Source organism: Kitasatospora sp. NPDC040550 (genome assembly GCF_055594965.1).
On sequence record NZ_JBVIWC010000026.1, the window covers coordinates 63,537 to 119,974 of the forward strand.

Consider the following 56,438-nt stretch of genomic DNA (forward strand, 5'->3'; position numbering starts at 1 on the left):
TTCGGTGGGGGGTGGGGGCAGAAACAGTGCCATTCTCCCCTCCCCCCCCCCCCCCCCCCCCCCCCCCCCCCCCCCCCCCCCCCCCCCCCCCCCCCCCCCCCCCCCCCCGCCGGGTGGTGGGGCGGGTGGGTCAGCGGGCCTCGGTCGTCGCACCGGCCGCGAAGGACAGGGTGCGGAGGCTGTTGCCGCCGAGGGCCTTCCGCAGGTGGGCCCGGGCGTCCGCGAGCGTGCTGCCCGGGCCGAGCACCGCCGGGACGGCCGCGGGGTCGATCGCGACGGTGTGCCGGGCCGTGGCGACCGGGCGGCCCTGGGCGTCGGTGCCGAAGGTCCACAGCCCGCTGTGGCCGAGCAGCAGGGCGGGCGGGGTGGACTGCTTGTAGGCGATCCACTCCGGCTCCTGGCAGACCCGCCAGGACGCGGTGCGGTGGGTGGCGCCGTCGGCGGTGCGGGTGAGCATCTCCAGCCGCTGGACGCCGGGTTCGGGCTCCTCCAGGGTCACCTCGTCGACGTGCGGGAGGAGGTCGGCCCAGCGGTCGGCCCGGTCGACGAACGCGAAGGCCTCGGCCGCCCCGACGGTCAGCTCCACCTCGTCGGTGAAGCTGAACACCACCTCGTCCACCGGGTGCCCGAGTTCGGCGACCCGGGCCAGCGCGCCGAGTTCGGACGGGCTGTTGCGGTCCACGGCCCGGGTGATCCACTCGGCCTGCTCCGGGTCGTCGTCCACCGCGGTGAACGCGTGCCGGAGCACCACCTCGGTGTGCCCGCCGGGGAGTTCCAGGAACTCCCAGCTGCCGCCCATCGAGGCCACCGGCGCCCGGCTGACCTCCTGGCGGAAGTCGATCCGGCGGGTGACCGGGTCCAGCACGCGCCGGGAGGTCCAGTTGCTCACCGCGCCGTTGAGCACGGCCCAGATCCGGAACCGCTCCCGGTCGCCGCTGTGCTCCAGGTGCTGGACGTGCACGGTCGGGCCGAACACGGCCGGCCACCGGGTGACGTCCGCGACCAGCTCGTACAGGGCGGCCGGCGGCGCGGCGACGGTGCGCCGGTGCTCGGTGGTGTGGATCCGGTGGTTCGCTGCGGGTCCGTTCCCGGACGGGACTTCCTGCACGGTGCTCTCCTCGACTCGCCGGGCGGTGGTCAGCGGACGGCCGGGCGGGCGCCGTTGACCACGGCGAGCAGCGCGGCCGGGGTGTCGGCCTCGGCGAACGCGTCGCCCGGGAACTTGACGCCGAGCTCCTGCTCGATCCGGGAGGCGGTCTCCATCAGGGCCAGCGAGTCGTAGCCGAGGTCCTCGAACGGGGTGTCCAGGGTGTTGTCGTCGAGGACCGGGCCGTCGCCCTCGCCCGCGCAGGCCACCAGGATGCGGCGCAGGTCGGTGACGGTCATGGGAGTGGTCATGGTCTCTCCTCGGAGGTGTGGTCGGGGGTGGTCCGGGCGCCGGTCAGCGGCCGGGGGCGGTGACGACCAGGGCCGCGTTGAAGCCGCGGTGGCCCCGGGCCAGCACCAGGGCGGCGCGCACCCGCAGCGGGCGGGCCTCGCCGCGCACCAGGTCCAGGCCGTACTCCTGGGGCACGTGGGTGGTGTGGGCGGTCGCCGGGACGACGCCGTCGCGGATCGACAGCAGGGCGAGGGCGGTGTCCACCGGGCCGCCGCCCGCGGCGAGCCGCCCGAACAGCGACTTGGGGGCGGTGACGGGCACGCCGTGCGGGCCGAAGACCGCGGTGATCGCCTCCGCCTCGGCCCGGTCGGCCTCCGGGCTCCCGGCCGCGTCGGCGAACACGACGTCGATGTCGGAGGGGAGCAACCCGGCGTCGGCGATGGCCAGTTCGGCCGCGCGCCGGAGCCCGGGCGGTCGGCCGGAGCCGGGCCGGGGGTCGAAGGTCGCCGCGTACCCGGCGAGTTCGCCGAGGACCCGCGGCGCCCCGCGCCGGGCGGCCGACCCGGCGTCCTCGATGACGAGCATCGCGCCGCCCTCGCCGGGCAGGTGCCCGGAGGCGTCCCGGTCGAAGGGCAGGAAGGCGCGGGTCGGGTCCGACACGGCGCTGGTCCGGCCGCCCGACAGCTGGGCGGCCCAGCCCCACGGGTCGAACGCGGAGTCCACGCCGCCGCTGAGCATCAGCGCGGTGCCCTGGCGGATGCCGCGCCGGGCGTGGCCGAGGGCGTCCAGCCCGCCCGCCTGCTCGCCGACCAGCGCCGCCGAGGGGCCGCGCATCTTGTGGCGGATGGAGATCTGGCCGGTGTTCACGGCGTAGAACCAGGCGAAGGACTCGTAGACGCTGACGAACTCCGGGCCCTGCTTCCACAGCTTCTGGAACTCGCGGTGGGTGAACTCGAAGCCGCCCTGGGCAGTCGAGGTGCAGACGCCCTGCGCGTAGTCGGGCAGGCTCTCCGGATCCAACTCCGCGTCCGCCAGGGCCTGTTCGGCGGCCACCAGGGCGTAGCGGGAGGACACGTCGGTCTGCGGGAGCAGTCGGCCCGGCAGCAGGGCCGTCGCGTCGAAGTCGCGGATCTCGCCGGCCAGCCGGGTCCGCAGGCCGGTGGTGTCCAGCCGGGTGAGTTCGCCGATGCCGTGCCGGCCGGCCAGCGTGGCGGCCCAGAAGGCCTCGGTGCCGAAGCCGTTGGGGGCCAGCACGGCGAGGCCGGTGACGACGGGGGCGGCGGTGGCGGGGGCGGCGGTGGCGGGGGTGCCGGCCGCCGGAGCGGCTGCGGTGGAGACGGTGGCGGGGGTGGAGACGGTGGCGGGGGTGCTCACGCGGCGGACTCCAGACGTCGCAGGACCATCGCGCTCTGGAAGCCGCCGAAGCCGCTGCCCACGGTGAGGACGTTGTCCACCCGCAGCTCGCGTGCCGTCAGCGGGACGTAGTCCAGGTCGCACTCCGGGTCCGGGGTGTGCAGGTTCGCGGTCGGCGGGACGACGTTGTGCTCGATCGCCAGGACGGAGGCGGCGATCTCGATCGCGCCGATCGCCCCGAGCGAGTGCCCGATCATGGACTTGATCGAGCTCACCGGCACCTCGTAGGCGTGCGCTCCGAGGCTGCGCTTGAAGGCCGCGGTCTCGTGCCGGTCGTTCTGCTTGGTGCCCGAGCCGTGCGCGTTGACGTAGTGCACGCCGGTCGGGTCGAGCCGGGCCTCGTCGAGGGCGAGCCGGATGGCCTCGGCCATCTCCCGGCCGTCCTTCTTCAAGCCCGTCATGTGGTACGCGTTGCAGCGGGTCGCGTAGCCGCTGACCTCGGCGTGGATGTGCGCGCCGCGGGCCAGGGCCGACTCCAGCGACTCCAGCACGAACATCGCGGAGCCCTCGGCCAGCACGAAGCCGTTGCGCGAGTCGTCGAACGGGCGGGAGGCGTGCTCGGGGTCGTCGTTGCGCGGCGTGGTGGCCTTGATCGCGTCGAAGCAGGCCACCACGATCGGCGACACCGGGGTGTCGGCGGCGCCCGCGAGCACCACGTCGGCGGAGCCCTCGCGGATCAGCTGGACGCCGTAGCCGACCGAGTCCAGACCGGAGGTGCAGCCGTCCGAGACCAGGGTGACCGGCCCCTCGGCGCCGACCTCCCAGGCGATCTCGGCCGGCATCGCGCCGGGGCTGAAATAGTCGAACATGTGCGGGGACAGGTAGTCGTGGTCCACCTGCCAGTCCCGGCCGGCACCGGACAGCACCAGGTACTCGCGCTCCAGGCTGGTCGCGGCGGCCACCGCGCTGCCGAGGCTCACCCCGATCCGGTGCGGGTCGAGCGAGGCGAAGTCCAGGCCGCTGTCGGCGACGGCCTCGCGGGTGCAGGCGACGGCGAACTGGGTCGCCCGGTCCATCCGGCGCAGCTCGCGCGCCCCCAGGCCCTCCAGCTGCGGGTCGAAGTCGACCTCGCCGGCGATCCGCGAGCGGAACGGAGCCGGGTCGAAGAAGGAGATGCGGCGGGTCGCGGTGCGGCCCTCGGACAGCAGGCTCCAGAACTCCTTCGTCCCGGTGCCGCCCGGTGCCCGCACCCCCATGCCGGTGATCACCACCCTTCGGGTCATCGTCCTGCTCCTTCGCGGCCTCGATTGCTGCGGACCATGGACGGTCCTCCTTCCGAATGGGAACGGGCGTGCGGGTGCGTGCGGCGGCTCCCCGAGCGGTGCCCGGCCCGCGGGTCCCGGGTGGTCGTCGACCCGCCGCCGGACCGTCCCGCCGGCTGTGGGGCCCTGGAACGCCAACAGCGTGCGATCGGTGCCTCAAGCGGCACTCGAAGTGGCCTTGACGCCTGGTCAGGCCGGACGTCGCCCTCCGGCCGCTGTGGCGGTTGTCGAGCCCGGCTCTAGCGGGGGCTGGGAGCCTGGCCGGGCCTGCACCCGTCGCACACCCCGACGCCGGCGTCGCCCGGCGACGCCTCTGTCACCCGTCCGACCACCCGTCCGACCACCCCGGGAGCCCGTCATGCCCGCCCAGGACCCCACGCTGGAGGAAGTCGCCGCGGGCGTCTTCGCGTACGTGCAGCCCGACGGCGGCTGGTGCCTGAACAACGCCGGGCTGGTCGCGACCGGGGACGGCGCGGTCCTGATCGACACCGCGGCCACCGAGGCCCGCGCCCGGGCCCTGCGGGAGGCCGTGCTGGAGGTCTCCGGCACGGCGCCGCGACTGCTGGTCAACACCCACTCGCACGGCGACCACAGCTTCGGCAACGCGCTGTTCCCGGAGGCCGCGATCGTCTCGCACGAGAACGCCCGTCGGGAGGCGCTCGCCGCCGGACTGCACCTGACCACGCTGTGGCCCGGCGTCTCCTGGGGCGAGCTCACCGTGCGGGCCGCCGACCTCACCTTCGCCGGCCGGACCTCGCTGCACCGCGGCGACGTACGGATCGAGCTGCTGCACTTCGGGACGGCCCACACCACCGGGGACACCGCCGTCTGGCTGCCCGACCACGGGGTGCTGTACACCGGGGACCTGGTGATGGCGGGCGTCACCCCGTTCTTCCCGATGGGCTCGCTGGCCGGCTCGCTGCGGGCCGTCGAGGAGATGCGGGCGCTCGGCGCGACGGCCGTGGTGCCCGGGCACGGGCCGGTCGGCGGCCCCGGACTCCTGGACGCCACCGAGGACTACCTGCACTACGTGCGGGACCTCGCGGCCGAGGGCCGACGCGCCGGCCGCTCGCCGCGCGAGACGGCCGCCGCGCACGGCCCCGGGCCGTTCGCGGCGCTGCTCGACGCGGAACGCCTGCTGCCGAACCTGCACCGCGCCTACCTGGAGGACGCCGACCCCGGCTCGGAGGCCGCCGTGGACATGGGCGCGCTCTTCGCCGAGATGGTCGAGTACTGCGGCGGGCTGCCCGCCTGCCACGCCTGACCGGCCGCCGGCCGGCGGGGCCCACACGAACGATCCGGTCGGACCAAGGGCGCCCACCCCGTCGGGGAGGGCGCCCCTCGTCGTTCCCAGGGGCGGCGTAGCTGAGTGACATGGGCTCAACTATTCTGCTGCCATGGGACCTTTGAAGCCTGATATCGCACAGCTGGTCATCGGACTCGTCTGCTTCTTCCTGATATTCGGGATCCTCGGGGCTGTGGTGCTGCCGCGGATCGAGAAGGTGCTGGGGGAGCGTCGGGACGCCACCGAGGGGGGTGTGGAGCGGGCCGAGGAAGCGCGGGCGGAGGCCCAGCGGGTGTACGAGGAGTTCCAGGCGGAGCTCACGGCGGCGCGGCACGAGGCGGCGGTGATCCGCCAGACCGCGACCGAGGAGGGGGCGGCGCTGATCGCGCGGCTGCGGGCCGAGGGGCAGGCGCTGCGGGACGGAATGCTGGCCGAGGCGCAGGTGCAGCTGGCGGCCGACCGGGTGCTGGCCGAGGCCGAGCTGCGGGAGGACGTGATCCGGCTGGCCGGGGAGCTGGCCGGGCGCGTGGTCGGGGAGCCGGTGGCGGACCTGCCGCGCACCCGCGAGATCGCGGACGAGTTCTTCGCCGCGCAGGACGCCGGGGCCGGTGCCCGGGCCTGACGTCCGTCAGGTCGAGGCGGTGCCTGCGGGCACCGACGGGGGCCGGGGGGCCGGCCGTGGGTTTCGCGGCATGGAGATCACGGAGAACACCGGCACCCCGGCCCGCCGCACCGAGTGGAGCCTGGCCCTGCTGGGCGGGTTGACGCACCGGGGGCGGGTTCTCGCTGCTCGGTGGCCGCAGCAGGGGCGTGGCCGGTGCGCCGGGCGGTCCGGTGGTCGAGGTCCGCTCGTGCGCACCGGCGGGTGGCGTGGAGGTGCGGCAGGCCGGCTGATCCGAGGAGGTCAGCGGCGGGCCGTGGTCGGCGCTGCCGAAGGGGCGGGGGCCGGGGCCGGGACCGGGGCCGCGGTGGCGCGGGCGAGGCGGGCGGTGAGGCCGATCATGGCGAGGACGGCGGCCAGCGCCAGCCAGCTCGCGGCCGCCGCGGCGACGGCCGGGCCGTGGTGGTCGAGCACGGCGAAGTAGCCGCCGCCGATGAGCGCGACGCCGGTGACGGCGGCGAACTGCTGGGTGGTGGAGAGGGTGCCGGAGGCGGTGCCGGCCCGTTCGGGGGCGATGCCGGCCATCGGGGCGCCGATCAGGGAGGGCAGCACCAGTCCGTTGCCGATGCCCATCAGGCCCATGGTGGCCAGCAGGACGGGCAGGGCGTGGTGGGCGCCGCCGGTCTGGAGGGCGAGGGCGGTGAGCAGCAGGCTCAGCGCGGTGATCGCCCCGCCGGCGACGGGCACGCGCAGCTTGTACCGGGGGAGCAGGCGCTTGCCGGTGAGCGAACCGGCCATGGCGAGGACGGCCATGGGGGTGAAGACCAGGCCGGAGCGCAGCGGGCTGTAGCCGAAGCCGGTCTGCACGGTCAGGCTGATCACGAACACGAAGCCGGCGAAGAAGGCCATGAAGGCGGCGTTGACGGCGAGGCCGAGGCGGAAGACCCGGCCGCGGAGCAGTTCGAGGTCGAGCAGGGGCTGTCCGCCGCGGGCGGCGAGCCGGCGTTCCCAGCGCAGGGCGGCGAGGGCGGCGGGGACGGCTGCGGCGAGCAGCGCCCAGGCCCAGAGCGGCCAGCCGGCCTCCCGGCCGAGGACGAGCGGGACGAGGGCGAGGGCCAGCGAGCCGGAGACCGCGAGCGCGCCGATGCCGTCCAGGGCGGGGCGGCGGCCGGTGGTGGTGCGGGGCAGGACGGCGGCGGCGACGGCGAGGAGGACCAGGCCGACCGGCAGGTTGACCAGGAAGACGGCGCGCCAGCCGAGGCCGAAGAGGTCGCCGTCGAGCAGGACGCCGCCGAGCAGTTGGCCGCAGACGCCGCTGAGCCCGCCGGTGACGCCGAACCAGGCGAGGGCGCGCGGCCGGCCCTCGGCGGGGACGGCGGTGGTGATCAGGGCGAGCACCTGGGGGACCATGGCGGCGGCGGTGAGGCCCTGGAGCATCCGGGCGAGCACCAGCTGCGCGGGGGACTGGGCGAGTCCGCAGAGCACGGAGGCGACGGTGAAGGCGGCCGTGCCGGCGAGGAACATCCGCCGGTGGCCGAGGACGTCGCCGAGCCGGCCGCCGAGGACGAGTCCGGTGGCGTAGCTGAACACGTAGCCGGCGACGACCAGTTCGAGGGCGGCCTGGCCGGCGCCGAGGTCGGCGCGGACGGCGGGCAGGGCGACGTTCACGACGTTGCCGTCGAAGCCGTACATGAAGAAGGCCGCCAGGATGACGGGCAGGAGGGGTGGGCGGAACGCGGGGCGGGGCATGGTGGGTCTCCACTCGGATTATTGGTGGAAGTGCCAAAAACTTGGGTGCGAGGAAGCCCGGGCGGTCCCGAGCGGGCCCGGGGCGCCGGGCTCAGGCGCGCAGGTCAGGGGCTCGGGTCGGGCGGGCAGGTCAGGCGCGCAGGTCCTCGACGATCGCCTCGACGGTCGCGTGCAGCGACTCGGGCTCGAAGCCCGCCTTGGCCTGGAGCAGCAGGCCGTGGAAGCCGGCCATCACCTGGCGGGCGAGCACCTGCGGGGTGCGGTCGGCGCGGATCTCGCCGCGCAGCCGGCCGGCCTCGATCGCGCCGGTCAGCGAGGACTCCAGCGGAATGAAGGCCTGCCGGGCCAGCTGGGCCAACTCGGGCTCGCGGAGGGCGAGTTCGGTGACGGTGTTGACGGCGAGGCAGCCGCGGTGGTCCGCCGCAGCCTGGTCCACCCCGGTCAGCAGCAGCCGCCGGACGCGCTCCAGCGGCGGTTCGTCCTCGGGCGGCGGGTTGGCCCCGGCGGCGCCGCCCTCGCGGTAGCGGCGCAGGGCCAGTTCGAACAACTGCCGCTTGCCGCCGAAGGCGTTGTACAGGCTGCCGCGCAGCATGCCGGTGCTCTCGGCCAGGTCGTCGGTCGAGGTCGCGGTGTAGCCCTTGGTCCAGAAGGTGTTCATGGCCGCGTCGATCGCGGCCTCGGTGTCGAACTTCCTCGGTCGTGCCATGGGAGGAGCATGGCAGTTCTTGGCTGAGCTGTCAAAAACATCGTCGGATCCGCCCCGGGAGTCGTCCGGCGGCCCGCCGCGCCCCCCGCTGCGCATGCGTACGCCCCGGCCCGGGACCGTGCGTAAACGGGGATTTCAGTATGTACCGGCCCTCCGCACGCGTGGTCGAATGACCGGGTAGTCGCTGGTGCCGGGGGCAGGCGGCCGGCCCGGGCGGGGTACCGGATATCCCGGGACATCCCTTCGCGCACGGGCCGGAAATACCTCGTCCTGACAGAACCTGGCAGACCGAGGAAAAAGAGGTAACCGTGGCCGAGCATTTCCTTTCCGCCTATCTCACGCCGCCGGGGCCGGGTGCGGTCTTCTCGGTCCGGCACGACCAGAACGTCGCGCTGTGGCGCCGGGACGGGGCGGACGTCGAACTCGTCCGGGTCTGGGAGCTGGAGCGGGTCAGCGGGCAGAAGCACCATTTCTGGCCGCTGTACACCGAGGGCCGCTCGGCGGCCTTCCTGTCGGCGCTGCTCGCCGAGGAGGGGCTGACCCTCGACGACGTCACCGCCACCTGGGGCACCCCCGGCCTGCCGAAGGCGCAGCCGGTGCCCAAGCCGGCCGGGGCCGAGGACTTCCCGCTGCACAGCCTGGCGCACCTGTTCAGCGGCGTGCTGCGGGACGTCCCGCTGTTCCGCGAGGGCCAGATCGTCGGCCTGGCGATCGACGCGCTGCCCGACTACGCCCAGGAGAGCCGCCCCAACCCGTACTGGTACGCGGGCTGCGTGGTGAAGCAGGGCCGGATCACCTTCGAGCCGGTGGAGTCCCCCGGGCCGCTGTACACCGCGGCCGAGACGGTGTTCGGGCTGGAGCCGGGCTCGCTGATGGCGCTCGCCTCCGCCTCGACGGCCGCGATCGAGTTCGACGCCGAGGCCGCGATCGCCGGTGTCACCTTCTTCGGCGGTTCGGCGACCCAGCCCTGGAAGGCCGCCCACGACCTGGTGCGCTCGGTGGTGGACGCCGCCGAGGAGCAGCTCGCCGACGCGGAGCTGGACGACTCGCTCAGCCGCGAGGACCACCTGCGCAGCGCCGTGATGAAGGTGATCCAGCGCTGCTGCGAGGGCGTCGCGATCCGCAACGTGGAGCGGCTGCTGGAGGTCGGCGGCATCCGCGCCGAGGACACCCACCTGGCCACCACCGGCGGCTACGCGCTCAACTGCCCCACCAACACCCTGCTGATGGACCGCTTCGGCTTCCGCGGCCTGGTCACCCCGCCGTGCGCCAACGACTCCGGGCAGGGCATCGGCCTGGGCCTGCTCGGCCTGTACGGGGCGGGCGCGCTCGACGGCGCCGGGCTGCGGATCACCTCCCCGTACTACGGCCGGGACGTCCTGGACACCGAGGAGGCGCTGGCCGAGTTCGCGCCGTGGATCGTCTCGGTGACGGACTTCGAGGACGAGCGCTTCGTCGCCGACGTCTCGGACGGTGTGGTCGCCTGGGTGGACGGCCGGGCCGAGCTCGGGCCGCGCGCGCTGGGCCACCGCAGCCTGCTCGGCGACCCGCGCTCGCCGAAGGTCAAGGACCTGCTGAACGCGTACAAGCGGCGCCAGTGGTGGCGGCCGGTCGCGCCGATGGTGATGGCCGAGCACGCGGGCGACTGGTTCGCCTCCGACCGCGAGTCGCCGTACATGCTGGAGGCCGTGCAGGTCCGGCCGCAGGTGCGGGAGCTGGTGCCCGCGATCGTCCACCTGGACGGCTCGGCCCGGCACCAGACGGTCACCGCGGCGTCCAACCCGCGGCTGCACCGGGCGCTGGACGCCTTCCGGGCCGCGACCGGGGTGCCGATCCTGTGCAACACCTCGCTCAACGACAAGGCCGAGGCGGTCGTCGACCAGGCCGGGCAGGCGCTCAACTTCTGTGTCCGCAAGGGTGTTTCGGTGCTCTACCTGAGCGGGCGGCGGGTCGAGCTGCGGGCCGAGCCGGTGCCGGCCGCCGGGGTGCCGGCGCCCGTGGCCCCGAGCGAGCCGCGGCCGCGCGCGCTGGAGCACTTCGCCGGGCAGGAGGCGGACCGCGACGCGCTGTGGCAGGGCTGGCTGGACGCCGGCTACACCGTCGAGGGCATGTACCACCTCTCGCGCAGCCACCAGCTGCGGGCCGAGCAGGAGCTGTCCACGCCGGAGCGGGTGAACCTGCTGGCGGCGTACCGGGCGACGGTGGACCCGTCGTTCTCCGGGCTGGTGAACAACTTCGTCCGCACCCACGGGCCGGGCGGCTCCTTCGTCGACCCGTCCACGCTGACCGGGGCGTTCGGGGTGATCAACCCGCTGCGCAAGGGTCGCTGAGCAGGGGCCGCTGAGCAGGGGCCGCTGAGCCACGGGTCGCCGGACGGCGACCGAACGGGTCGGGGGGGGGGGGGGGTTTTTCCCCCCCCCCCCCCCCCCGACCCGTTCCCGCTGCTAAGCCACCGGGCGCCATCGTCAGTAGCGCGGCTTCCGGGTCAGCGCCAGGCCGCCCAGCAGGAAGGCCACCCCGAGCACGCCGGCGACCACCGCGGAGGTGGTGTCGGCGGGCTTGTGGCTGGCGTCCATCACGGCGGTGACCAGGCCGGCGACGGCGCTGATGTAGCAGAAGATGGTGATGAAGATCTTCACCTTGGGGTGCATGGAGGTGTTCCTTTCCGGTTTCCGGGAGGGGTGTGGTGCGGTCAGGCGGTTTCCTGCGGTCCGCGGCCCGCGGGTGCGGTCGCGGCGGCGGTGAGGCCGAGCAGCATCACCCAGGCGTCGGGGTCCGACCGGAAGCGGTTCCAGCGGTCCGCCGCGAGGGCGAGTTCGGCCAGCGAGAGGACGCCCCGGGCGACCAGCGGCTCCAGGCGCCGCGGGCCGAGCTGCGGGGCGAAGGCCTCGGTCGGGTGGTCGTCGTTGGTGGTGGCGAACGGGCGCAGTACCGGCTGTTCGAAGCCGGCCGCGCGCAGCAGCCGGGGGAGCCGGCGCCCGATCGAGCGGTCGCCGCCGTCGGCCCGCTGGGCGGCGGCCATCTTGGCGTGCACGCCAGCGAGTTCGGGGTACGAGGGCTCGGCGGCGCCCCACAGCGCGGAGTCGACCTCGGTGACGGCGACGGTGCCGCCGGGGCGCAGCACACGGCGGACCTCGGCGAGCACCGCGACCGGGTCGGGCACGTGCTGGAGGACGTAGCGCAGCAGGACGAAGTCCACGCTCGCGTCCGGCAGCGGCAGTTCGGCGCCGTCGGCGACCAGCAGGGTCACCCCGGGGGCGGCCGCGTGGGCGAGCAGTTCGCCGTCGATGTCGGCGGCGACCAGTTCGGTGCCGGCGGGCAGCGCGGCGCGCAGCCGGCGGGTCACCGCGCCCGGCCCGGCGCCGAGTTCGAGCACCGTGCGGGCCGAGGACAGCCCCAGTTCGCGCAGGATGCGCAGCTCCTCGGGGAAGGAGAGCGCGGCCTGCGCCTCCAGCCGGTCGAGTTCGGCGGCGAGGCCGCCGCCGGTGGTGCGGGCGGGGTCGTAGGAACCGCCGACCGGTCGTACGGAGGTGGAGGTGCTCATCGGGGCCTCGCGATCATCGTCATGCCGTGCTTGGGGCGGAGGGTGACCAGGGCCTCGGGTTCGACCGGGAAGCCCTCGACCAGCTCCAGCCGGACGGACTGGAGCAGGGAGGCGAGCACCAGGACGGCCTCCAGCATCGCGAAGTGCTGGCCGACGCAGATCCGGTCGCCGCCGCCGAACGGCAGGTAGAGGTGGCTGGGCAGGTCGGCGCCGTCGAAGCGGTCCGGGAGGTACGCGTCCGGCCGGTCCCAGTAGTCGGGGTGGCGGTGCAGCACCCACTGGCTGACGCAGACCAGGGTGCCGGGCTCGACGTGGTAGCCGCCGATGACGTCGGGCCCGGCGGCCCGGCGGGAGATCAGCCAGACCGGCGGGTAGAGCCGCATGGCCTCCTGGATCGCCCGCCGGCAGGCCGGGAGCGCGGCCAGGTCGGCGGCGGTCGGCGGGCGGCCGCCGAGGACGCGGTCGACCTCCTCGCGGACCTTGGCGAGCTCCTCGGGGTGGCGGTCGAGCAGGTAGAGGGTCCAGGTCAGGGACTTGGCGGTGGTCTCGTGGCCGGCCATCACGATGGTCAGCACCTGGTCGCGGAGGTCCTCGTCGGAGACCAGGTGGTGGCTGGACATCAGGGTGTCCAGCAGGTCGCCGCCCGCTCCGGCGGCGCCCCCGCCCGTGCTGCCGCCGCCCGCGCGGCGGGCGGCGATCAGGGTGCGGGTGACGGTGTTGAGGAACACCCGGGCGCGGCCGAAGTCGGCGTACCGGCGGGCGGTGTCGGCCGGGTCCGGGTCCGGGGTCGGTACGTAGTGGCCGATGCAGCGGTTGACGGCGTCCACCGCGCGGGCGAAGCCCTCGCCGATGCCGTCGATGTCGGCGCCCAGGATGGCGTGGGTGAGGATGCCGAGGGTGAGCGCGGTGAGGTGCTGGTCCACCTCCAGCGGGGTGCCGGCCTCGATGGAGGGCCGCCAGCGCTCCAGCATCCCGGCGGTGGCGTCGGTGACGATGCCGTCGAAGGTGCGGACGGCGCTGGGGCGGAAGGCGGGCGCGGTGAGGTGCCGCTGGCGGGCCCAGTCGGCGCCGTTGCTGGTCAGCAGCCCGTTGCCGAGCAGCGGGCGCAGCATGGCGTCGTCCGGGGTGCCCTCCTTGGTGTAGTTGGCGCCGTTGTCCTTGAGGACGTGCCGGGCGTGCTCGGGCCGGTTGAGCAGGTAGACGGTGTCGCCGTCGGCGCGGTGCCGGGTGACGTCGCCGTAGGTGCGGGCCAGGCCGGTGATGAAGTCGAGCGGCGACTCCCTCATCAGCGCCATGTCGATGTCGTCGGCAGGGCCTGGCGGGACGGTGTGCGTAGGCACGGTGCGGACCACCCCCGTGTTTCCTCTCGGTGCTCACCCGGGACTTCCGGAATGCGTACGCGCCCGGCGAACACGTACGTACGCATTTCCCGTCGATTTCCCGGTACGCATTCGGATGCGTATGTCGATACGTATTCTGATGCGTATTCAAGGGCGCGGGACGCCTGAAATCTACCGCACCCGCCGCACGTGCTCAATACTTAGCCCGGGCACCGGAAGTGAGGTCTTGGCGGCCAATTGCGGCCGTGTCATTCTTCATTCGTCGGCAGCGCCGGGAAGCACGAAAGTGCCGAGGCCTGCCGACGACCAACCGGAATCCAGAGAAAAGGAAAATTCTCATGGCTTTGGACCAGAGGAAGCGGGCCGAGTTCGTCAACGGCTACACCCGCGCCCTGATCAGCGCCTGGTCGAGCGAGGAGTACGCGGCCCGCCTGCGTACCGACGCCCGCGCCGCCCTCGCCGAGGCCGGCCTGGAGCTCCCGGCCGACGCCGAGATCGTCATCGTCCAGACTGCCGCCGAGGGCGAGCAGGAGGGCAACCTCGAGGTGCAGGTGGAGCTGTACGAGATCGGTCTGGCGACCGGCCGTTACGAGTTCCACATCCCGGAGACCCCGCAGATCGACACCGCCGAGCTCAGCGAGGGCGACCTGTCGGACATCGCGGCCGGCGGCAACTCCTGCTGCTGCCCGTGCTGCTGCTGCACCTGATCCAGCCGGGAAACCCGCAAGCCGGGCAAGGCGCCCGGCCGGTCGACCTGATGACCAGGCCGACCTGATCACCCCACCAAGGAGCGATCCACAGTGGCGACTGCCGTCGGGGAACACCCCGTCTCAGTCCGCGGCCTTCGCAAGAGCTACGGCGACTGGCACGCGGTCCAGGGTCTGGATCTGGACATCCACCAGGGTGAGGTCTTCGCCCTGCTCGGGCCGAACGGCGCGGGCAAGACGACGACCGTCGAAATCCTGGAAGGCGTCCGCCAGCGAACCGGCGGTGACGTGCGGGTCCTCGGCTGCGACCCAGCCGAGGACCGGCGCGACTGGCGCGCCAGGATCGGGGTGGTACCGCAGACCACCGGCGCCTACTCGGACCTGACGGTCCGTGAGGTGGTCGAGCACTTCGCGGCGTTCTACCCGAACCCGCTCCCGGTCGGCCAGGTCATCGACATGGTCGGACTGGGCAAGCACGAGAAGAAGCAGAGCACCGACCTCTCCGGGGGACAGGCCCGTCGGCTCGACGTCGCGGTGGGCATCGTCGGCGACCCGGACCTGATCTTCCTCGACGAACCCACCACCGGGTTGGACCCGGTGGCCCGCCGGGAGGCCTGGGACCTGGTCCGCTACTTCTCCGAGCGCGGTCGTACCACCGTGCTCACCACGCACTACCTCGACGAGGCCGAGGCGCTGTGCGAGCGCGCCGCGGTGATCGTCGCCGGCCGGGTGGTCCAGTGCGGGCCGCTGGCCGAGTTCGGCGGCCGAACGCAGACTCCGACCACGGTCTCCTTCCGGATTCCGCCGGAGCTGGCCGGCCGCACGCTGCCGTCGTTGCCACCCGGGGCCGACCCGGCCCCGGTGGGCGCGGACGGCGTGCTCAGGATCGGCACCCACGCCCCGACCGCGCTGCTCGCGGCGCTGGTCCCGTGGGCGCACCAGGCGGGGGTGGGCGAGCTGCCCGAACTGCGGGTGCACCGGCCGACCCTGGAGGACGTGTACCTGGACCTGATCAGGGAGCACGCCGACGGCACCGACCGAGGCGCCGACACCACCCAGCTCATCTCCGAGGCGGGCACGCGATGACCCTCACCCAGCCCGGCACGACCGCCCCGGTCGCCGACACCCCCCGGGCGGCCCGGCACACCGGCCGGCTGCCCGGTATCTGGCGGGCCGGCGCGGCCCGCTCCAAGGTCGAACTGCGCGCGTTCTTCCGGAACAAGCAGTCGCTGGTCTTCACCCTGATGTTCCCGGTGATCCTGCTGGTCGTCTTCGGCTCGATCTTCTCCGGGAAGGTGGCCGGCACCGACACCGACCTCAAGCAGGTGTTCATGGCCGGCATCATCGCCGCCGGCGTGATGAGCACCTCCTTCTCCGGCCTCGCGATCAACATCGCGATCGAGCGCGACACCGGCACCGTCCGGCGGCTCGCGATGACCCCGATGCCCAAGTCGGCGTACTTCGTCGGCAAGCTGGTGCGGGTCATCGTCACCACCGCGCTGGAGGCCGTGCTGCTGATCGGCATCGCGCTGGCCCTGTTCGGGCTGCCGCTGCCCAGCACCCCGGAACGCTGGTTCACCCTCGGCTGGGACCTCGCGCTCGGCACCGTCGCCTGCGCGATGGCCGGCGCCGCCTACTCGGCGCTGATCCCCAACAGCCGGTCCGCGGCGGCGATCGTCACCCCGGTCTTCATGGTGCTGCAGTTCATCTCCGGCGTGTTCTTCCCGTTCGGCCAACTCCCCGCCTGGATGCAGACGGTGGCGGCGTTCTTCCCGGTCAAGTGGATGGCCCAGGGCTTCCGCTCGGTCTTCCTGCCGGACTCCTTCACCGCCGTGGAGCCCGCCGGGAACTGGGAACTGGGCCACATCGCGCTGGTCCTGGTCGCCTGGTCGCTGGCCGGCCTGGTGCTGACCGCCTTCTCCTTCCGCTGGCGCGGACCCAAGGTCCGCTGAGACCTCCTCGGAGCTGGAACATGACGACGGCACCGGTGCGCCTGCCGGAACACCTGATCCACCCGTTCGCCCCCGCCGGGCGGGCGAACCCGCACCCGGCGTACCGGTGGCTCCGGGCCAACGACCCGGTCCACCACGACCCCGCGTCCCGGCTCTGGCTGGTCACCGGGCACGCCGACTGCGCGACGGTGCTGCGCGACCCGCGCTTCTCCGCCGCCCAGGGCCAGCGGGAGCGCGCCCGCGAGGACGCCCTGCCGCCGTCCATGCTCACCACCGACCCGCCGGACCACCAGCGGCTCCGGGCCCCGGGGGCGCTGCTCCTGGGGCCGGCGGCCGTCCGCTCCCTCGCCGACGGGCTCGCCGAGGACGTGGACGCGCTGCTCGACCGGCTGCCGGAAGGCGGGCGGGTGGACGCCGTCGCCGACCTCGGCCGGCCGCTCGCCACCGCCGTGTACGCCCGGCTGTTCGGCCTGCCCGCGACCGAACTGCGGCGCTTCGAGGCACTCGCCCGGGCCGCCTCCGTCAACCTCGACCCGATGGTGCCCCCGGCCCGCGCCGCCCTCGGCCGCAGCGCCGCCACCGCGCTCACCCACTACCTGGACGGGCACACCGGCCGGGTCGAGGGCCGGGACGTCCCGCTGGCCGCCCTGGCCGCCGACGACCGGCTCAGCCGCGCCGAGATGCTCGGCGTCCTCAACCTCGCCGTGATCGGCGGCTGGCAGCCGCTCGCCGAGTTCATCGGCAACGCGCTGCACCTGCTGCTGCCCGACCGCCCGGCCGTCGCCCGGCTCGCCGCCGCCGACGAGGAGCTCGCCCGCCTCGCGGTGGACGAACTGCTCCGGCTGGAGGCCCCGATCCCGTTCACCGCCCGGGTCACCACCGACCGGGTCGAACTGGCCGGCGGCGTGCTGCCGGCCGGCGCCCGGGTCCTCGCGGTGCTCACCGCCGCCAACCGCGACCCGGAGGTCTTCGCCGACCCGGACGGGCTCCACCTCGACCGCAGCCCCAACCCCCACCTCGGCTTCGGCGGCGGCCCGCACTTCTGCCTGGCCGCCCCGCTGGTCCGGCAGACCGCGGCCCTGCTGCTGCCCCGGCTGGTGCGCCGCTTCCCGGCCCTGCGCGGCCCGGCCGGCGCCCCCGACTGGGACCAGTGCCTCGTGCCCCGCCGACTGCGGGCCCTGCCGATCTCGCTCGGGGGTGAACTGTGACCACCTACGACGTCATCGTGGTCGGCGCCGGAGCGTCCGGGCTCAACTGCGCCCGACTGCTGTCCCGGGAGGGCCTGCGGGTCGTGGTGCACGAGGCCCGGGAACGGCTCGGCGGGCGGATCCGCACCTTCCGGCCCGCTGACGGCGGCCCGCCGCTGGAACTCGGCGCCCAGGTCGTGCACGGCGAGCACAACCCGGTCCACGCACTGCTCGGCCCCGTCCGTACCGCGGCCGTCCCGCGCCGGGTCACCGCCCGGATCGTCGAAGGCGGCGCGGACCGGCCGATGGGTGAACTCGGCCGCGGTCGGCGCGCCCCGTGGCAGCTGGAAGCCATGCTGCGGCGCACACCCGGCGTCACCGGACTGTCCGTCGGCACCTGGTTGCGCGCGAGCGGCAGCACGGGCCCGGAGGCGGTGGCCGCCGGTGAGTGGTTCCGGCAGAACTGGGCCACCGCGCTGGAGGAGCTCAGCGCCGCCGGAGTCGCCGCCGCGCACCGCGGGGACACCGTCGGCGAGGGCGAGTTCGCCGTCGACGGCGGCTTCGCCCGGCTGCCCGAGCGGCTCGCCGACGGGCTGGACGTCCGACTCGGCTCAGTGGTCCGGGAGTTGTCGTACGAGCCGGGTCAGGCCACGGTACGGACGGACGCCGGGAGCGCGGTCGCCCGCGCTGTCGTCGTCACGGTCCCCCCGGCCGCCCTCGGCGGCATCGCCGGGCTGCCCGGGGCGAAGGTCCGGGCCGCCGCCGCCCTGCCCGCCGGGGACGGCTGTTGCGCCGTGGTCACCCTGGACCGGCCCGCGCCCGACACCGTGATCGTCTTCGACGTGGACGGCCGCACCGGCTTCACCCGCTGCGCCGCCGGGCGCCCCGAGGTGCTGGTGGTCGCCAAGGCGGGGGCCGCCGCCTCGCTGCGCGCGGCCGTCGCCGACCGCACGGCGCTGGCCGACCAGCTGGCCACCGCCCTGCCCTGGACCTCCGGCGCCGCCGTCCTGGACACCGTGGTCGCCGACTGGGGCCGGGACCCTTACGCGGGAGGGGCGTTCACCGCCCCCCGGGCCGGGTCGGAGGACGCCGCCAGGCGGTGGGCCGAGCCGGTCGACGACACCCTCTTCTTCGCCGGGGAGGCGACCGTCACGGGCGAGCGACTGCCCTGGGTGCAGGGCGCCCTGGCGAGCGGCGAGCGGGCCGCCGAACAAGTCCTCAAGGCCCTCCGATGAACGCCCTCCGATGAACGTGAGCCCGATGACCGTGCACCACGGCTGGTACCTGCTGGCCTTCCGAACCGAACTGGCCGACGACATCACCCCGTTGGCGATCGGAACGCGCCGCCTGATCGCCGTCCGGGACGGCGGGCGGGTCCGCGTCCTGGACGCCAACTGCCCGCACCGCGGCGCCCACCTGGGCTACGGTGGGCGGCGCGAGGGCGACTGCGTGGTCTGCCCCTTCCACGGCAAGCGGATCGGCCTCGGCGACCCGTCCAAGCACTGGTCCGTCGCCGAGCACCGGGTGCTGGAGTGGGGCGACGCCGTGTTCGTCCGGCTCTCCGACCACCCGGACGGCGACCGCGGTTTCGAGCGGGCGGTCCAGGGCTGGCAGGACGAGTACCCGCTGGTCGCGGCCGTCGCCCTGCCGGTCGCGGTGCCGTCCGAGTACGTCGTCGAGAACGCCTTCGACCCGGACCACTTCAAGGCCGTCCACGGCGTCCCCGGCAACCGGGGAATGGCCACCCGGGCGGGCGAGCACGGCGAGCTCGTCATCGAGGGCGAGTTCCTGATGCAGACCTCGCCCTGGCAGGACGCCCGCACGCTGGAGGAGATCCGCTGGGAGGCGGTGCGCACCGGCCGGGTCCGCTGGGACTTCAAGCCGCGCTTCCACGCCCAGGCGTTCAGCCCCAACGTGGTGGTCACCGAGTTCGGCCCGCCCGAGACCCGGCAGGTCATCGTCACCGGCTCCGTCCCGACCGGGGACGGCGGCTGCGTCGCCCGGGTCGCCATCGGCGTCCGCGAGGACCAGCGGGCGGCCCTGCCGGCCCTGCTCGGCGGCAGCGAGAAGGCGCTCGCCGAGGACAAGGTGGTCTGGGAGCACCTGGACCACACCATGACCCCGCGCTACGACGCCCGTGACGAGCCGGTGCTCGCCTTCCGCCGGTTCTGCGCCGACTTCGGAGCCCGACTTGACGACTGACCTGCACCTCCACCGCCAGGGCGAGGGCCCGGCCGTGCTCTGGATCCACGGCTACACCATGGACTCCACCACCTGGCAGCCGCTGTGGGACCGCCTCCCCGGCTACACCCACATCGGCGTCGACCTGCCCGGCCACGGCGGCTCCGCCCCGCTCCCCCCGGGGCTGACGCTCCCCGCCCTGGCCGGGCAGCTGGCCGAGGTGGCGGCGGACACCGGGGCCCGCCGACTGGTCGGCCTCTCCTTCGGCTCCGTCTCGGCCCTCCAGCTCGCGCTCCAGGAGCCCGCGGCGCTCGACCGCCTGGTCCTGGCCGCCCCCACCCTGGCCGGCACCCCCAACGAGGACTCCGCCCGCGTCCGCTACCAGCAGCTGACCGTGCTCCACCGGATGGTCGGCCCCGGCGAACAGCTCGCCGACCTCTGGATGCAGTCCCCGCCGGACATCTTCACCGGCACCCGGCGCCACCCCGAACTCCGGGCCGCCCTGCGGGACGTGGTCGCCCGGCACAGCTGGGCCGAACTCGGCAACCGCGCCATGGACGCGCTCACCGCCCACCGGCACACCGTGGACGACCTGCGCCGGATCACCGCCCGCACCCTGGTCGTCCTCGGCGAGGAGGACATGCCCGCCTTCACCCGCAACGCCGAGCTGCTCCGCGACACCGTCCCGGACTGCCGGCTGGCGACCCTGCCCGAGACCGGCCACCTCCCGCTGCTCGAACGCCCCGACGCCTGCGCCGAGTTGCTCGCCGCCCACCTCGCCTGAGCCCCCCGGCCGTCCAGGTCGCATTCACGCCGGTGCCGGGCCGCTGCTGCACCGGACGGGTGTCCACCACCCTCCGCCCCACCTCGTCCGCCGCCGCCCGTACGCCCGGCCTGGGTCGGCGTTTGTGTCGCTTTTTTTGCCGGGGGGGTGGCGCGGTTTGTCTCGCGCTCCCCCCCGCCCCCCCGGAAACCCGGGGGGGGGGGAGCCCCCCCCCCCCCCCTCCCCCCCCCGGAACCGGGGGCGCTACTCCTGGAGGAACGTTTCGCTGAAGCTGGTGCCGTTGGAGCCGAGGCCGCTGGTGGTGGCCTCGTAGGCGCCGTTGGAGCTGGGGTCGAGGGCGACCGGGCCGGCCGAGCCGAGGGACTTGCCGTTGACGGTGGCCGAGGTGAAGTTCAACGTCCCGAAGTCGGGGTAGGCGCCGGTCGGCGACTCGATGATGACCTCGGCGCTGGTCCGCTGGGCGCTGGTGGACTTGGTGGTGGTGTAGGTCCAGCCCTTGGAGGAGTCGGTCAGCTTGAGGGTGTACCGGTTGCTGCCGGCGTAGGTCACCGAGGCGCTGATGTGGTCGCCGGCCGACACCGGGTACGAACTGAGGCTGAGGTAGACCGGGTTGGCCGGGTACATCTCGTACCAGGCCTGGTTGACCGGGCTGCCGCTGGAGCAGTCGGTGGCCACGCCGGTCTGCTCCACGCTGGAGGAGCCGTACCCGTCGATGCCGACCCACGGGGCGTAGAGGTCGTTGGTGGAGTTGCAGGTCGCGGCGGGCTCCGTCCAGGAGGCCGCGACCGAGCTGAAACCGCTGCCCTGGGCGGCGTAGCCGCCCCAGTTGTAGCCGTTGGTGTTGTACGAGAGGGGGCGGAAGGCGAGCCCCTGGACGGCTGCCGCGGTGCTGGGGGCGGCGGGGGCGGCCAGGGAGGTGGCGGCGGCCGCGAGGGTGACGACGCGGACCAGGAATCTGCGCATGGTGGCTCCTTCGTGAGGGGACGAACAGGAGCGCACGCGCCAACGATGGCCGTGGGGGCGGCCGTTGGCGGGTGGCAGTACAGCTTGAGCCGACTGTCATGACCGGGGCAAGAGGATCAGGGGGAAGGTTGGCCAAGCCATTGCACTGTCGGGTGCACTTCTTGACGATCCGCCCGAGCCGCCAACGGGCCGCGCCCCGGCGGCAGTTGCTCGACGGGGCGCGGTACGAACCGGGGCGGAAGGGGATCAGGTCACCCGGACCGGGCGGACCTCGACCAGGTCGCCCGGGGCGGCCGGCATCCAGCGGGCCCAGGCGACCGCCTCGGCCTCGTCGGCCACGTCGATCACCCAGAGACCGCCGAGGTGTTCGTGGCCCTCGCGGTAGGGGCCGTCCGAGACCGGGGTCTGCGGGCCGCCGGGGACGCCGCCGGGCACCACCAGGCGGGCGCTGCAACTGCGGCGCAGGCCGCCGCCGTAGCGGACGGTGACGCCGGCCTCGTGCAGTGCCCGCCCGAACCGCGCGTGGGCGGAGTCGAGTTCGGCCTGCTCGGCCTCGCTCAGTCCGTTCCAGACCCGCTCGTCGCCGTGAATGAGCAGGGTGTATTCCATCGTTCTCTCTTCTCCGTCCAGCTGCTACATCTGTCGGCTCGCCAGCCGGGCGAAGAGCCCGTCCCGGTCGGCCAACAGCTCCTCGTACCGGCCCTGCTGCACCACCCGGCCCTGGTCCATCACGATGATCCGGTCGGCCTCGGCGACGGTGGACAGTCGGTGGGCGATCACCACCCGGGTGGCGTTGAGTCTTCGGGTGGATTCGGTGACGAGCCGCTGGGTGGGGTTGTCCAGGGCGCTGGTGGCCTCGTCGAAGAAGACGATGCGGGGCCGGGAGACGAGGGCCCGGGCGATCATCAGGCGCTGGCGCTGGCCGCCGCTGAGGGTGCTGGTGCCCTCGGACAGGACGGTGTTCATGCCCATCGGCATGGCCGCGATGTCCTTGTCGATGCCGGCCATCTCGGCGGCGGCCCAGGCGTCGTCCAGGGTGTGGTTGGTGGAGCCGACGATGTTGGCCTTGATGTCCCCGGCGAGCAGGGCGCCGTTCTGCAGGACCACCCCGCACTGGCGCCGGACGGCGGAGACCTCCAGCTCGCCGAGGTCCTGGCCGTCGTAGAGCACGGTGCCGCTCTCGGGGCGCTCGAAGCCGAGCAGCAGCCGCAGCACGGTGGACTTGCCGCTGCCGGACGGGCCGACCACGGCGACGAACTCGCCGGGCTCGATGCCGAGGGTGACGTCCTGGAGGGCGGCCGGGCCGTCCTCGCCGTAGCGGAAGGTCACGTGGCTGAGGCCGAGGCGGCCGGAGAGGTCGCCCGGGTCGGCCTTGCTGTCGTCGACCTCGGGCTTCTCCTCCAGGATCGGCCGCAGCCGCTCCAGCATCGGCACCACGCCCATGGCGGTGACGGCCGCCGAGGTGAACTGGAGGCTGGAGGCGATCAGCAGGTTGAAGGCGGTGAAGAAGGAGAGGAAGACCGGCACCGGGACGTCGCCGTCCAGCGGCCCGGCGATCACGCCGAAGACGACCACCGAACAGACCAGCGGGAAGCCCGCGTTGAAGGTGGTGACGGCGTTCTGCACCCGGCGGGAGGAGGCGGCCAGGCCGCGGCCCTTGCCGAGTTCGGCGGCCCACACCCCGAACACCCGGTCCTCGGCCGCGGTGACCCGCAACTTGGGCACGGCGGTGAGGAGTTGGAAGACCCGGGCGGACATGGACTGCTCGTGGGAGTACAGCCGGCGCTGCCAGCGGACCTCCAGCCGGCCGGCGGCCAGGCCGACGCCCACGCCGACCAGCACCAGCAGGGTGGCCAGGCCGGCCAGCCGCAGGTCGTAGAAGTAGACCAGGACGAGGTTGGCGAGGCCGGTCAGCAGCCCCAGGGTCGCCGTGGTCATCATCCCGGAGAGGGTCTCCTGGGCGGCGCTGACGCCGAGCACGGTGGTGCCGAGCTCACCCGTGGAGTAGTTGGCGAAGAACGGCGCGGGCAGCGAGAGCAGCCTGGTCCAGACGCCGACCTGCATCGCGGCGGTGGAGCGGCTCTCGATCCGCAGTACGGCGATGTTCTGCACGATGGAGAGGGCGGCGACGGCCATCGCGGAGCCGATGACGACCAGGGCGCCCTCGGTGATCAGGTTGCGCTGGGCGTGGGCGACGAAGGTGCCCAGCACCTCGCCGGTCATGATCGGGACGAGCAGCCCGATCAGCGCGACCAGGGCGGCCATCCCGGTGAACATCCACAGGTCCTGCCGGTTGTTGCGCAGGCCGAAGCGGAGCAGGGCGGAGACGGACCGGACGGCGGAGGGCAGCGGCCGGTAGAGGACGGTGGCCTTGTTCTGCAGTTCGGCGGCGAGCTTCGGGGTCAGCGGGGTGACGGCGCCGCCCTCGGCGAGCACGTAGCCGGTGCCGAGCGGCAGCAGGGCGACGGGGGCGCCGGCCTTGCGGTAGCCGACCATCGCGCCGAGGTCGTCCCGCCACCAGGTGCCGTCCAGCCGGACGGAGCGGGTGCGCACGTGCGAGGCCAGGGCGATCGCCTGCAGCCGGTCCAGCCGGTGCTGGTGGCCGGTCCCGGCCACCGGGGCGGTGACCGCGAAGCCCTCGTGGGCGGCGACCAGCCGGGCGGCGGCCAGGGTGGGCTCGTCGCCGGTGGCGTCGCCGATCCGCAGCCGGGAGGAGGTGTCGCGCAGGATGGTCTCGAAGCCGCGCGCGGAGTCGGCCAGGGTGCCGGCGTCGCGCTCCTGGCGGGTGGCGATCTGCTCGGTCTCGGTGCCGCGGCGGCCCTCGATCCGGCGGTCGACGGTGTCCAGCAGCCGCCCGCAGTGGGCGGCCAGGCGCTCCCAGAGACCGCCCTGGTCGAGCAGTTCGCGGGGGGAGCGGGCCCGGACGGTGGCCGGGCCGGCGGCGACCAGCCAGTCCCGTTCGGTCAGCAGGACCTCGGCGCCCTCGGTGAGTTCGCCCGTCGCGCCCTCGGGCGCCTCGACGCCGCCCTGCTCGACCCGCACCCACTGGAGGCCGTCCACCGAGCGCAGGGCCTGGCCCTTCTTGAGGGCGGTCGGCCCGGCCGGGTCGAGCGGGGTGAACTCGCGCGGCGGCAGGGTGTCGCGCAGCGCGCCGGCCAGCGCGGTGAGGCCGCGGGCCAGGCCGGCCAGGAACTGGTCGGCGGCGAGCCGCGGTCCGTCCTGCTCCCGGCTCCGGTCGGCGGACAGCGCCTCGACCCGGGAGGCGGGGAGGAAGGCCGCGTCGGCGCCGAGCACCGGGCGGGCGACGATGCCCCGGCGGGCCCCGTCGGCGGCCGCGCCGGGCACCAGGGTGCCCGCCTCGATCCGGCAGAGGAAGTGCCAACGCCCTTGGGGCACACCGGAGTCGAGGTGGACGGCGAACAGGTCGACGGCCCCGGAGCGGACCAGCAGCAGCTGCCCGGGGTCGTCCAGCACGAGGTAGCGTTCGGACCGCGACTCGGCCGCCTCGGTGAGGGCGGGCGAGAACGCCTCGGTGGACAGACTCACAGTTCGTCCTCCTCCTCGCGGCGCGCGGACTCGATCAGCGCCGTGTAGTGCCCGCCGAGCGCCAACAGCTCGTCGTGGGTGCCGCGTTCGACGATGGAGCCCTCGTGCAGCACGATGATCTCGTCGGCGTCGCGGACGGTGGAGAGCCGGTGGGCGATGATCAGACAGGCGCAGCCGCGGCGGCGCAGGTTGTCCATGATCACCCGCTCGGTCTCCGGGTCGAGCGCGCTGGTCGCCTCGTCGAGCACCAGCAGGGTGGGCTCGCCGGCCAGCGCCCGGGCCAGCTCCAGTCGTTGGCGCTGGCCGCCGCTGAAGTTGCGGCCGCCCTCCAGGACCGGGCTGTGGATGCCGCCGGGGCGGGTCATCACGGTGTCGAAGACGGCGGCGTCGCGCAGCGCGGCGGTGACCGCCTCGTCGGGGACGTCGTCGTTCCAGAGCGTCAGGTTGTCCCGGACGGTGCCCTCGAACAGCGAGATGTCCTGGTCGACGTAGGCCAGTGAGGAGGCCAGCACGGTGCGGGAGATCTCCTCGCGCGGCCGCCCGTCGAGCAGGATCCGGCCGGACCACGGGGCGTACAGGCCGGTGAGCAGCCGGCCCAGGGTGGACTTGCCGCTGCCGGAGCCGCCGACCACGGCGACCCGGCGGCCGGGCACGACGGTCAGGCTGAGGTCCTTGATGATCGGCTCGGAGAGCGGGCTGTAGCCGAAGCGGACGTCCTCGAACTCCAGGGTGCCGTCGAGCTTGGGCCCGGCGGGCGGTTCCGGCCGGGCGAAGGCCGCGGCCACGGGGTAGCGCTCGACGTCGTACAGCCGCTTGATGTCGGCGGTGACGTCCTGGAGCCGGCCGCCCAGGTTGGTGAGCTGGGTGACGGGGCGGCTGAGCGCGGCCAGCAGGGTCTGGAAGGAGACCAGGATGCCGACGCTCATCGCGCCGTCCACCACCCGCTGGCCGCCGACCAGGAGGATCAGCCCGCTGTTGAGCGCGGCGAGCATCGGCGGCACGACGGTGAGCACGGCGCTGGGGATGCCGAGCTTCTGCTTGGCGGTGACGACCTTGGCGAGGAAGCCGGCCCAGCGGCCGAAGGCGTCCTGCTCGGCGCCGGTGGCCTTGACGGTCTCGATCAGCGAGAGGGTGGTGAAGGTGGTCGCGGTGAGGTTGCCGCGGTCGGTGCGCAGCGCGGCCACGGCGTCGGTGCGGGCCCGGGCGACGGCCTGCAGCACGACCACGTTGAGCAGCGCCATGCCGACGCCGACGACGCCGAGCAGGACGTCGTAGCGGATCAGCACGGCCGCGTAGAACAGCACCAGGCCGAGGTTGATCACGGTGAGCGCGAGGTCCCGGGAGAGGATCTCGGCGACCACGTCGTTGCCGGACACCCGCTTGGCGACCTCGGCCGGTCGGCGCTGGAGGAAGAAGTCGACCGGCAGCCGCAGCAGGTGGCGGAAGAACCGGGCCGAGCTGACCAGCCCCATCCGGATCTCGATCCGCAGCAGGTAGTGCCGCTGGACGGAGGTCAGCACGAAGACGACGACGGCGGTGCCGGTCATGGCGGCCAGCAGCGGGAGGAGGTAGCCGCTCCCGCTGCCGGCCAGGACCCGGTCGATGAACACCCGGGTGTAGGCGGGGATCGCGATGCCGGGCAGCACCAGCAGCAGGCTGGCGAGCAGCACCAGCGGCATGGCGCGCCCGGTCGGGAGCCGGCGTTCGAGCAGGGCGGGGCCGATGCCGCCCTTGTCGCCGCCGGGCTCGAAGCCGGGGCCCTTCTCGAAGGAGAGCACGATGCCGGTGAAGCCGGAGTCGAACTCGTCCCACTCCATCAGCCGGGGGCCGCTGGCCGGGTCGTTGACGGCGACGACGGTGCGGCCGTACCGGGTGCGGATGCCCTCGACGACCATGAAGTGCTGGAAGGCCCAGAAGATGATGACCGGGCCGTCGAGGTCGCGGAGCTTCTCGGCCTCGGTCTGGTAGCCGCGGGCGGTGAGCCCGTACGTGCGGGCGGCGTTCAGCAGGGTGGAGGCGCGGGCGCCGTCGCGGGAGACCCCGCAGACGCCGCGCAGGTCCTCCAGCGGGACCCAGCGGCCGTGGTAGCCGAGGATCATGGCGAGGCTGGCGGCCCCGCACTCCACCGACTCCATCTGCAGGACGGTGGGGACGGCGTGCCGCCAGCGCCGCGGCGCGGCCGCCCGGGTGGGGCGGCCGCGGCGGCGCTGCGGCTTCTTCGGGTCCGGCTCCGGCACGGGGGCGGAGGCCCGGGTGCTCTCCGGGACGGTCGCGGTCATCGGTGCCTCCTCTCAGCGGCCGAGGATCAGGTTGAACGGGGTCTGCCGGCCGACGTTGATGGTGGCGGTGACGGCGACCTGGGTGCCCAGCGGGTCGGGCGGTCCGCTCTGGGAGGTCCAGGCGAAGCCGCTCGGGGTGTTCGGGTCGGGCGTGAGGTCGACGACGACCAGCCGGGGCGCGTCCTTGCCGAGGTAGCGCTGGGCGGCGAGGTCGCCGCCGACCAGGCCGGAGACGGCCTCCCGGGTGAGCGCGTACGGGCTGACCGAGCTGACGGTGCCGCGCAGCAGGCCGAAGGCGCCGGCCGGGGTGGTGGACACGTTGAGGTCGACCTGGTCGCCGGGCTCCAGTCCGACGGTGCGGGTGGCCGGCACGAAGACCATCGCGACCATCCGCTCCTGCGGGTCGTCGACCCGCTCGACCGAGGCGACCGGCGAGCCGGGGGCGACGACCTGGCCGTCGGTGACCGACAGCCCGACCACCCGCCCGCCGAACGGGCTGGTGATCTCCCGGCTGTGGCCCTCGGTGTCCTCGACCCGGACCACGGACTGGCCCTGCCGGACCTGGTCGGAGGGCTTGGCGAGGACGGTGCGGACCATCCCGCCGTACGGGCTCTGGATCATCGCGGTGCCGTGCGGGTGGGTGAGCAGGCCGGGGGCGTCGACGGTGATCGGGATCGTCCCGGCGAAGGTCCACAGCAGCGCGGCGGCCATGGTGATCATCACGACGAACAGGGCGATCCAGCCCCGCGGCGCGGCGAGCAGCGTCGGCGAGTCGAGCTCGTCCGGCTCGCGCATCCGCTGCAGCGCCTTGAAACGGAACTTCATCGTCTGGCTTCTCTCCGTGGGACGCCGACGTCCTGGCGCAGCGTCGGCGGTCGGCTGCCGATCACCAGCTCACCGACGGTGCCCTCGGTGAAGTAGTCGAGGCCGCTGGCCGCGGCGAAGTCGGCCGCGTCGCCGCCGCCGAGGCCGCAGACCGCGAGGTCCATCGCGGTGCCGACCAGGTAGAGGGTCTGGTAGAGCGCGCCGACGTGCTTGAGGATCAGCGGGTAGGCGACCGTCTCGTACTTCCACATCACCCGGCCGAACCGCGCGGTGACCAGCAGCACCACCTGCGGGTCGGTCTGCATCAGGCAGGACTCGCGGGCGCTCTTGACCAGTTGGGCGGTGGCCGGGCTCGGCGCGCTGACCAGTTCCAGCTCGTGCCGGTCCGTCGCGTAGTGCCACAGCCCGGGCTCCAGGCCCGCGCAGGAGGTCACCAGCGGGTACAGCTCCAGCTCGTGCACCGCGCCGCCGCTCGGGTACGGCCGGTCGGCCAGCTCCTGGCCGTCCCCGCCGGTGAAGGTCTGCCGCCGGCGGGCGCTGCGGTAGAGCAGCCCGCCGAGCTGCTCCAGGGTGATCGGCGCCTGCTCGTCGTGGTCGCGCACCGAGCGGCGCTGCTCCAGCACCTCGGTGAACGGCCGGTCGGTGCGGGCGAGTTCGTCCAGGTCGGGGACGGGCAGGGCGACCTTCTCGCCCGCGAACGGCGCGGGCGAGGCGGGCTCGGGGGCGAAGCGGTCGCCGAACCTGTAGGTGCCGCCGTAGCCGGCCACGCTGGTGGGCCGCCGGGTGCGGGAGTGGAAGGCCAGGTCGGCGGCGGTCCACTGGGCGAACCGCTGCTCCTCGGCCTCGGGCTCGGCGCCGGGGGCACCGTAGGCCAGCAGCCCGGCGGCGGCGAACAGCCGCAGGGTCTGCCGGACGGCGTCCAGCGGCAGGGCGCCGGGGAGTTGGGCGAGTGCGGCGGGGCTGGTCCAGCCGGCCAGGGCGGCCAGCAGGCCGGCCGCCCGGGTGGTCAGCTGGACGGCCAGCGGGCTGCCCGGGGAGCGCACCAGCAGGGCGCCGTCCTCGACCGCGGCGGTGGCGAAGCGGGACAGCTTCACCTGCCCGGTCGGGTCCGGGGTGGGCCCGGGCTCGGCGGCGCCCCGGCCGACCGGGCGCAGCCGGGCCAGCGGCTCGTCGGTGCCGGCGGCGCCGTCCGGGCCGTCGACGGCCAGGTGGACGGAGTGCTCCAGCATCCCGGCCGTGCCGAGCCGGCGGCGGGTCAACTGCCAGCGCAGCAGCCCGGCGTCGCCGTCCCGGGCCGCGACCAGGGCGGCCAGCTCCTCCTCGGTGTGCTCCCCGGCGGCCAGCGCGGCCACCGCCTCCCGGGCGCCGGGCGCCAGGTCGGGCAGGTTGAGTGCGCCGACCGGCGCGGTCAGCCGGACGGCCTTCGGGCCTAGCGGGGCGAACGCCGCGTCGGGGCGCAGCCGCAGCCGGCGCACCGTACGGGCGGCGGCGGGCAGGTGGATCCGGTCAAGGGCGGTGGTCATCGCGTCGGTACCCGGCCGTTCCTAGAAGAAGACGTTCTTCGGGTTGAGCTGCTCCTCGGTCTGCGGAGCGGCCAGTCGGCCCTGCCGGACCGGCACGTCGTAGAGCCGGCCGGGGGCGAGGCGGCGCCAGAAGTGGCGCATGCCGGGGGCGATCACCTTGACCACGGCGAGGTCGAGGTCGGGGCGGCTCTGGTCGAGCACGATCACCTCGACGCCGGCGGCGCGGGCGCGTTCGACGCAGTCCCGGACGTGTCCGGCGAGGTCGTCACCGTCGAGCGGGGCGAAGTCGGTGAGGGTGGTGGCGGCGAGCTCGCGGCCCGGCAGCAGCCAGGGCTCGTCCGCGACGGTCGCGGTCCGGCACCACTCCAGGGTCTCCAGGTCGTCGGTGCGGTAGAGGGTGTTGCCGTCCTCGTCCCGCCGGTCGATGAACGGGAGGAACTGGTTGACCTCGGTGAGCGCGCGGATCGCGGCGATCCGCGGGTCCGGGTGGGCGCCGAAGCCGACCATGATGTCCTCGACCTCGTGGAGGCGCCGGGAGATCGCGGCGAACACCGGCACGCCGAGGTCGGAGGTGAGGTCGAGCACCCACAGCTCGCGGTCCACCGAGGCGTAGAAGGCGCGCATGGTGTCCACGTACGGGTCGTTCAGCGAGTCGAGGTCGAACTCGGGCTGGGCGGTGCGGTTGTACCACCACAGGGCGACCGCGTCGCGCTCGACGACCTCGCAGAAGCCCTGGAGGATCGCCTCCTCCAGGGTGTTGCCGCTGGCGCAGCCGTTGGAGTCGCCGACGCAGTAGAAGTGCTGCTGGAGGTCGGGGTGGCCGTACCAGGCGTAGCCGGAGGGGACGAGCCGCTCCTCGTCGTGGGTGAGCGACCAGGCGCGGGTCCAGTCCAGTTCGGCGTCGACCGGGAACGGGTCGGGCACCAGGTGCAGCCGGTGCTTGGGGTCGGCGTTCCACTCGGCGCGGTTCGCGAACTGGGCGTCGGAGAACTGGAGCAGGGCGTCCATGTGGACGGCGACGGCCGGGTCGAGGTCGCGGTAGGCGGCGCGCACCACCGGCTCCTCGCCGCGCCAGACCGCCGAGTAGCGCTCGATCGCCTCGCAGATCGCGCTGACCTTGGCCTGGATCTCGGAGCGGCCCTTGCCGCCGCTCTGGCCGCGCATGTTGCGGCGCAGCAGGTCCATGTTGTCGTTCACCATGGCGAAGTTGTGGCCGGCGGTGAAGCTGTAGGTGATGCCGTTGCCGGTGTCGTCGTGCGCGCCGAGCCGGGTGATCGCGCCCAGGTGCGGGCTGATGTGGTGCTTGAGCCGGTCGTAGGTGAACTGCGGGGCCTGGACGCGGTAGCCGCCGTCGGTGGTGTGCCGGGCCGGGCTGGGCTGGAGGACGACCTTGGGGCTGCGCTCGGTGAGCAGCGCCGGGTCGCCGCAGCTGGGGCACTGGGGCTGGCGGACCAGGGTGTGCTCGGTGGTCTGCAGGGTGTTGAGGTCGAGGCTGACCATGGTGCCGGAGAGGGCGGAGCAGCACTCGTCGGCGAGGATGCGCGCGGCCTCGGTGGCGAGCAGCTGGGCGGTCATCGCCGGGCCGGCCGGGATGGCGGCGCGGGTGGGGTGCAGCGGCACGGTCTCGCCGCGCTTGCCGGCCAGGTAGCGCTCGACCTGGCGGTTGCCGCTGATCCGCTGGGCGAGGCAGCTCCAGCAGCCGGTCTCGTCGGGGCGCAGCAGCGGGCCGAGCCAGGGGGAGGTGCCGGTGGGCTTGGCGAGCAGCCAGGGGCGCCGGTCGGCCAGCCGGGCGGTGTTCAGCCGCTCCAGGGCGGGGGCGAGGTAGTCGTCGGTGAGGGCGACGACCATGGTGTCCGGGCCGCCCTCGACGGCCTGGTCCTCGGTGACGGCGCGGGCGCGCAGGCCGGTGGCGGTGAGCGCCTCGACCAGCGGGGCGGCCTCGGCGGCGCCGAGGGCGAGCACCAGCAGCTCGGTGGTCCGGGCGGCCTCCAGGGCGACGGCCGGGTCGACGCCCTGGGCGTCCCAGTAGGCGAGCACGTGGTCCGGCAGTTCGGGCCGGCCCTCGGCGAGGTGCCCGGCGGCCTCGTAGCGGCGCAGTGCGGTCAGCGCCTGGCCGAGCGGGACCTCGGCGCCCAGTTCCTGGAGGATCTCGGCGACGGTGCGCCGTCCGTCCAGGTAGGGCAGGAGGCGCACCGCGGCGGCCCCCGGCACGAGGTAGTCCTGACCCTCTCCGAGCAGGAAGACCTTTTCTCCCACCGTCTCGGTGAGGAAATGGGCCTTGAGCCGCGGTCGCTCCATAAGTCATCCCCCTGTGTTCACAAGTTCGTTGCGAGTATTCGAGCACGGCGCCAATTGGGCTGTACATACTGCATATCCGTCGGCGCCGTCGAGTTACGCATCGCGTGGAATTGCGTATTCCGTTCGGCCGGTACGTATCCCCGTACGTATTCGCCCGGAACGTTGACAGGGGGGTGCGGCAGGCGATACTGGTGTGTCCGCACGCGGGTACGACGGGGGGTTGCGGTGCCGACTGGAGTTTTGCTGCACCGGGAAACGGAGCTGGCGGAGCTGGCGCGCGCGGTGGCCGGGGCGGCTGCCGGCCGTTCCGCTGTCGTGCTGGTCAGGGGCGCGCGGGGGACCGGGAAGAGTGCGCTGCTGCGAGCCGCGCTGGCCCGGCTGCCGGAGGGCGCGGTGGTGCTGCGGGCCCGATGTCACGACAACGAGCGGGACTTTCCGTACGGCGTGGTGCGCCAGCTCTTCGATCCCTTCATGCGCATGACAACAGGTTCGGCGTCAGCTCCGCAATTCCCGGGCGAATCACCCGGGGAATTCCCCGTCGCGGCCCTCGGCGGAGATCTGCCGGACGCCCTCGGAAGAGCCCTCCCGGCCGGTTCCGAAAACGCCGGGAACGGGCGCGAAAGGGTGCTGAACGACCTTTTCCGCGCGGCCCGTTCGCTCACCGCCCGGACCCCCGTCGTGATGGCCGTGGACGACCTCCACCTGGCCGACGAGGAGTCCCGGCAGTGGTTCTCCTACCTCGCCCGCCGGCTCGACGGCCTGCCCGTCGCCCTGCTCGCCAGCACCGCCGACGAGGCCGCCGACCCGCTCGCCGCCGAACTCGCCGCCCTGCGTCACGCCCGCACCCTCACCCCCGGCCCGCTCTGCGACAGCTGCGTGGCCGAGCGGGTCGCCGAGGAGTTCGACGCCCCGGTCGACCCGGAGCTCGCCGCCGTCTGCCACGACCTCTCCCGCGGCAACCCGCTGGTGGTCGAGGAGCTCACCGCCCGGCTGGCCGCCGCCCGGATCAACCCCGGCTCGCCCGACCTCGACAAGGTCCTCCGGATCGGCGCCGGCACCCTCGCCGACACCACCCTCAGCTGGCTGCGGCAGAGCCACCCCCGGGCCGCCGAACTGCTCACCGGCCTCGCCGTCCTGGGCACCGGCGCCGACCTCGCCACCGCCGCCCTGCTGACCGGCCAGGGCGAACTCCTCGCCGACGAGGCCCGGGAGGCGCTGCACCGCACCGACCTGATCGAACCCGGCCCGCCGGAGACCTTCCGGCACGAGCTGGTCCGCACCGCCGTGCTGGCCCGCACCGACCCGCGCGTCCTGGTCGCCCTGCACGAGCGGGCCGCCGCCCTGCTCGCCCGGCTCGGCGCCCCCGCCGCCCGCACCGCCGAACACCTGATGTCCTCCGGCACCACCGGACTGGACTGGGCCGTCCCCGTCCTGCGCACCGCCGCCCGGGACGCCGCCGCCGACGGCCACTGGGACGACGCCGCCCGCTACCTCCAGCGCGCTCTCGCCGACGCCGCCGACCCGGAGCTGGTCCGCTCGCTCACCGGGCAGCTCGGCGCCGTCGAACTCCACCGCGACGTGGCCGCCGCCGCCCGCTGCGCCGCCGGCCTCGCCGCCACCCCCGACCCGGCCGAACGGGCCCGGCTGCTGCGGCCGTTCGCCGGCCCGGTGCTCGCCCTCAGCGCGGCCGGCGCCGCCGCCGTCCCGTTCGCCGAGGCCGCCGCGGCGCTCGCCGCAACCCCCGGCCCCCCGGCCGAACTGCTGCTGCCGCTCGCCGCCCAGGCCGCCCTCACCGGCCGGCGCACCGCTCTGCGGCCCGCCCTGGCCGCCCTGCGCGCCGAGCCGGCCGAGCCCGCCGGCACCGCCCTGCTCGGGGCGCTGGCCGCGCTCGCCGCCGCCGGGGGCCAGCCCCGTACGGCGGTGCGGTTGGCCGGGCGCTGCGTGCGCCGGGTCTCGCCCGCCGAGGCCGGTACGGAGGTGCTGGGCGCGGCGATGGCCTACGCCTGGACCGGGCGACTGGACGAGGCCGCCGCCTGGGCCGGCCGGGCGGTCCGCTCCGCCCAGCGCTGGAACCACCGCGGTGAACTCGCCCTCGCCCTGCTGGCCCGCGCCGACATCGCCCACCGGCAGGGCCGGCCGGACGCCGCGCTCGCCGACGCCGAGCAGGCCGCCGACCTGGCCCGGCGGATCCGGGCCGAGGACCTCGCGGGCGCCGCGAAGGCGCTGGCCGTACGGGCCCGGCTCCGGCGCGGACTGCCGGTGGACGCCGCCGCACTGGCCGGGGTCGAACTGCCCGCCGAGGCGCACCCGCTGCTGCGCGCGGTGCTGCTGGAGGCCCGCGGCCTGGTCGCCGCGCACCGCGGCGACCACCAGCAGGCGCTGCGGCTCTTCCTGGAGTGCGGGCACCAGTCGGCCGCCCGCGGTGTGGCCGATCCGGCCTGCGTGCCGTGGCGCGCCCACGCGGCCCAGGCCTACCAGGCGCTCGGCGAGCACGCCGCCGCCCGGACCATCGCGGCCGACCCGCTGCCCGGCGGTGAGACCCGGCCGCGCCCGGCCGAGGAGCGCGGCGGCCCGGCGATCGGCACCCGGGACGCCGGTCCGGTCCGGCTGACCCCGAGCGAGCGCAGGGTCACCGAGCTGGTGCTGCAGGGCCTGAGCAACCTGGAGGTCGCCGAGCGGCTCTGCCTCAGCAAGCGCACGGTGGACACCCACCTGGGCCGGATCTACCGCAAGCTGGCGATCAAGGGCCGGCCCGAACTGGGGGCCGCGGTCAAGGCGTTGTGACCGGGCCGCGGGTCGGACGGGCGGTCCGGCGCGCGCGTCCGACTCAGACCGCCGCGACGAGCCCGAACTCCGCGCCCCACGGGTCGCGCAGCACCGGCGGCTCGTCCGTGCCCGGCCTGGTCAACCGGGCGCCCAGCCGGACCGCCCGGTGGACGGCGTCGGCCGGGTCGACCGCGCCGAAGTGCGGCAGCCAGCACGGCCGGCCCTGGTCGCTCTCCACCACGCGGGCGTGGACGAAGCCGTCCAGCGCGAACTCCCCCTCCGCGCCGAGCCGGTAGCCGAACAGCGGCCCGTAGAAGGCCTCGGCCTGGACGGCGGACGGCACCCGCAGCTCGTGGCCGCAGATCGCGCCCGGTTCGTCGGCGAGCACCACGCCCTCGGCCCGGGCCCCCTCCCAGAAGCCGACCGTGACCCCGGAGGAGTCGACGGCGAGCAGCAGCCGGCCGTTCTCCCCGGCGGGCACCGGCGGCATCACCACGCGTCCGCCCAGCCGGCCGACCTGCACGCAGCAGTGCTCCGCGTCCTTGGTCGCCAGGTAGACGTTCCACGCGGCCTGCGGCGGCAGCCCGACCGGTGCGGCGCCGAAGCCGCCGATGACCTCCCCGCCCAGCACGGCCAGCTGGTAGTCCGGCGACTCGGTGACGAACTCCCAGCCCAGCAGCGCCGAGTAGAACTCCCGGCTGCCGCTCAGATCGGGAGTGATGCAGTCAGCCCAGCACGGTGCGCCGATGGCATAGCTGGTACGTCGAGGCACGAGTCGTCCTTCTCCTTGGTCATGGCGTGATCGATCAGTCCGGCGGCCTCCTCCGCCCCGCTCACGCCGGGCAGGTGCAGGCAGTGGGTCGGTGCGTCGGCGAGCAGTCCCGAGGACCCGGCCGGCCAGGTCCTGGTGGTGAACTCCCATGGTGCCAGCCGTACTTCCTCGTCGACGCTGCGGCACAGCCGGACCAGCGCCGGCGGGGCCAGTCGGGCCCGGACCGGGACGACCGGGCCGAGGCTCTCCGGCCGCACCAGCAGCACCTCGCCGCCGACCGGCGAGGTGACGGTGCGCCAGGTGCCGTCCGGCAGTCCGGCGCCGCGCAGCCAGGCCACGGCCGGACCGCGCGCCTCCAGCGGCGCGAGGTAGGGCAGCACGTGCCCGGTGCGGCGGTCCAGCACCAGCAGTCGTCCGGAGACGAACTCCCAGGAGCGCTGCGCCAGCGCGGCGCCCACGTTGGCCTGCTCCGAGTACGGCCCGCCGAGCAGCGCCACGGTGGCGCCGCCCTTGGCCAGCACCACGGCGGGGGCCAGGCAGAACCGGTCCTGGAGGGCCGCGAACGGCGGCACCGCGCCCGGGACGTTCCCCCAGCCCCGGAAGGTGCGGCGCAGCAATGGCGTTCCGTCACTGCGGCGCACCAGGAAATCGCCGGGCGCGTCCTTCCCCGGGGTGCGGGAGAATTCCACCCGCAGTTGGTCGGGGTCCCGGGAAATCCCGGTGAGGTGCGGCCCGAAATGGAACGAGATCTCGTCGCGGTCGGCCTGGACGAGGGCGATCTCCGAGCCGAAGAAGTCCAGCACGATCGGTTCGATAACCGGCACTGTCGCTCCTGGCGGATTGTTGCACATTCAATTTATGCGGCGGTCCGGAGTTCCGCCGACGGGCCTTCCCCGCCGCCCGGCCGGACTGCTCGTCGGCCGGGCGGGGCGGGGGCGGCGTCAGGTGCCGTGGCCTGCGGAAGCGGCCGTCAGTTCCAGTGCCAGTCGGCCGGGGTCGCGGCACCCTGCAGCATCTCCAGCTGGGACGCGCGGAGGTGGCTGGTGAGGCCGTTCGTGAACTGCTGCACCGACGCAGTGGCCGGGCCGACGGCCGGCGCGGTGCCCGGCGTGGCGTACGCGGAGCCGGCCAGGACGCCACTCGCGAAGGCGGCGGCGACGGCGGCGACGGCGGCGGTACAGGCGAGCTTGCGGTAGGAAAGCAGCATGAGGGTCCCCCAGGACGAAGCGCGATTCGGAAGCGGGTGCCGGCCAATTCACCGACCTGATCGGTCGGCCGTCGGTGATGACGGTCCGTAATCATCGGCGGGCCCGGCCGGGGAGCTCGCTGCTCCCCGACAACCGAAAGTCTGGAGGATGTCGAGGGCCGCCGGAAGGTGTTCGGGGCGGCAGGAAGATCGCGGTGGCACCTTGGTGCCATGACCTTCTCATGACCTTTATCCCGGCCGGTCGATCCGGAGCCCCGAAAGAAACGCTTCCGCAGTTGTCCTGACCTGCCCGTCCTGGCATGATCGGGCAGCGGACTTGTCCGGCCAAGTGCCGGAAATCGGTACGGCTGCGGGGGAGTGGTGCGCCGATGACGCGGGGGATCGACGATGCCGCGCAGGCGGTCTATCGACTGATGCTGACGGATCCTCAGCTGGATGTCGAGGGGTTGGCCGACAAGCTCGGCCTCGGCGGGGCGCAGGTCCGCGCCGCCCTCGACCAGCTCGCCGACCTGCGCCTGCTCCGCCCCTCCGAGGTCGAGGCCCCGGGCACGCCGTCCGGCGGCCTGCGGCCGGTCGACCCCCGGGTCGGGCTGCCGGCCCTGCTGCGGTACTACGAATCCGTCCAGCAGCGCGCCCAGCTGGAGTTCGAGCGGCGCCAGGCCGAGATCTCCGGCATGCTCGCCCAGTTCCGCGACGAGTCGGCCGAGGACAGCCGGCTGGAGCGGCTGATCGGCATGGTCACCGTGCAGGCCCGGATGGAGGAGCTGGTCAGCTCCGTCCGCGACGAACTGCTCACCTTCGCCCCCGGCCGGGCCCGGCCCGCCGCCTCCCTCCAGGCCAGCCGCCCCGACAACGAGGAACTGCTCGCCCGCGGGGTGTCGATGCGCACCGTCTACCTGGACGCGGTGCGCAAGGACCGGGCCACCGTCCAGCACGCCGAGTGGCTCACCGGCCTCGGCTGCGAGGTGCGCACCGTGCCCGCGCTCCCGCTGCGGATGCTGGTCATCGACCGGCGGGTCGCCCTCGTCCCGATCGACCCCGCCAACACCCTCAAGGGCGCCGTCCAGATCTCGTCACCCGGCGTGCTCGCCGCCCTGGTCTCGCTCTTCGACCAGACCTGGTCCGACGCCACCCCCTTCGGGGCCCCGCGTGAGCGCGACGAGGAGGGCCTCACCCGCCAGGAGCAGGAGCTGCTGCGCCTGCTCGGCCAGGGCTACACCGACGAGGCGGCCGGCAAGCACCTCGGCATCTCGCTGCGCACCACCCGCCGGATGATGGCCGACCTGATGGACCGCCTCGGCGCCCGCAGCCGCTTCGAGGCCGGCCTGCTCGCCGGCCGGCGCGGCTGGCTCTGAGCCCTTCGCCGCCCCTGCACCGGCCCCGCCCGGGCCGGCGCCGAAGTCCGCCCGAATCAGCCCTTTTCAGCTGTTCTGTGACGGGATCGTCCCGTGACCGCCGGGGTGGTTGGTGCACCGGGGGTCGGTGATCACCTTCGGTCTCCATATGATCGGAAGCCACGATGGTCGGACTGTACTGACCTTCGTACGTACAACCAGGGAGCGGTTCGGGTCGTCTCCCTGAGTGCGGTGCGCCAGATCGTCCGGGGCGTCGCTTCCGTCGGTGAAAGGTACGCGCATGGCAGGTCGCAGGGGCGAGAGCCCGGCTCGGGGCGAGGACGCGCCCGGGGCACTCCCGGCGGACGGTGCGGCGGGCGGCGTGCCCGGACCGCGCTCCGGCGGCCGGGCCGAGGCCCGCCGCGCCGCCCAGGGCAAGGGCGGCGGCCGGTCGGACGGCGGCTCCGGCGGTGCCAGCGGGTCCGGCACCCCCGGCGGCGCGGGCGGACGGGCGGCGGCGCGGCGCGGCGCCAAGCCCAAGAAGAACGTGAAGAAGATCGTCGCCTGGTCCGCGGCCGGCGTACTGGTGCTGATCGCGGGCGCCGGCGGCGCGATCTACTACAAGCTGAACGCCAACATCAAGTCCTTCGACGCCGACGCGATAGCCACCGACCGCCCGCCCGAGGCCAAGGCCGACGCGGACGGCAACAAGCCGGTGAACGTGCTGCTGATCGGCTCCGACAGCCGCGGCGGCAACAACTCCGACCTCGGCGGCGGCGAGGACGGCGGCGCCCGCTCGGACACCACGATCCTGCTGCACGTCTACGCCGACCACAAGCACGCCGTGGGCATCTCGATCCCGCGCAACGCGATCGTGCCGATCCCGTCCTGCAAGCTCCCCAACGGCAAGTGGACCAAGGGCGGCAACGACCTGTTCAACGCCGCCTTCTCGGTCGGCGGCAGCGACGGCGGCAACCCGGCCTGCACCCAGAACACGGTGGAGAAGGTCACCGGCATCCGGGTCGACCACACCATGGTGGTCGACTTCAACGGCTTCTCCGCGATGACCAAGGCCGTCAACGGCGTGGACATCTGCCTGCCGAAGCCGATCTACGAGGGCGACATCAACCCCAACCTGCACAAGAAGGGCAACCTCGTCCTCCCGCAGGGCAAGCAGACCGTCCAGGGGCAGCAGGCACTCGACTACGTCCGGCTGCGGCACGGCATCGGCGACGGCTCCGACATCGGCCGGATGAAGCGCCAGCAGGCCTTCATGAGCTCGCTCGCCACCAAGATGAAGAAGGACGGGCTCAGCCCCACCAACCTGCTGCCGCTGGCCGACGCGGCCACCAAGTCGCTGACCGTCGACCCGGGGCTGGACTCCGCGGACAAGCTGCTCTCCTTCGGCCTGTCCTTGAAGAACATCGACATGCACGACCTCAAGTTCGTGACCGCGCCCTGGCGCTACCGCACCCAGGACGCCAACATCGACCTGGTCCAGCCGGACGCCAACAAGCTCTGGGAGACCCTCAAGGCCGACCAGACCATCGACGGCCAGAACGCCACCGGCCAGCAGCCGGACGCCGCCGCCAGCCCGAGCGCCGCCGCCCAGCAGACCACGCCCGGCACGCCCACCGCGGCGGGCGGGGACGCCTCCAACGCCTCGGTCAAGGTCGCGGTCTACAACGGCACGCTGGTCAACGGCCTGGCCGGCAAGGCGACCGACCTGCTCAAGGGCGCCAAGTACTCGGCCAGCACCGCGGGTCAGGCGGCGAGCACCAAGTACAGGACGACGACCATCGAGTACAGCTCCAGCCAGAAGGCGAACGCCGAGAAGCTCGCCGCGCTGTTCCCGGGCGCCAGCCTGGAGCCCGGCAGCTCGCGCGGCATCTCGTTGATCGTCGGCCAGGACTTCGCCGCGGCCAACGGCATGGGCGCCGGCGCGTCCAGCGCGGCCGCCACCCCCGGCGCCCAGACGCCCGCGCAGCCGCTGCCCACCACCGTCACCAACGACGCCCGCTCGGCGGACGACGACATCTGCGCCAACACCACCTACGGCAGCGGCGGCTGAGCCCACCCGCCGGACGACCGGCCGGACCGACCGCACGACCCCCGGAGCGCGTGGCCCCGGGGGTCGTGCCATGGTGGCGGTAGCGGGGGGCCCAGCGGTCACCGGCACCGAAAGGGCGGACCCCATGCCCGAGATCGCCATGCAGTTCGACATCGCCGCGTCCCGGGACGCCGTCCTCGCCGCGCTCAACACCCACGGCGGGCTGACCGGCTGGTGGACCACCGAGGTGGACCGCGAGGGCGAGGTGCTGCTGCTCGACTTCCCCGGGGTCCCCGAGCCGTTCCGGCTGCGCCGCGAGCGGGCCGACCGGGACCGGGTGCTCTGGGCCAACGCCGGGGCCTTCCCGCCGCACTGGGCCGGCACCTGGATCAGCTGGGAGCTGGCCGACCAGCCCGGCGCCCCCGGCCGCACCCGGCTGCTGTTCCGGCACGGCGGCTGGCAGCCGGGCAGCGAGGAGGGCGTGCCGATGGTGGCCGGCACCTGGGCCGAACTGCTGGTCCGGCTCAAGGACTACGCGCAGAGCGGCAAGGCCCAGCCGCTCTTCGTCACCGCCCTGCGCCACGACCCGGAGTGACCGCCCGGCCACGGCCCGGCCACCGCCCCGCCACCAGTCGCCCACCGTTCGCCCACCGCCCCGCCACCGGTCGCCCACCAGGGCGCCGTCCGGTGGCGGGAACCGGGCACCGGGCTGAGGGTGGGCGGTGTACCGCCGTCGTACCGCCGTCCGTGCGGACGGCGGTACCGGTCGGGCCGGGCCCGACCGCCCGACGCCCCAGCCGCCCACCACCGCCTCCGGGAGGCCCAGCGATGCCCCTAGTGACCGATCCGTACCTGCCCGGCACCCCGTGCTGGATCGACCTGATGGCGAGCGACCAGCAGGCCGCGCTCGACTTCTACCGCGACCTGTTCGGCTGGCAGGGCGAGCTCGGCCCGGCCGAGTTCGGCGGTTACACCGTGTGCACCCTCAACGGCCGCCCGGTCGCCGGGATCATGGCGCGGTCCGCGCCCGAGGGCCAGCCGCTGCCGCCGGTCGGCTGGACCACCTACCTGGCCTCGGACGACGCCGACGCGGCCGGTGCCGCCATCGCCGGGGCCGGCGGCACGGTGCTCTACGAGCCGATGGACGTCGGCACGGTCGGCCGGATGCTGGTCGCCGCCGACCCGACCGGCGCGGTGTTCGGGGTCTGGCAGGCGATGGACTTCATCGGCGCGGGCGTCGTCAACGAGCCCGGCGCGCTGGTCTGGAACGAACTGAACACCGCCGACACCGAGGCGGCCGGCCGCTTCTACCAGCCGGCCCTCGGACTGCGCCCGGCCACCATCCAGGGCATGGAAGGCTACTACTCGCTGAACGTCGGCGACCGCACGGTGGGCGGCATGCAGGCGATCCCCGGGTACCTGGAGCCCGCCACCCCCTCGCACTGGATGACGTACTTCTCGGTGGACGACGCCGACTCCACGGTGGACGCCCTGGTCAAGGCCGGCGGTTCGGTGCTCCAGCCGCCGTTCGACATGCAGTCCGGCCGGATGGCCGTGGTCAGGGACCCGCAGGGCGCGCTGTTCGCCGTCGTCCAGTCGCCCGAGGCGCAGATGCCGGACTCGCCGTAACCGCCGCTCCCGGACGCGGTGGGCGACCGGATGCCGCCCTTCCGGCGACGCGCCGCCGGGAATGGGCGGCATCCCCCGCGTTCCCGGGGCAGACTGCACCCATGCTGGGGCTACCGGACGACATCCGCGCTTTCCTCTTCGACCTCGACGGGGTGCTCACCCAGACCGCAACCGTGCACGCCGCGGCCTGGAAGGACACCTTCGACGCCTTCCTGCGCGCCGAAGCCGCCCGCACCGGCGGGCCGTTCGTCCCCTTCGACGCCGTCACCGACTACGACACCTACGTGGACGGCCGCCCGCGCCTGGACGGCACCCGGGCCTTCCTGCGCAGCCGGGGCATCGACCTGCCCGAGGGCACCGAGGACGACCCGCCGAACACCCGCACCGTGCAGGGCGTCAGCCGGGCCAAGAACGACACCGTGCTGCGGCTGATCCGCGAGCGGGGCGTCGCCCCGTACGAGGGCTCGGTCGCGTACGTGCACCGGCTGCGCGAGCTGGGACTGCCCCGCGCGGTGGTCTCCTCCAGCGCCAACTGCCGGGACGTGCTGCGCTCGGCGGGCATCCTGGACCTCTTCGACGTGATCGTGGACGGCGTGGTCGCCAAGCAGCGGGCCCTGCCCGGCAAGCCCGCCCCGGACACCTACCTGTACGCCGCGCGCGAGCTGGGCGTCGAGCCCGCGCACGCCGCCGTCTTCGAGGACGCGCTGGCCGGGGTCGCCTCCGGCCGGGCCGGCGGCTTCGGCGCGGTGGTCGGGGTCAACCGCACCGGGCAGGCCGCCGAACTGCGCCGCGACGGCGCCACCGTGGTCGTCGACGACCTCGCCGAGCTGCTGTCGGCCCAAGAGGGGGAGACGTCATGAGTCCGGCCGACAACTTCACCATCGACCCCTGGCAGATCACCGAACACGGCGTGGATCCGGCCTCGTTGGCCCGCGCCGAGTCCGTCTTCGCGCTCTCCAACGGCCACATCGGCCTGCGCGCCAACCTGGACGAGGGCGAGCCGCACGGCCTGCCCGGCACCTACCTCAACGGCGTCTTCGAACTGCGCCCGCTGCCCTACGGCGAGGGCGGCTACGGCTACCCGGAGTCCAGCCAGAGCGTCATCAACATCACCAACGGCAAGATCATCCGGCTGCTGGTGGACGACGAGCCCTTCGACCTGCGCTACGGCGAACTGGTCGGCCACACCCGCTGGTTGGACTTCCGTGAGGGCCTGCTGCACCGCGAGTGCGAATGGACCTCCCCGGCCGGGCGCACCATCCGGGTGCGCTCCTCCCGGCTGGTCTCGCTCACCCAACGGGCCATCGCCGCCGTGGAGTACACCGTCGAGGCGGTGGACGGGCCGGTGCGGATCGTGCTCCAGTCCGAACTGGTCGCCAACGAGCAGCTGCCCGGCGGCCCGGAGGGCGACCCGCGGGCCGCCGCCGTGCTGGAGGCGCCGCTGCAGGCCGAGGCGCACCACGCGAGCGGTACCAAGGCCGTGCTGGTGCACCGCACCCGGTTCAGCGGCATCCGGGTCGCCGCCGGGATGGACCACGTCATCGAGGGCCCGGAGCGGCTGGACACCGTCGCCGAGGCCGAGGCCGACCACTGCCGGATCAGCGTCACCACCGTGCTGGCGCCCGGACAGCGGCTGCGGCTGGTCAAGTTCATGTCCTACGGCTGGTCCGGCACCCGCTCGCTGCCCGCCGTCCGGGACCAGGTCGAGGCCGCGCTGAACGCCGCCCGGTACACCGGCTGGGACGGCCTGGTCGCCGAACAGGCCGACTACCTCAGGGAGTTCTGGGAGACCAGCGACATCGAGATCGAGGGCGACGTCGAACTCCAGCAGGCCGTCCGGTTCGCCGTCTTCCACGTCCTCCAGGCCGGTGCCCGCAGCGAGGAACGCGCCATCCCCGCCAAGGGGTTGACCGGCCCCGGCTACGACGGGCACAGCTTCTGGGACACCGAGACCTTCGTCCTGCCGGTGCTCACCTACTGCCTGCCCGGCGCCGTCAACCAGGCGCTGCGCTGGCGGCACACCACGCTCCCGCTGGCCCGCGAGCGCGCCACCCAACTCGGCCTGGCCGGCGCCGTGTTCCCCTGGCGGACGATCCGCGGCGAGGAGTGCTCCGGGTACTGGCCGGCCGGCACCGCGGCCTTCCACATCGGCGCCGACATCGCCGCCGCCGTCGCCCGCTACGTCCGGGCCACCGGGGACCAGGAGTTCGAGCGCGAGTACGGCCTCGAACTCCTGGTGGAGACCGCCCGGATGTGGCGCTCGCTCGGCCACCACGACAGCGCCGGACGGTTCCGGATCGAGGGCGTCACCGGCCCCGACGAGTACAGCGCCGTCGCCGACAACAACGTCTACACCAACCTGATGGCGCAGACGAACCTGCGCGCCGCCGCCGAGGCCGCCGTCCGCCACCCGCGCGAGGCCGACGCGCTCGGCGTGGACACCGAGGAGACCGCCGCCTGGCGCGACGCCGCCGCCGCGATGTACGTCCCGTTCGACGCCAACCTCGGCGTCCACCCCCAGGCCGACGGCTTCACCCACCACCAGGTCTGGGACTTCGAGGGCACCCCGCCGGAGAAGTACCCGCTGCTGCTGCACTACCCGTACTTCGACCTGTACCGCAAGCAGGTGGTCAAGCAGGCCGACCTGGTGCTCGCCATGCAGGTCCGCGGCGACGCCTTCACCGACGAGCAGAAGGCCCGCAACTTCGCCTACTACGAGCGGCTCACCGTCCGGGACTCCTCGCTCTCCGCCTGCACCCAGGCCGTGATCGCCGCCGAGGTCGGGCAGCTCGACCTCGCCTACGACTACACCGCCGAAGCCGCCCTGATGGACCTGCACGACCTCGGCGGCAACACCCGCGACGGCCTGCACATGGCCTCGCTGGCCGGGGCCTGCATCGCCCTGGTGGCCGGCTTCGGCGGGCTGCGCGACCACAGCGAGACGCTGGACTTCCGGCCCCGGCTGCCCTCCGGGCTGATGCGGCTGAGCTTCTCGCTGCTGGTCCGCGGCCACCTGCTCGGCGTCCGGATCACCCACGAGGGCACCACCTACACCCTGCGCCGCGGCGAGGTGATCCACCTGCGGCACGACGGCGAGACGGTGCAGGTCAAGGCCGGCTCCCCGGTCACCCTGCCCACCACCGTCCCGCCCGCCCAGGAGCGCTGCGCCCAGCCCCCGGGCCGCGAGCCGGCCCGCCGCCAGCCCCAGGCGGGCCTGGTGAGCGGCAAGCTCGGCCAGCAGGACCACCTGGCGGCGGAGTAGCCGCGCCGGTCGCTCGCCTGTTCGGGCCCGCTCCGGATGCGGGGCGGGCCCGCACCCCGGAGGGTGGGCACGTCCGGTGACAACCGGCGCCCGGCCGACGCCCGGCGCCCGGCGAAGGGGTGCGCCCGTGGCGACCGTGGCCGAACAGATGGTGGAGGTGCTCCGGCAGGCCGGGGTCGAGCGGGTCTACGGCGTGGTCGGGGACAGCCTCAACCCGGTCGTCGACGCGATCCGCCGGGCGGACGGCATCGGCTGGGTGCACGTGCGCAACGAGGAGGCCGGCGCCTTCGCGGCCGCCGCCGAGGCCGAGCTCAGCGGTCGGCTCGCGGTCTGCGCGGGCTCCTGCGGCCCCGGCAACACCCACCTCGTCCAGGGCCTGTACGACGCCCAGCGCAGCGGCCTGCCGGTGCTCGCGCTGGCCTCGCACATCCCGTCCGAGCAGATCGGCACCGGCTTCTTCCAGGAGACCCACCCCGAGCGGGTGTTCACCGACTGCAGCAACTGGTGCGAGATGCTCTCCACCCCCGCCCAGCTGCCCCGGCTGCTGCGGGTCGGCATCCAGCACGCGCTGGGTTCGCACGGCGTCTCGGTGCTCGCCTTCCCCGGGGACGTCGCCGCCCTGCCCGCCGCCGGGCCGACCGGCAGCAGCCACTTCCTCACCGAGCAGGCGGTGGCCGCGCCGCCCTGGTCCCAGGTGCAGGAGCTGGCCCGGCTGCTGAACGCGGCCCGCTGGGTGGCCCTGTTCTGCGGCGCCGGGGTGCGGGGGGCGCACGCCGAGGTGATGGCGGTCGCCGGGGCGTTGAGCGCGCCGGTCGGGCACTCGCTGCGCGGCAAGGAGTGGATCCAGTACGACAACCCGTACGACGTCGGGATGAGCGGCCTGCTCGGCTACGGCGCCTGCCACGAGGCGCTGCACTCCGCCGACCTGGTGCTGCTGCTCGGCACCGACTTCCCGTACGACTCCTTCCTGCCGCAGGCGCACACCGTCCAGGTCGACCACGACGCGACCAGGCTGGGCCGGCGCACCGCCCTGGAGCTGGCCGTGCACGGCGACGTCGCGGCCACCCTGCGGGCCGTCCTGCCGCTGCTGGAGGCGAAGCCGGACCGCTCCTTCCTGGACGGTGTGCTGCGCAAGCACTGCAAGTCGCTGGAGGACGTGATCGGCGCCTACACCCGGGACATCGACAAGCACCTGCCGATCCACCCGGAGTACGTCGCCTCGGTGCTGGACGACGTCGCCGCCGAGGACGCGGTGTTCACCGTCGACACCGGAATGAACAACGTCTGGGCCGCCCGCTACCTCCAGCCGAACGGCCGCCGCCGGGTGATCGGCTCCTTCCTGCACGGCTCGATGGCGAACGCCCTCCCGCACGCGATCGGCGCCCAACTCGCCTGCCCCGGGCGGCAGGTGATCGCGATGGCGGGCGACGGCGGGATCGGCATGCTGCTCGGCGAACTGCTCACGGTGGCCAAGCACCGGCTGCCGGTGAAGACGGTGGTCTTCAACAACGGCGCGCTCGGCATGATCAAGCTGGAGATGCTGGTCTCCGGCTACCCGGAGTACGAGATCGACAACGGGGACGTGGACTACGCGGGCATCGCCCGGGCGATGGGCATCCCGGCCAAGCGGGTCACCGAGCCGGCCAGGGTTCGGGAGGTGCTGGCGGAGGCGCTGGAGCGGCCCGGACCGGCCCTGGTGGACGTGGTCACCGACCCCAACGCGCTGTCCATCCCGCCGCGGATCACCGCCGCCCAGGTGAAGGGCTTCGCGCTGGCGGCCGGGCGGACGGTGCTGTCCGGCGGGGTCGGGCGGATGGTCGACCTGGCGCGCAGCAACCTGCGGAACATCCCCCGGCCGTGAGCGCTCCCGGACGGTTTGCCCCTGAGGCAAATTTCTTGCCCGTGCGGCAGGGCGGGTGTCCACTGGTCACATGACCCGCAGCACCGACGGCGCCACCGGCACCCCCGCCGACGACGGTCGGCTCGACGACCAGGAGGTCGCCGGCCTCGCCGCCCGCCTCCGCGAGCACCGGCTCAGCAGCCGGCTCACCCTGGAGGTCGCCGCGGGCCGGATCGGCCTCTCCCCAGCCTATCTGTCCCGACTGGAGACCGGTCGCCGCCAGCCCTCGCTGCCCGTCCTGCTCGGCCTGGCCCGCGCCTACGGCACCTCGGTCTCCGGGCTGCTCGGCGAGGCCCTGGTCGAACCGGACCCGGTGGTCCGCGGCGGCGCCATCGAGCCCGGCCGGGCCGGCGGCTGGGGCTACCGCCGGGCCGGCGCCCCCGGCCGCGCCATGCAGGCCCTGCGGGTGCACGTCCCGCCGGGCGTCCAGGACGCGGTGGTCCGGGTCCACCCCGGCGAGGAGTGGCTGTACGTCCTGCGCGGGGAGCTGCGGGTCACCCTCGGCGACCGCGTCCACCACCTCGCCCCCGGTGACTCCGCGCACTACGACTCGCTCACCCCGCACTGCATCGCCGCCGAATCCGGCACCGGCGTCGAACTGCTCTTCGTCCACACCCTGTTGCAGAGCCCCGGCGGCGAACTCTGCCTCGGCGGCGGCCCCGCCGCGAGCCACTGACCTGCCGTCAGACCCCCTCGGAGGAGATCACCATGGCCGATCCCACCACCACTGCCGACCCCGCCGCCGCCCCCGACACCCCCGCCGGCCCGAAGACCGTCGACGCCGGCAAGTGGGCGAACAAGCGGGTCTACCACCGCCTGGTGATCTACACCGTGGGCTGCCACCTCTTCGCCGGGTTCATCATCCTGCTGTTCGAACTGGGCACCCGCAACAAGTAGCCGCCCCCTCCCGCCGGGCGCCCGTCTCCGCCCCCGTCGGAGGCGGGCGTCCTCCTCGCCCGGGGCGGTCAGGCGTCGCGGAGCACCCGGCAGAGGGCCTCCAGGGCGGCCGGGAAGGCGTGCTCCGGCGGGGACGCGTAACCGATCACCAGCGCGGGCCCGGTCTCCTCCGCCGCCCCCGGCGCCGCCGGGTCGGCGCGGTGCCCTTCGAGGCCGCTGAGGGCCAGCCCGGCGGCCTCGGCGCGGGCCAGCAGCTCCGCCTCCGGCGTTGCGCCGGGCGGGAGTTGCAGGACGGCGTGCAGTCCGGCCGCGATGCCGGTGACCTCGACCCGCGGGGCGTGCTCGGCGAGCGCGGCGACCAGCCGGTCGCGGCGGCGCCGGTAGTGCAGCCGGCAGCGCCGCACGTGCCGGTCGTACGTCCCCGAGGTGATCAGCTCGGCCAGGGTCAGCTGGTCCAGCACCGGGGACATGGTGTCCGCCAGCACCTTCAACCGGGCGACCGGTTCGACCAGCGCGTCCGGCAGGGCCAGCCAGGCCAGCCGCAGGCCCGGGGCCAGGCTCTTGGCGGCGGTGCCCGCGTACACCACCCGCTCAGGGTCGAGCGCCTGCATCGCGCCGAGCGGCTGCCGGTCGTAGCGGAACTCGCCGTCGTAGTCGTCCTCGATCACGTACCGGTCCTGCTCGCGCGCCCAGCGCACCGCGGCCGCCCGCCGGTCGGCGGACAGCGGCGCGCCGGTCGGGTACTGGTGGGCGGGGGTGAGGAGAGCGGCGGCGGGGCCGGCGTCCAGCCGGTCGACCAGCGCGCCCTCGCAGTCCAGCGGCAGCGGGGCGGTCACCAGCCCGGCGGCCCGCACCACGGCGTGCTGCGGCGGCAGCCCGTACGCCTCGACCGCGAGCGACCGGGCCCCGCGCTCCTTCAACGCCGCGCACAGCAGGCCCAGGCCCTGCTGGAAGCCGCTGCAGACGAGCAGGTGGTCCGGGTCGGTGCGGACCCCGCGGACCCGGGCCAGGTAGTCGGTCAGCGCCTCGCGCAGTTCGATCCGGCCCAGCGGGCTGCCGTAGCCGAACGCGTCGTGCGGCGCGGTGGCGAGGGCCCGGCGGGCGGCGGCCAGCCAGGCGGTGCGGGGGAACAGCGAGAGGTCGGGCCGCCCGGACATCAGGTCGTGCCGGACGCTCCGCAGCCGCCCCCCGGTGGGCGCGGACCGCGTGCCCCGGGCCGGCACGGCCCGCCGCGCGACGGTGGTCCCCGACCCCTGCCGCGAGCTGAGCCACCCCTCGGCGGCGAGTTGCCCGTACGCCTCGACCACCGTGTTGCGGGCGATCCCGAGGTCCTCCCCGAGCGCCCGTGAGGACGGCAGGCGCGTCCCGGGCGCCAGCCGGCCGTCCTGCACCGCCTCGCGCAGCGCGTCCTCCAGCGCCGCCCGCAGGCCGGCGCCGGCAGCGCGCCGCTCGGTGAGGTCCAGATGCAGATCGCCGCCGAAGGAGGTCCAGGAACCGTTCACGGGCCCCATTCTCGCCTGTCGCGGTGGGTGCCGATGTGCTCGAAGCGGTGGCCGCACTCCTTCGGGTTCGGCAGAATCGGGTGGGGTCGTCGGGGCTGATGGGGTTGAGGGGATCGTCGGGGTGGGCGATCGGTGTCCGTCATCGATCCGACGGTTGTCGAGGCGAGGATGTGACAGATGGGCGAGGAGAACTCCGAAACGGAGCTGCTGGCCGCGCGGTTCGAGGCGGAGCGCCCCCAACTGCGCTCCGTGGCCTACCGGATGTTGGGGTCGGTCGCCGAGGCGGAGGACGCCGTCCAGGAGGCGTGGTTCAAGCTGAGCCGCAGTGACACGGGCGAGCTGCGCAACCCCGGGGCCTGGCTGACCACGGTGGTCGGCCGGATCTGCCTGGACCAGCTGCGCTCCCGGGCCTCCCGGCGGGAGGATCCGCTGCCCGAGCAGGAGGGGCGGGTGCGGCTGCCGGATCCGGTGGTGAGCGGGGCGGCGGCACTGGACCCGGTGCACGGGATCCTGGTCGCGGACTCGGTGGGGATCGCGCTGATGGTGGTGCTGGAGACGCTCTCCCCGGCGGAGCGGGTGGCCTTCGTGCTGCACGACATGTTCGACGTGCCCTTCGACGGGATCGCCGAGGTGCTCGGCCGGACCGCCGCCTCGACCCGCCAACTGGCCAGCCGCGCCCGCCGCCGGGTGCGCGGCGCCACCCCGGCCGGCGACACCGACGACGCGCTCAAGCGCGCGGTGGTGGAGGCCTTCCTGGCCGCCGCCCGGGGCGGGGACTTCGACGCCCTGCTGACGGTGCTGGACCCGGAGGTGGTGGCCCGGTCCGACGGCGGCACGCTGGTGCCGAGCGTGCTGCGCCGGGGCGCGGCCGAGGTCGCCGCCCAGGCGATCGCCTTCGCCCGGTTCGCCGCCGACGGACGCCTGGTGCTGGTCAACGGCTCGCCCGGAGTGGTGTCCTTCGCCGGGGGCCGTCCGCTGTCGGTCATGTCCTTCACCATCCACCGCGGCCGGGTCACCGGACTGGACATCCTCACCGACCCGGCCCGGCTGGCCGGCCTGGGGCTCGGCGCCTGAGCCGCGTCCGGCAACTCGCCCGGGCCGTACGGCAGCTCGCCGCACGGCCCGGGGGCCCTCCGGGCCGGCCGTCGGTCAGCCCAGACCGCCGGTCGCGCGGAGGTTCTGCCCGGTGATCCAGCGGGCGTCCGGCCCGGCCAGGAAGGCGACCACGTCGGCGATGTCCTCGGGCTGTCCGAGCCGGCGCAGCGGGGTCATCCCCGCGACCCGGTCGAGCGCCTCGGGCGGGTTGGTGGCGCGCAGCAGGTCGGTGTCGGTGGCGCCGGGGGAGACGGTGTTGACGGTGATGCCGCGCGGGCCGAGTTCGGCCGCGGCGACGGCGGTGAGCTGCTCGACGGCGCCCTTGCTGGCGGCGTACGCGGCGATGCCGGGGACGGGGCGCGCGGTGTTCACGCTGGAGATGTTGACGATCCGTCCGCCGTCGCGCATCCGGCGGGCCGCGTAGCGGACGGTGGCGAACACGGCGCGGGTGTTGACGGCCAGCACGGCGTCGAAGGCCGTGTCGTCGAGGTCCGCCAGCGGGGTGGGGGTGAAGGAGCGCGCGGCGTTGTTCACCAGGATGTCCAGCCCGCCGAGCCGTTCCTCGGCCGTGGCCATCAGCCGCTCGGCGGCGCCCGGCTCGCCGAGGTCGGCCGGTACGGCCCAGGCGCGCCCGCCGCCCGCCGCGACCGCGTCGACCACCGTCTCCGCGGCCGCCCGGTCGGTGGCGTAGCCGAGGACGACGTCCGCGCCCTCGCGCGCCAGCCGCTCGACGATCGCCCGTCCGATGCCCCGCGAGCCGCCCGTGACGACCGCCGCCCTGCCCTCGGCCGCCCTGCGCACCTGTCCTGCCACCGTTCCTCCACCATGAAGTCGCCTGTCCTGCCGGTGACATGGTCGCCGAGGCGGCCGTTCGGCGCGCGGGATTTCCTGCGGGACGGGCGGGCGGGTGCCGTAGGCGCGTGGGGGCAGATCGAGAGGTGGGCTCAGATCGAGAGGTAGACGGCGCTGCCGAGGCCGGCCAGGAAGCAGTACACCGCGAACGGGGTCAGGCTGCGGGTCTCGAAGTACTTGGTGAGGAAGCGCACCGAGACGTAGCCGGCCACGAAGGCGGCGACGCTGCCGGCCGCGACCGGGCCGAGCACGGAGGAGTTCTCCGGCTTGAACAGCTCGGGCACCTTCAACACCGAGGCGGCCAGGATGACCGGGGTGGCGAGCAGGAAGGAGAACCGGGCGGCGTCCTCGTGGTGCAGTCCGCGCAGGATGCCGGCGCTCATGGTGACGCCGGAGCGGCTGATGCCGGGGAACAGCGCGAGGATCTGGGCGGCGCCGATCCAGGCGCCCTGGCCGTAGCCGAGCCTGGTCAGCCGGACGTCGGAGGCGGTCGCCGGGGCGAGGCCGGGCTCGTCGACAGGGGCGGCGTACCCGGCCCGACGGCGGCCGCTGCCGCCGCGCTTGAGCCGTTCGGCGCCGAGCAGCACCAGGCCGTTGAGGGCGAGGAAGACGGCGGCGGGCAGCGGCTTGCCGAGGGCGTGCCGCAGGGCCTTCTCCAGGACGAGTCCGGCCACGCCGACCGGGATGGTGGAGATGATGAGCAGCCAGGTGAGCTTCTCGTCCCGGGTCTGCACCCGGCGGTGCCGGATCGAGCTGACCAGACCGCTGACCACCCGGACCCAGTCCCGTCGGAAGAACACCACCAGGGCGAGCGCGGTGGCGAGGTGCAGGGCGACCAGCGCGGCGAGGTAGGGGGAGCCGTCGGCGGTCATGTCGAGGTCCTGCTGGATCTTCCCGCCGAGCACGGCCGGGAGCAGGATGCTGTGGCCCAGGCTGGAGACCGGGAAGAGTTCCGTCACACCCTGCAGCAGGCCGACGCCTATCGCTTCCGGGTAGGTCAGGGTGGACATCGCGCACCTTCGCTCGGGGGTCGGCGGCCGCCCGATCGCGGTGGCCACCGCGAAGCTACTACGGGCATGTAGACGCCTGGCAGGCCCGCTCCCAGAAGTTCATCGAGCGTATGTCCGGGCGTCACCGGGGCCCGCTCCACCCGAACAGCGCGCCGACCACGGTGCCCAGCAGACTGCCGAACGGCACGCTCCGGTGCACGGCGGCGCCGAGCAGCAGACCGGCAGTCGCGGCCAGCGGGACACCCAGCAGCGGCAGGGCGACGGCCAGCAGGGCGGACAGGCGGGGCGGGCGGTCCATCGGGCGCCTCCTTCGGGGGCGAGGGGTCGACGGAGCCCTACGATGCAGCCTCCCGCAGCGTCAGCTTCAAGTCCCTTTCCGGGACTTGGCGCGGACGTCCGTCTGACGCGGACGTCCGTACCGGCCGGATGGGGCGGCCGGGACGGACGTACGTCTCGGCCGGACGTGCGTCTCGATCGGACGTCCGACCGAGACGCACGTCCGTCCCGTTCAGACCTCCACCCGCCGCCACCCCGACCCGTCGGCGGGCACCGGGGCGGTCGCGAAGTCGTAGCGCAGCAGGTCCGGCCCGAGCGCCAGCAGGGAGATCGAGGAGGAGCCCCAGATCCGCCCGTCGCCGAAGTCCCGGCGCTGGATCAGCGCGGCGTCCTCGTCCGGCGCCAGCCCGTCGCCGGTGACGACCGGCAGCCAGCCGCCCCAGGCCCGTTCGGTCGGGCCGTCGGCGGTCGGGGTGGGTCGGGGTTCGGCGCGGAACCGGGCCCGGAAGTGGTCGGCGCGGGCGGCCATCAGCGAGCGGATCCGCTCGGAGGCGGTGCGGTTGGCGGCCATCCCCTCCAGCCCGTCGTTGAGCACCACGCTGAGCCCGGTGGGCAGTTCGTGCTCGGCGAGCCGGCCGCCGCCCCAACTGGTGACCCGGGCGCCGTCGGGGCGGACCTGGACGAGGTGGAAGGGGTCGTACGGGGTGAGGTCGAGGTGGCCGATCCCGCCCTCGCGGACGGCGGTGAGCGGGAGTTCGCCGCGACTGAGCCTGCGGTCGGCGCGGGCGAGCGGGCCGAAGCCGTTCAGCAGGCAGGCGGCGGTGCGCCGGGTCGGGTCGACGGCCAGCCAGGTGCCGCCGGCCGCGAGGTCCAGTCCGCCGAGCAGTTCGGGCCGCTGCGGCCAGTGGTGGTCCGGCGGCAGCCAGGCCCGGCCGAGGTACTCGTCCCGGACGGAGAGCAGCAGCACCGGGACCGCCGCCTCCGGCTCGATGCTGATGAACGCCGTGCACACGGTCCCGTCCCTCTGGTCCGATCTGCCGGTCCGATTCGCCGGTCCGATCCGCTGGTCCGATCCGCTCCGAAGATGCGAAGATCCACCAGCGATCCTCGCACGCCCGTTCGTGTGCCGGAAGTGGCCCAAGGATCCGGGCGGCGAATGCACCAGTGGCGGGGGCCAGTCGGCTCCTAGGCTGGCGACCGTGACGACGAACGAGACTGAGACGCACCGGACCGACGGCGCCGTGCCCGCCCCCGAGCTGCGCCTGCAACTGGGCCGGCTCGCCCCCGAGTTCTACCAGGCCATGACCGCCGTGGACCGGGCCTCCCGGCAGGGCCTGGACCCGGTCCTCGCGGAGCTGGTCAAGGTGCACGCCTCGATGATCAACGGCTGCGCCTTCTGCATCGACATGCACGCCACCGACGCCCGCAAGAACGGCGAGCAGGACCACCGCCTGGTCTCCCTCCCGGCCTGGCGCGAGACCCCCTGGTTCACCGCCCGCGAGCGCGCCGCCCTCGCCCTCACCGAGTCGATCACCCTGCTCACCCAGGGGCACGTGCCGGACGCCGTGTACGCCGAGGCCGCCGCACACTTCGAGCAGGCCGAACTGGCCCAGCTGATCGCGCTGATCGCCACCATCAACGCCTGGAACCGGATCGGCGTGTCCACCCGCATGAGCCCGGCCGCGAAGTGAGCGGGGCCGCCATGACCACCCAGCAGGAGAAGGCCCGGCTGCTCCGGGAACTGCACCGCCCGGGCGAGCCGCTGGTGCTGGCCAACGTGTGGGACGCGGCGAGTGCCCGGCTGGTGGCCGGTGCCGGGGCACGGGCGCTGGCGACGGCCAGCGCCAGCGTGTCCTGGTCGCTCGGCAGTCCGGACGGCGGCGGCGCCGACCGGGACCAGGTGCTGGCGCGTACCGCCGAGGTGGTCCGCTCGGTCGACCTGCCGGTCACCGCGGACCTGGAGAGCGGCTACGCGGACACCGCGGCCGGGGTCGGCGCGACCGTCACCGCGCTGCTCGCCACCGGCGCGGTCGGGGTGAACCTGGAGGACGCGGACCACACCCCGGAGCAGGCCGCGGAGCGGGTCGCGGCGGCCCGGGCGGCGGCCGACGCGGCCGGCGTCCCGCTGTTCCTGAACGCCCGGACCGATGTCTTCCTGCACGGCCTGGGCGAGCCGGAGGGCCGGCTGGACGAGGCGGTCCGCCGGCTGCGGGCGTACGTCGAGGCGGGCGCGGACGGCGTGTTCGTCCCCGGCGTCGCCGACCCGGAGACCGTCGCGGCCCTGGTCGCGGCCGTCCCGGCCCCGCTGAACGTGCTGGCGGCGCCGGGCGCACCCACCGTCGCCGAGCTGGCGAAGCTGGGCGTGGCCCGGATCAGCCTGGGCCCGGGCCTGGCCAAGGTGGCCTACGCGGCGGTGCGCCGGGCGGCCGAAGAGGTGTACGGGAGCGGCACGTACGCCTCCCTGGACGGCGGGCTGACCTATCCGGAGCTCAACGGCCTGTTCACGGGCTGAGCCCCGGGAGCGGGCATGGAGACAGGAGCGGGCGGCGGACCGGACGGGGGTCGGTCGGCCGCCCGCTCCACCGTCGGTCCGGGCGGCCCCGGGGCGGGGGCGGCCCCGGGGTGACGGGTGGGTCAGCCGATCTGCCCGCTGAGCCCCGGGTGGGACATCTGGTTGGTGCCGATGGCCTCCACCTCGTCGGCCGTGTGCCCGACCACCGGGAGCTTGCCCGCGGTCTGCAGGGCGAGGTCGGCGGGGGAGAGGTTGAGACCGTCGGTGAGACCGCCGGTGGCGTCCGGCGAGCTGGCGACCTGGCTGGCGGCGGAGGCCGCCGGGGCGGCGAGGGCGAGGCCCGCCATGGTGAGGGCGGCGAGGGTGGCGAGTTTCTTCATGCCCTGCCGAACGACCGGGCCGCCCTCAGGTAACCGGGTGGCGGCAACCGTCACCCCCGCCGCCGTGTCCGCCCCTCGGCGCACGCACCCGTCCTGCGGGTCACGCCCCCGCCCTACGGATCACGCCCCCGCACCCCGGACCGTCACCCGCAGCGTCCGCACGCTGTTGCTCACGAACGAGCCGATCGGCTCCGGCCGTTCGCCCTCCGCCAGGGCCAGCGCCGGGAACCGTGCGAACAGGTGCCGCAGTGCCGTCTCCGCCTCCAGCCGGGCCAGCCCCGAGCCGAGGCAGAAGTGCGGGCCGTGCCCGAGTGACAGGTGCCGGGCGGGCTGCCGGGTGAGGTCGAAGCGGTCGGCGTCCGGGTAGTGCCCGGCGTCGCGCCCGGCCGCGGCGTACGAGGCGAGCAGGGCCTCGCCGCGGCGGATCACCACGTCGCCGACCTCGATGTCCTCGCTCGCGTAGCGCAGCGGGAACTGGCCGACCGGCGAGTCGTGGCGCAGGGTCTCCTCCACCACCGCGGACCACGGCTGCGCGCCGTCCAGCACCAGCCGCAGCTGGTCGGGGTGGGCGAGCAGGGCCCGGACCGCGTTGGTGATCAGGTTGAGCGTGGTCTCGTGCCCGGCCACCAGCATCAGCAGCAGGGTGCCGACGAGTTCGGCCTCACTGAGCCCCTGCCCGCCCCCGTCCCCGCTCCCGGCCTCGCGGACGGCGATCAGGTCGGTGGTCAGGTCGTCCCCGGGCCGGGCCCGCTTGGCGGCGACCACCGAGGCCAGCAGCGCGTTGAGGTCCCGCTGGGCGGCGAGCGCCGCCTCGGGGGTGGCCGAGCTGGAGACCAGGGTGTCGGAGAGGTGGTGCAGTTCGTCCTGCTGTTCCGCCGCGAGACCGAGGAGCTCGCCGATCACCTGCATCGGCAGCGGGTAGGCGAAGTGCTCGCGCAGGTCGAACTCGCCCTCCAGACCGGCGATCCGGTCGAGCAGCGCGACGGTCCGGGCCTCGATCGCGGGGGCCAGCGCGGCGGTTCGGCGCGGGGTGAAGGCCTGGCTGACCAGCCCGCGCAGCCGCCGGTGGTCCTCGCCGTCGGCGGTGATCATGCCGGGCACCGTGACGAAGTTGAGCAGCGGCCAGCCGTGCGGCAGCCGGCCCTCCCGGAAGAGGGTCCACAGCTGGGGGTTCTTGCCGACCCGGGGGTCGGCGAGCAGTGCCTGGAGGGTGTCGTGGTGGGTTATCGCCCAGACCACCACCCCGCCAGGGAGCTCCACCAGGACGGCCGGGCCGGCTGCCCGGAGCCGGGCGTTCTCGCCGTGCTGGTCGCGTCCGTAGGGGTCGAGCCGGACGGGCTCGGGGCGGGGGCCGCGGGGGTCGTCGACGGTGTCCATGCGGGCCTCTCGGGGGCTGGCGGGCGGGGCGGGGTGAAGGCGCTGTAGAGCACCGGGAGGGCGACCAGGGCCCGCGACCACGGGGACGGCCGCC

General features: G+C 74.4%; 49 protein-coding genes. 23 read left to right on the forward strand and 26 right to left on the reverse strand.

Features of this window, described 5'->3' with window-relative positions; translation table 11 throughout:
* Window positions 1–130 precede the first annotated feature (130 nt).
* The 4 genes from ACZ58X_RS31385 to ACZ58X_RS31400 are packed head-to-tail and all read right to left on the reverse strand — an operon-like array spanning window position 131 to window position 4,014.
* A complete protein-coding gene (locus tag ACZ58X_RS31385; RefSeq protein WP_470336956.1) occupies window positions 131–1,108 on the reverse strand; it encodes an aromatase/cyclase in 978 nt (325 codons plus the stop codon).
* A 29-nt stretch (window positions 1,109–1,137) separates the two neighbouring features.
* Window positions 1,138–1,398: an acyl carrier protein gene (locus tag ACZ58X_RS31390; RefSeq protein ID WP_470336957.1), complete on the reverse strand. Its 261-nt coding sequence runs from the start codon at window positions 1,396–1,398 to the stop codon at window positions 1,138–1,140.
* A 43-nt stretch (window positions 1,399–1,441) separates the two neighbouring features.
* A complete protein-coding gene (locus ACZ58X_RS31395; RefSeq protein ID WP_470336958.1) occupies window positions 1,442–2,752 on the reverse strand; it encodes a ketosynthase chain-length factor in 1,311 nt (436 codons plus the stop codon).
* On the reverse strand, window positions 2,749–4,014 hold the full coding sequence (locus ACZ58X_RS31400) for a beta-ketoacyl-[acyl-carrier-protein] synthase family protein (RefSeq protein ID WP_470336959.1): 1,266 nt from the start codon (window positions 4,012–4,014) through the stop codon (window positions 2,749–2,751). Before ACZ58X_RS31400 ends, ACZ58X_RS31395 begins: the two co-directional genes overlap by 4 nt.
* A gap of 397 nt (window positions 4,015–4,411) precedes the next feature.
* Here ACZ58X_RS31400 and ACZ58X_RS31405 point away from each other — a divergent pair, with 397 nt between their 5' ends.
* Window positions 4,412–5,317, forward strand: coding sequence for an MBL fold metallo-hydrolase (locus ACZ58X_RS31405; RefSeq protein ID WP_470336960.1), 906 nt, complete (start codon window positions 4,412–4,414; stop codon window positions 5,315–5,317).
* Window positions 5,318–5,450: 133 nt separating this feature from the next.
* The gene (locus ACZ58X_RS31410; RefSeq protein ID WP_470336961.1) at window positions 5,451–5,960 is read left to right on the forward strand and encodes a F0F1 ATP synthase subunit B family protein; all 510 of its coding nucleotides are present in this window, start codon (window positions 5,451–5,453) and stop codon (window positions 5,958–5,960) included.
* 282 nt (window positions 5,961–6,242) lie between these two features.
* Here the strand turns inward: ACZ58X_RS31410 and ACZ58X_RS31415 are convergent, their stop codons facing one another.
* Window positions 6,243–7,688 (reverse strand): MFS transporter, encoded by a 1,446-nt coding sequence (locus ACZ58X_RS31415; protein WP_470336962.1) that lies wholly within the window; start codon window positions 7,686–7,688, stop codon window positions 6,243–6,245.
* A gap of 130 nt (window positions 7,689–7,818) precedes the next feature.
* Window positions 7,819–8,394, reverse strand: a complete 576-nt coding sequence (locus ACZ58X_RS31420) for a TetR/AcrR family transcriptional regulator (protein WP_470336963.1) — start codon at window positions 8,392–8,394, stop codon at window positions 7,819–7,821.
* 308 nt (window positions 8,395–8,702) lie between these two features.
* On the opposite strand from ACZ58X_RS31420, the gene ACZ58X_RS31425 reads away from it, so the two are divergent.
* Window positions 8,703–10,724 carry a carbamoyltransferase C-terminal domain-containing protein gene (locus ACZ58X_RS31425; protein ID WP_470336964.1) on the forward strand — a complete coding sequence of 674 codons (2,022 nt, stop codon included), beginning with the start codon at window positions 8,703–8,705 and terminating at the stop codon, window positions 10,722–10,724.
* A gap of 135 nt (window positions 10,725–10,859) precedes the next feature.
* Here the strand turns inward: ACZ58X_RS31425 and ACZ58X_RS31430 are convergent, their stop codons facing one another.
* From ACZ58X_RS31430 to ACZ58X_RS31440, 3 genes are read right to left on the reverse strand one after another with little or no spacing between them, the layout of a single operon-like run.
* Window positions 10,860–11,045, reverse strand: a complete 186-nt coding sequence (locus tag ACZ58X_RS31430) for a hypothetical protein (RefSeq protein ID WP_360237855.1) — start codon at window positions 11,043–11,045, stop codon at window positions 10,860–10,862.
* A 41-nt stretch (window positions 11,046–11,086) separates the two neighbouring features.
* The gene (locus tag ACZ58X_RS31435) at window positions 11,087–11,938 is read right to left on the reverse strand and encodes a class I SAM-dependent methyltransferase (RefSeq protein WP_470336965.1); all 852 of its coding nucleotides are present in this window, start codon (window positions 11,936–11,938) and stop codon (window positions 11,087–11,089) included.
* Complete coding sequence (locus ACZ58X_RS31440) at window positions 11,935–13,278, reverse strand: cytochrome P450 (protein WP_470336966.1); 1,344 nt, start codon at window positions 13,276–13,278, stop codon at window positions 11,935–11,937. Before ACZ58X_RS31440 ends, ACZ58X_RS31435 begins: the two co-directional genes overlap by 4 nt.
* A 338-nt stretch (window positions 13,279–13,616) precedes the next feature.
* Here ACZ58X_RS31440 and ACZ58X_RS31445 point away from each other — a divergent pair, with 338 nt between their 5' ends.
* The 7 genes from ACZ58X_RS31445 to ACZ58X_RS31475 all read left to right on the forward strand — a co-directional run bounded on the left by ACZ58X_RS31445 (window position 13,617) and on the right by ACZ58X_RS31475 (window position 20,089).
* Window positions 13,617–13,985: a hypothetical protein gene (locus ACZ58X_RS31445; RefSeq protein WP_223886012.1), complete on the forward strand. Its 369-nt coding sequence runs from the start codon at window positions 13,617–13,619 to the stop codon at window positions 13,983–13,985.
* Between the two features lie 93 nt (window positions 13,986–14,078).
* Window positions 14,079–15,071 (forward strand): ABC transporter ATP-binding protein, encoded by a 993-nt coding sequence (locus tag ACZ58X_RS31450; RefSeq protein WP_360237861.1) that lies wholly within the window; start codon window positions 14,079–14,081, stop codon window positions 15,069–15,071.
* The gene (locus ACZ58X_RS31455; protein ID WP_470336967.1) at window positions 15,068–15,937 is read left to right on the forward strand and encodes an ABC transporter permease; all 870 of its coding nucleotides are present in this window, start codon (window positions 15,068–15,070) and stop codon (window positions 15,935–15,937) included. Before ACZ58X_RS31450 ends, ACZ58X_RS31455 begins: the two co-directional genes overlap by 4 nt.
* Before the next feature lie 20 nt (window positions 15,938–15,957).
* The gene (locus tag ACZ58X_RS31460; protein WP_470336968.1) at window positions 15,958–17,145 is read left to right on the forward strand and encodes a cytochrome P450; all 1,188 of its coding nucleotides are present in this window, start codon (window positions 15,958–15,960) and stop codon (window positions 17,143–17,145) included.
* A complete protein-coding gene (locus ACZ58X_RS31465) occupies window positions 17,142–18,359 on the forward strand; it encodes a flavin monoamine oxidase family protein (protein WP_470336969.1) in 1,218 nt (405 codons plus the stop codon). The genes ACZ58X_RS31460 and ACZ58X_RS31465 overlap by 4 nt, the downstream gene beginning before the upstream one ends.
* Before the next feature lie 25 nt (window positions 18,360–18,384).
* Window positions 18,385–19,326 carry a Rieske 2Fe-2S domain-containing protein gene (locus ACZ58X_RS31470; protein ID WP_470336970.1) on the forward strand — a complete coding sequence of 314 codons (942 nt, stop codon included), beginning with the start codon at window positions 18,385–18,387 and terminating at the stop codon, window positions 19,324–19,326.
* Window positions 19,316–20,089, forward strand: a complete 774-nt coding sequence (locus tag ACZ58X_RS31475) for an alpha/beta fold hydrolase (protein ID WP_470336971.1) — start codon at window positions 19,316–19,318, stop codon at window positions 20,087–20,089. The genes ACZ58X_RS31470 and ACZ58X_RS31475 overlap by 11 nt, the downstream gene beginning before the upstream one ends.
* Window positions 20,090–20,332: 243 nt before the next feature.
* Here ACZ58X_RS31475 and ACZ58X_RS31480 read toward each other — a convergent pair whose 3' ends face one another.
* The 7 genes from ACZ58X_RS31480 to ACZ58X_RS31510 all read right to left on the reverse strand — a co-directional run bounded on the left by ACZ58X_RS31480 (window position 20,333) and on the right by ACZ58X_RS31510 (window position 31,523).
* Window positions 20,333–21,052, reverse strand: a complete 720-nt coding sequence (locus tag ACZ58X_RS31480) for a G1 family glutamic endopeptidase (protein WP_470336972.1) — start codon at window positions 21,050–21,052, stop codon at window positions 20,333–20,335.
* A 246-nt stretch (window positions 21,053–21,298) separates the two neighbouring features.
* On the reverse strand, window positions 21,299–21,661 hold the full coding sequence (locus ACZ58X_RS31485; protein WP_470336973.1) for a YciI family protein: 363 nt from the start codon (window positions 21,659–21,661) through the stop codon (window positions 21,299–21,301).
* A 24-nt stretch (window positions 21,662–21,685) separates the two neighbouring features.
* Window positions 21,686–24,598 (reverse strand): NHLP bacteriocin export ABC transporter permease/ATPase subunit, encoded by a 2,913-nt coding sequence (locus ACZ58X_RS31490; RefSeq protein WP_470336974.1) that lies wholly within the window; start codon window positions 24,596–24,598, stop codon window positions 21,686–21,688.
* Window positions 24,595–26,877, reverse strand: coding sequence for an NHLP family bacteriocin export ABC transporter peptidase/permease/ATPase subunit (locus ACZ58X_RS31495; RefSeq protein ID WP_470336975.1), 2,283 nt, complete (start codon window positions 26,875–26,877; stop codon window positions 24,595–24,597). Before ACZ58X_RS31495 ends, ACZ58X_RS31490 begins: the two co-directional genes overlap by 4 nt.
* A 12-nt stretch (window positions 26,878–26,889) precedes the next feature.
* Complete coding sequence (locus tag ACZ58X_RS31500; protein ID WP_470336976.1) at window positions 26,890–27,702, reverse strand: biotin/lipoyl-containing protein; 813 nt, start codon at window positions 27,700–27,702, stop codon at window positions 26,890–26,892.
* Window positions 27,699–29,225, reverse strand: a complete 1,527-nt coding sequence (locus ACZ58X_RS31505; RefSeq protein WP_470336977.1) for a SagB family peptide dehydrogenase — start codon at window positions 29,223–29,225, stop codon at window positions 27,699–27,701. Before ACZ58X_RS31505 ends, ACZ58X_RS31500 begins: the two co-directional genes overlap by 4 nt.
* A 21-nt stretch (window positions 29,226–29,246) precedes the next feature.
* Window positions 29,247–31,523, reverse strand: coding sequence for a TOMM precursor leader peptide-binding protein (locus tag ACZ58X_RS31510; RefSeq protein WP_470336978.1), 2,277 nt, complete (start codon window positions 31,521–31,523; stop codon window positions 29,247–29,249).
* Here ACZ58X_RS31510 and ACZ58X_RS31515 point away from each other — a divergent pair.
* Window positions 31,497–34,307 (forward strand): AAA family ATPase, encoded by a 2,811-nt coding sequence (locus tag ACZ58X_RS31515; RefSeq protein WP_470336979.1) that lies wholly within the window; start codon window positions 31,497–31,499, stop codon window positions 34,305–34,307. The genes ACZ58X_RS31510 and ACZ58X_RS31515 overlap by 27 nt on opposite strands.
* A gap of 43 nt (window positions 34,308–34,350) precedes the next feature.
* Here the strand turns inward: ACZ58X_RS31515 and ACZ58X_RS31520 are convergent, their stop codons facing one another.
* The 3 genes from ACZ58X_RS31520 to ACZ58X_RS31530 form a co-directional block, all read right to left on the reverse strand.
* On the reverse strand, window positions 34,351–35,061 hold the full coding sequence (locus tag ACZ58X_RS31520) for a VOC family protein (RefSeq protein ID WP_470336980.1): 711 nt from the start codon (window positions 35,059–35,061) through the stop codon (window positions 34,351–34,353).
* Window positions 34,995–35,885, reverse strand: coding sequence for a hypothetical protein (locus ACZ58X_RS31525; protein ID WP_470336981.1), 891 nt, complete (start codon window positions 35,883–35,885; stop codon window positions 34,995–34,997). The genes ACZ58X_RS31520 and ACZ58X_RS31525 overlap by 67 nt, the downstream gene beginning before the upstream one ends.
* Before the next feature lie 146 nt (window positions 35,886–36,031).
* Window positions 36,032–36,268: a hypothetical protein gene (locus ACZ58X_RS31530; protein ID WP_470336982.1), complete on the reverse strand. Its 237-nt coding sequence runs from the start codon at window positions 36,266–36,268 to the stop codon at window positions 36,032–36,034.
* A 368-nt stretch (window positions 36,269–36,636) separates the two neighbouring features.
* On the opposite strand from ACZ58X_RS31530, the gene ACZ58X_RS31535 reads away from it, so the two are divergent.
* From ACZ58X_RS31535 to ACZ58X_RS31575, 9 genes are all read left to right on the forward strand, one after another.
* Complete coding sequence (locus tag ACZ58X_RS31535) at window positions 36,637–37,623, forward strand: LuxR C-terminal-related transcriptional regulator (RefSeq protein ID WP_470336983.1); 987 nt, start codon at window positions 36,637–36,639, stop codon at window positions 37,621–37,623.
* Between the two features lie 280 nt (window positions 37,624–37,903).
* Window positions 37,904–39,673, forward strand: a complete 1,770-nt coding sequence (locus ACZ58X_RS31540; RefSeq protein ID WP_470336984.1) for an LCP family protein — start codon at window positions 37,904–37,906, stop codon at window positions 39,671–39,673.
* A 124-nt stretch (window positions 39,674–39,797) separates the two neighbouring features.
* Complete coding sequence (locus tag ACZ58X_RS31545; protein WP_470336985.1) at window positions 39,798–40,247, forward strand: SRPBCC family protein; 450 nt, start codon at window positions 39,798–39,800, stop codon at window positions 40,245–40,247.
* A gap of 233 nt (window positions 40,248–40,480) precedes the next feature.
* The gene (locus ACZ58X_RS31550) at window positions 40,481–41,281 is read left to right on the forward strand and encodes a VOC family protein (RefSeq protein WP_470336986.1); all 801 of its coding nucleotides are present in this window, start codon (window positions 40,481–40,483) and stop codon (window positions 41,279–41,281) included.
* 101 nt (window positions 41,282–41,382) lie between these two features.
* Window positions 41,383–42,141 (forward strand): HAD family hydrolase, encoded by a 759-nt coding sequence (locus tag ACZ58X_RS31555; RefSeq protein WP_470336987.1) that lies wholly within the window; start codon window positions 41,383–41,385, stop codon window positions 42,139–42,141.
* Window positions 42,138–44,543: a glycoside hydrolase family 65 protein gene (locus ACZ58X_RS31560; RefSeq protein WP_470336988.1), complete on the forward strand. Its 2,406-nt coding sequence runs from the start codon at window positions 42,138–42,140 to the stop codon at window positions 44,541–44,543. The genes ACZ58X_RS31555 and ACZ58X_RS31560 overlap by 4 nt, the downstream gene beginning before the upstream one ends.
* Before the next feature lie 127 nt (window positions 44,544–44,670).
* Entirely contained in the window at window positions 44,671–46,404 is a 1,734-nt protein-coding gene (locus ACZ58X_RS31565; RefSeq protein ID WP_470336989.1) for a pyruvate dehydrogenase, read from the forward strand.
* 70 nt (window positions 46,405–46,474) lie between these two features.
* Window positions 46,475–47,119: a helix-turn-helix domain-containing protein gene (locus ACZ58X_RS31570; RefSeq protein ID WP_470336990.1), complete on the forward strand. Its 645-nt coding sequence runs from the start codon at window positions 46,475–46,477 to the stop codon at window positions 47,117–47,119.
* A gap of 32 nt (window positions 47,120–47,151) precedes the next feature.
* Complete coding sequence (locus tag ACZ58X_RS31575) at window positions 47,152–47,340, forward strand: DUF6126 family protein (protein WP_470336991.1); 189 nt, start codon at window positions 47,152–47,154, stop codon at window positions 47,338–47,340.
* Window positions 47,341–47,408: 68 nt separating this feature from the next.
* On the opposite strand, the gene pdxR is transcribed toward ACZ58X_RS31575, so the two are convergent.
* Window positions 47,409–48,842: a MocR-like pyridoxine biosynthesis transcription factor PdxR gene (gene pdxR, locus ACZ58X_RS31580; RefSeq protein ID WP_470336992.1), complete on the reverse strand. Its 1,434-nt coding sequence runs from the start codon at window positions 48,840–48,842 to the stop codon at window positions 47,409–47,411.
* A 177-nt stretch (window positions 48,843–49,019) separates the two neighbouring features.
* On the opposite strand from pdxR, the gene ACZ58X_RS31585 reads away from it, so the two are divergent.
* Complete coding sequence (locus tag ACZ58X_RS31585) at window positions 49,020–49,916, forward strand: sigma-70 family RNA polymerase sigma factor (RefSeq protein WP_470336993.1); 897 nt, start codon at window positions 49,020–49,022, stop codon at window positions 49,914–49,916.
* 75 nt (window positions 49,917–49,991) lie between these two features.
* Here the strand turns inward: ACZ58X_RS31585 and ACZ58X_RS31590 are convergent, their stop codons facing one another.
* The 4 genes from ACZ58X_RS31590 to ACZ58X_RS31605 all read right to left on the reverse strand — a co-directional run bounded on the left by ACZ58X_RS31590 (window position 49,992) and on the right by ACZ58X_RS31605 (window position 53,087).
* On the reverse strand, window positions 49,992–50,750 hold the full coding sequence (locus ACZ58X_RS31590; RefSeq protein ID WP_470336994.1) for a glucose 1-dehydrogenase: 759 nt from the start codon (window positions 50,748–50,750) through the stop codon (window positions 49,992–49,994).
* A 131-nt stretch (window positions 50,751–50,881) separates the two neighbouring features.
* The gene (locus tag ACZ58X_RS31595) at window positions 50,882–51,799 is read right to left on the reverse strand and encodes an undecaprenyl-diphosphate phosphatase (RefSeq protein WP_470336995.1); all 918 of its coding nucleotides are present in this window, start codon (window positions 51,797–51,799) and stop codon (window positions 50,882–50,884) included.
* A 121-nt stretch (window positions 51,800–51,920) separates the two neighbouring features.
* Window positions 51,921–52,097 (reverse strand): hypothetical protein, encoded by a 177-nt coding sequence (locus tag ACZ58X_RS31600; RefSeq protein WP_470336996.1) that lies wholly within the window; start codon window positions 52,095–52,097, stop codon window positions 51,921–51,923.
* Window positions 52,098–52,307: 210 nt separating this feature from the next.
* A complete protein-coding gene (locus tag ACZ58X_RS31605) occupies window positions 52,308–53,087 on the reverse strand; it encodes an NRDE family protein (RefSeq protein WP_470336997.1) in 780 nt (259 codons plus the stop codon).
* A gap of 187 nt (window positions 53,088–53,274) precedes the next feature.
* Between ACZ58X_RS31605 and ACZ58X_RS31610 the strand changes: the two genes are divergently transcribed.
* A complete protein-coding gene (locus tag ACZ58X_RS31610; protein ID WP_470336998.1) occupies window positions 53,275–53,766 on the forward strand; it encodes a carboxymuconolactone decarboxylase family protein in 492 nt (163 codons plus the stop codon).
* Window positions 53,767–53,777: 11 nt separating this feature from the next.
* Window positions 53,778–54,587 (forward strand): isocitrate lyase/PEP mutase family protein, encoded by an 810-nt coding sequence (locus tag ACZ58X_RS31615; RefSeq protein WP_470336999.1) that lies wholly within the window; start codon window positions 53,778–53,780, stop codon window positions 54,585–54,587.
* A gap of 122 nt (window positions 54,588–54,709) precedes the next feature.
* On the opposite strand, the gene ACZ58X_RS31620 is transcribed toward ACZ58X_RS31615, so the two are convergent.
* Window positions 54,710–54,967 (reverse strand): hypothetical protein, encoded by a 258-nt coding sequence (locus tag ACZ58X_RS31620; RefSeq protein ID WP_470337000.1) that lies wholly within the window; start codon window positions 54,965–54,967, stop codon window positions 54,710–54,712.
* A gap of 120 nt (window positions 54,968–55,087) precedes the next feature.
* Window positions 55,088–56,344 carry a cytochrome P450 family protein gene (locus ACZ58X_RS31625; RefSeq protein ID WP_470337001.1) on the reverse strand — a complete coding sequence of 419 codons (1,257 nt, stop codon included), beginning with the start codon at window positions 56,342–56,344 and terminating at the stop codon, window positions 55,088–55,090.
* Window positions 56,345–56,438: the final 94 nt, after the last annotated feature.

Bases quoted from the DNA above. Each gene is read 5' to 3' on its own strand.
- ACZ58X_RS31390 (WP_470336957.1), bottom strand. From the start codon at position 1,398: ATGACCACTCCCATGACCGTCACCGACCTGCGCCGCATCCTGGTGGCC.
- ACZ58X_RS31400 (WP_470336959.1), bottom strand. From the start codon at position 4,014: ATGACCCGAAGGGTGGTGATCACCGGCATGGGGGTGCGGGCACCGGGC.
- ACZ58X_RS31405 (WP_470336960.1), top strand. From the start codon at position 4,412: ATGCCCGCCCAGGACCCCACGCTGGAGGAAGTCGCCGCGGGCGTCTTC.
- ACZ58X_RS31410 (WP_470336961.1), top strand. From the start codon at position 5,451: ATGGGACCTTTGAAGCCTGATATCGCACAGCTGGTCATCGGACTCGTC.
- ACZ58X_RS31415 (WP_470336962.1), bottom strand. From the start codon at position 7,688: ATGCCCCGCCCCGCGTTCCGCCCACCCCTCCTGCCCGTCATCCTGGCG.
- ACZ58X_RS31420 (WP_470336963.1), bottom strand. From the start codon at position 8,394: ATGGCACGACCGAGGAAGTTCGACACCGAGGCCGCGATCGACGCGGCC.
- ACZ58X_RS31430 (WP_360237855.1), bottom strand. From the start codon at position 11,045: ATGCACCCCAAGGTGAAGATCTTCATCACCATCTTCTGCTACATCAGC.
- ACZ58X_RS31435 (WP_470336965.1), bottom strand. From the start codon at position 11,938: ATGAGCACCTCCACCTCCGTACGACCGGTCGGCGGTTCCTACGACCCC.
- ACZ58X_RS31445 (WP_223886012.1), top strand. From the start codon at position 13,617: ATGGCTTTGGACCAGAGGAAGCGGGCCGAGTTCGTCAACGGCTACACC.
- ACZ58X_RS31455 (WP_470336967.1), top strand. From the start codon at position 15,068: ATGACCCTCACCCAGCCCGGCACGACCGCCCCGGTCGCCGACACCCCC.
- ACZ58X_RS31460 (WP_470336968.1), top strand. From the start codon at position 15,958: ATGACGACGGCACCGGTGCGCCTGCCGGAACACCTGATCCACCCGTTC.
- ACZ58X_RS31470 (WP_470336970.1), top strand. From the start codon at position 18,385: ATGACCGTGCACCACGGCTGGTACCTGCTGGCCTTCCGAACCGAACTG.
- ACZ58X_RS31480 (WP_470336972.1), bottom strand. From the start codon at position 21,052: ATGCGCAGATTCCTGGTCCGCGTCGTCACCCTCGCGGCCGCCGCCACC.
- ACZ58X_RS31485 (WP_470336973.1), bottom strand. From the start codon at position 21,661: ATGGAATACACCCTGCTCATTCACGGCGACGAGCGGGTCTGGAACGGA.
- ACZ58X_RS31495 (WP_470336975.1), bottom strand. From the start codon at position 26,877: ATGACCGCGACCGTCCCGGAGAGCACCCGGGCCTCCGCCCCCGTGCCG.
- ACZ58X_RS31500 (WP_470336976.1), bottom strand. From the start codon at position 27,702: ATGAAGTTCCGTTTCAAGGCGCTGCAGCGGATGCGCGAGCCGGACGAG.
- ACZ58X_RS31505 (WP_470336977.1), bottom strand. From the start codon at position 29,225: ATGACCACCGCCCTTGACCGGATCCACCTGCCCGCCGCCGCCCGTACG.
- ACZ58X_RS31515 (WP_470336979.1), top strand. From the start codon at position 31,497: ATGGGCCTTGAGCCGCGGTCGCTCCATAAGTCATCCCCCTGTGTTCAC.
- ACZ58X_RS31510 (WP_470336978.1), bottom strand. From the start codon at position 31,523: ATGGAGCGACCGCGGCTCAAGGCCCATTTCCTCACCGAGACGGTGGGA.
- ACZ58X_RS31530 (WP_470336982.1), bottom strand. From the start codon at position 36,268: ATGCTGCTTTCCTACCGCAAGCTCGCCTGTACCGCCGCCGTCGCCGCC.
- ACZ58X_RS31535 (WP_470336983.1), top strand. From the start codon at position 36,637: ATGACGCGGGGGATCGACGATGCCGCGCAGGCGGTCTATCGACTGATG.
- ACZ58X_RS31540 (WP_470336984.1), top strand. From the start codon at position 37,904: ATGGCAGGTCGCAGGGGCGAGAGCCCGGCTCGGGGCGAGGACGCGCCC.
- ACZ58X_RS31545 (WP_470336985.1), top strand. From the start codon at position 39,798: ATGCCCGAGATCGCCATGCAGTTCGACATCGCCGCGTCCCGGGACGCC.
- ACZ58X_RS31550 (WP_470336986.1), top strand. From the start codon at position 40,481: ATGCCCCTAGTGACCGATCCGTACCTGCCCGGCACCCCGTGCTGGATC.
- ACZ58X_RS31555 (WP_470336987.1), top strand. From the start codon at position 41,383: ATGCTGGGGCTACCGGACGACATCCGCGCTTTCCTCTTCGACCTCGAC.
- ACZ58X_RS31560 (WP_470336988.1), top strand. From the start codon at position 42,138: ATGAGTCCGGCCGACAACTTCACCATCGACCCCTGGCAGATCACCGAA.
- ACZ58X_RS31570 (WP_470336990.1), top strand. From the start codon at position 46,475: ATGACCCGCAGCACCGACGGCGCCACCGGCACCCCCGCCGACGACGGT.
- ACZ58X_RS31575 (WP_470336991.1), top strand. From the start codon at position 47,152: ATGGCCGATCCCACCACCACTGCCGACCCCGCCGCCGCCCCCGACACC.
- ACZ58X_RS31585 (WP_470336993.1), top strand. From the start codon at position 49,020: ATGGGCGAGGAGAACTCCGAAACGGAGCTGCTGGCCGCGCGGTTCGAG.
- ACZ58X_RS31595 (WP_470336995.1), bottom strand. From the start codon at position 51,799: ATGTCCACCCTGACCTACCCGGAAGCGATAGGCGTCGGCCTGCTGCAG.
- ACZ58X_RS31600 (WP_470336996.1), bottom strand. From the start codon at position 52,097: ATGGACCGCCCGCCCCGCCTGTCCGCCCTGCTGGCCGTCGCCCTGCCG.
- ACZ58X_RS31615 (WP_470336999.1), top strand. From the start codon at position 53,778: ATGACCACCCAGCAGGAGAAGGCCCGGCTGCTCCGGGAACTGCACCGC.
- ACZ58X_RS31620 (WP_470337000.1), bottom strand. From the start codon at position 54,967: ATGAAGAAACTCGCCACCCTCGCCGCCCTCACCATGGCGGGCCTCGCC.
- ACZ58X_RS31625 (WP_470337001.1), bottom strand. From the start codon at position 56,344: ATGGACACCGTCGACGACCCCCGCGGCCCCCGCCCCGAGCCCGTCCGG.